Annotated in this window: 52 protein-coding genes and 1 pseudogene (2 of these 53 cut by a window edge); 22 read left to right on the plus strand and 31 right to left on the minus strand. The window is 64.2% G+C overall.

All coding sequences use genetic code 11. The features are described 5' to 3' along the window. From ACH6CV_RS00255 to ACH6CV_RS00275, 5 genes are all read right to left on the minus strand, one after another. Positions 1-109, minus strand: the beginning of a protein-coding gene (locus tag ACH6CV_RS00255; protein ID WP_456356142.1) for a glycoside hydrolase family 38 N-terminal domain-containing protein. 1,907 nt of this gene lie to the left of the window's left edge; the window shows 109 of its 2,016 coding nt (coding positions 1-109); the start codon lies at positions 107-109; its stop codon lies off the left edge, out of view. A gap of 342 nt (positions 110-451) precedes the next feature. Next, positions 452-1,762: a hypothetical protein gene (locus ACH6CV_RS00260; protein ID WP_456356143.1), complete on the minus strand. Its 1,311-nt coding sequence runs from the start codon at positions 1,760-1,762 to the stop codon at positions 452-454. Positions 1,763-1,765: 3 nt separating this feature from the next. Then, positions 1,766-2,257: a hypothetical protein gene (locus tag ACH6CV_RS00265; RefSeq protein WP_456356144.1), complete on the minus strand. Its 492-nt coding sequence runs from the start codon at positions 2,255-2,257 to the stop codon at positions 1,766-1,768. A 27-nt stretch (positions 2,258-2,284) separates the two neighbouring features. Beyond that, positions 2,285-3,208 (minus strand): hypothetical protein, encoded by a 924-nt coding sequence (locus ACH6CV_RS00270; protein WP_456356145.1) that lies wholly within the window; start codon positions 3,206-3,208, stop codon positions 2,285-2,287. A gap of 178 nt (positions 3,209-3,386) precedes the next feature. Further along, positions 3,387-4,607, minus strand: coding sequence for an ROK family transcriptional regulator (locus ACH6CV_RS00275; RefSeq protein WP_456356146.1), 1,221 nt, complete (start codon positions 4,605-4,607; stop codon positions 3,387-3,389). Positions 4,608-4,875: 268 nt separating this feature from the next. Between ACH6CV_RS00275 and ACH6CV_RS00280 the strand changes: the two genes are divergently transcribed. The 7 genes from ACH6CV_RS00280 to ACH6CV_RS00310 all read left to right on the plus strand — a co-directional run bounded on the left by ACH6CV_RS00280 (position 4,876) and on the right by ACH6CV_RS00310 (position 15,260). After that, positions 4,876-5,637 carry a DeoR/GlpR family DNA-binding transcription regulator gene (locus tag ACH6CV_RS00280; RefSeq protein ID WP_456356147.1) on the plus strand — a complete coding sequence of 254 codons (762 nt, stop codon included), beginning with the start codon at positions 4,876-4,878 and terminating at the stop codon, positions 5,635-5,637. Positions 5,638-5,651: 14 nt separating this feature from the next. Next, a complete protein-coding gene (locus ACH6CV_RS00285; RefSeq protein ID WP_456356148.1) occupies positions 5,652-6,902 on the plus strand; it encodes a zinc-binding dehydrogenase in 1,251 nt (416 codons plus the stop codon). A gap of 1 nt (position 6,903) precedes the next feature. After that, the gene (locus tag ACH6CV_RS00290) at positions 6,904-7,797 is read left to right on the plus strand and encodes a glycyl-radical enzyme activating protein (RefSeq protein WP_456356149.1); all 894 of its coding nucleotides are present in this window, start codon (positions 6,904-6,906) and stop codon (positions 7,795-7,797) included. Further along, positions 7,794-10,160, plus strand: coding sequence for a pyruvate formate lyase family protein (locus tag ACH6CV_RS00295; protein ID WP_456356150.1), 2,367 nt, complete (start codon positions 7,794-7,796; stop codon positions 10,158-10,160). Before ACH6CV_RS00290 ends, ACH6CV_RS00295 begins: the two co-directional genes overlap by 4 nt. Before the next feature lie 177 nt (positions 10,161-10,337). Next, on the plus strand, positions 10,338-11,039 hold the full coding sequence (locus tag ACH6CV_RS00300) for a gamma-glutamyl-gamma-aminobutyrate hydrolase family protein (RefSeq protein ID WP_456356151.1): 702 nt from the start codon (positions 10,338-10,340) through the stop codon (positions 11,037-11,039). Positions 11,040-11,050: 11 nt separating this feature from the next. After that, entirely contained in the window at positions 11,051-12,259 is a 1,209-nt protein-coding gene (gene pepT / locus ACH6CV_RS00305; RefSeq protein WP_456356152.1) for a peptidase T, read from the plus strand. 367 nt (positions 12,260-12,626) lie between these two features. Continuing rightward, complete coding sequence (locus tag ACH6CV_RS00310; protein ID WP_456356153.1) at positions 12,627-15,260, plus strand: cation-translocating P-type ATPase; 2,634 nt, start codon at positions 12,627-12,629, stop codon at positions 15,258-15,260. Between the two features lie 152 nt (positions 15,261-15,412). On the opposite strand, the gene ACH6CV_RS00315 is transcribed toward ACH6CV_RS00310, so the two are convergent. The 10 genes and pseudogenes from ACH6CV_RS00315 to ACH6CV_RS00360 form a co-directional block, all read right to left on the minus strand. Beyond that, positions 15,413-15,742, minus strand: coding sequence for a branched-chain amino acid transporter permease (locus tag ACH6CV_RS00315; protein ID WP_456356154.1), 330 nt, complete (start codon positions 15,740-15,742; stop codon positions 15,413-15,415). Then, positions 15,739-16,386: an AzlC family ABC transporter permease gene (locus tag ACH6CV_RS00320; RefSeq protein ID WP_456356284.1), complete on the minus strand. Its 648-nt coding sequence runs from the start codon at positions 16,384-16,386 to the stop codon at positions 15,739-15,741. Before ACH6CV_RS00320 ends, ACH6CV_RS00315 begins: the two co-directional genes overlap by 4 nt. 383 nt (positions 16,387-16,769) lie before the next feature. Further along, positions 16,770-18,200: pseudogene (gene glgA, locus ACH6CV_RS00325) on the minus strand (glycogen synthase GlgA); the annotation flags it as partial. A 37-nt stretch (positions 18,201-18,237) separates the two neighbouring features. After that, positions 18,238-19,368, minus strand: coding sequence for a glucose-1-phosphate adenylyltransferase subunit GlgD (gene glgD / locus ACH6CV_RS00330; protein WP_456356155.1), 1,131 nt, complete (start codon positions 19,366-19,368; stop codon positions 18,238-18,240). Further along, on the minus strand, positions 19,369-20,556 hold the full coding sequence (locus ACH6CV_RS00335) for a glucose-1-phosphate adenylyltransferase (protein ID WP_456356156.1): 1,188 nt from the start codon (positions 20,554-20,556) through the stop codon (positions 19,369-19,371). A 180-nt stretch (positions 20,557-20,736) separates the two neighbouring features. Further along, the gene (rsmI, locus tag ACH6CV_RS00340; protein ID WP_456356157.1) at positions 20,737-21,594 is read right to left on the minus strand and encodes a 16S rRNA (cytidine(1402)-2'-O)-methyltransferase; all 858 of its coding nucleotides are present in this window, start codon (positions 21,592-21,594) and stop codon (positions 20,737-20,739) included. After that, entirely contained in the window at positions 21,587-22,363 is a 777-nt protein-coding gene (locus ACH6CV_RS00345) for a 16S rRNA (guanine(1405)-N(7))-methyltransferase RmtF (RefSeq protein WP_456356158.1), read from the minus strand. Before ACH6CV_RS00345 ends, rsmI begins: the two co-directional genes overlap by 8 nt. A 27-nt stretch (positions 22,364-22,390) precedes the next feature. Continuing rightward, entirely contained in the window at positions 22,391-22,825 is a 435-nt protein-coding gene (locus ACH6CV_RS00350; RefSeq protein ID WP_456356159.1) for a DUF3788 domain-containing protein, read from the minus strand. 50 nt (positions 22,826-22,875) lie between these two features. Then, positions 22,876-23,406, minus strand: coding sequence for a biotin transporter BioY (locus tag ACH6CV_RS00355; RefSeq protein ID WP_456356160.1), 531 nt, complete (start codon positions 23,404-23,406; stop codon positions 22,876-22,878). 2 nt (positions 23,407-23,408) lie between these two features. Next, on the minus strand, positions 23,409-24,371 hold the full coding sequence (locus ACH6CV_RS00360) for a biotin--[acetyl-CoA-carboxylase] ligase (RefSeq protein ID WP_456356285.1): 963 nt from the start codon (positions 24,369-24,371) through the stop codon (positions 23,409-23,411). 377 nt (positions 24,372-24,748) lie between these two features. On the opposite strand from ACH6CV_RS00360, the gene ACH6CV_RS00365 reads away from it, so the two are divergent. The 5 genes from ACH6CV_RS00365 to ACH6CV_RS00385 all read left to right on the plus strand — a co-directional run bounded on the left by ACH6CV_RS00365 (position 24,749) and on the right by ACH6CV_RS00385 (position 29,395). Beyond that, a complete protein-coding gene (locus tag ACH6CV_RS00365; RefSeq protein ID WP_456356161.1) occupies positions 24,749-26,266 on the plus strand; it encodes a sugar ABC transporter ATP-binding protein in 1,518 nt (505 codons plus the stop codon). Between the two features lie 21 nt (positions 26,267-26,287). Then, entirely contained in the window at positions 26,288-27,289 is a 1,002-nt protein-coding gene (locus tag ACH6CV_RS00370) for an ABC transporter permease (RefSeq protein WP_456356162.1), read from the plus strand. Between the two features lie 59 nt (positions 27,290-27,348). After that, entirely contained in the window at positions 27,349-28,260 is a 912-nt protein-coding gene (locus ACH6CV_RS00375) for a substrate-binding domain-containing protein (RefSeq protein WP_456356163.1), read from the plus strand. 143 nt (positions 28,261-28,403) lie between these two features. Continuing rightward, the gene (locus ACH6CV_RS00380; protein ID WP_456356164.1) at positions 28,404-28,859 is read left to right on the plus strand and encodes a MarR family winged helix-turn-helix transcriptional regulator; all 456 of its coding nucleotides are present in this window, start codon (positions 28,404-28,406) and stop codon (positions 28,857-28,859) included. Beyond that, positions 28,856-29,395 carry a flavodoxin domain-containing protein gene (locus ACH6CV_RS00385; RefSeq protein ID WP_456356165.1) on the plus strand — a complete coding sequence of 180 codons (540 nt, stop codon included), beginning with the start codon at positions 28,856-28,858 and terminating at the stop codon, positions 29,393-29,395. Before ACH6CV_RS00380 ends, ACH6CV_RS00385 begins: the two co-directional genes overlap by 4 nt. Positions 29,396-29,766: 371 nt before the next feature. Here ACH6CV_RS00385 and gltA read toward each other — a convergent pair whose 3' ends face one another. The 11 genes from gltA to ACH6CV_RS00440 all read right to left on the minus strand — a co-directional run bounded on the left by gltA (position 29,767) and on the right by ACH6CV_RS00440 (position 40,567). Further along, positions 29,767-31,164, minus strand: coding sequence for an NADPH-dependent glutamate synthase (gltA, locus tag ACH6CV_RS00390; RefSeq protein ID WP_456356166.1), 1,398 nt, complete (start codon positions 31,162-31,164; stop codon positions 29,767-29,769). Further along, positions 31,165-32,010 carry a sulfide/dihydroorotate dehydrogenase-like FAD/NAD-binding protein gene (locus ACH6CV_RS00395; RefSeq protein WP_456356167.1) on the minus strand — a complete coding sequence of 282 codons (846 nt, stop codon included), beginning with the start codon at positions 32,008-32,010 and terminating at the stop codon, positions 31,165-31,167. 13 nt (positions 32,011-32,023) lie between these two features. After that, complete coding sequence (rpiB, locus tag ACH6CV_RS00400) at positions 32,024-32,470, minus strand: ribose 5-phosphate isomerase B (RefSeq protein WP_456356168.1); 447 nt, start codon at positions 32,468-32,470, stop codon at positions 32,024-32,026. Between the two features lie 15 nt (positions 32,471-32,485). Continuing rightward, on the minus strand, positions 32,486-33,379 hold the full coding sequence (gene dapA, locus ACH6CV_RS00405; protein ID WP_456356169.1) for a 4-hydroxy-tetrahydrodipicolinate synthase: 894 nt from the start codon (positions 33,377-33,379) through the stop codon (positions 32,486-32,488). A 74-nt stretch (positions 33,380-33,453) separates the two neighbouring features. Next, the gene (asd, locus tag ACH6CV_RS00410) at positions 33,454-34,536 is read right to left on the minus strand and encodes an aspartate-semialdehyde dehydrogenase (protein ID WP_456356170.1); all 1,083 of its coding nucleotides are present in this window, start codon (positions 34,534-34,536) and stop codon (positions 33,454-33,456) included. 41 nt (positions 34,537-34,577) lie between these two features. Further along, complete coding sequence (locus ACH6CV_RS00415; RefSeq protein WP_456356171.1) at positions 34,578-35,387, minus strand: hypothetical protein; 810 nt, start codon at positions 35,385-35,387, stop codon at positions 34,578-34,580. Between the two features lie 36 nt (positions 35,388-35,423). Further along, positions 35,424-36,887: a GMP synthase (glutamine-hydrolyzing) gene (locus ACH6CV_RS00420; RefSeq protein WP_456356172.1), complete on the minus strand. Its 1,464-nt coding sequence runs from the start codon at positions 36,885-36,887 to the stop codon at positions 35,424-35,426. Between the two features lie 24 nt (positions 36,888-36,911). Beyond that, positions 36,912-37,289, minus strand: a complete 378-nt coding sequence (locus tag ACH6CV_RS00425; protein ID WP_456356173.1) for a MazG-like family protein — start codon at positions 37,287-37,289, stop codon at positions 36,912-36,914. Positions 37,290-37,361: 72 nt separating this feature from the next. Further along, positions 37,362-37,811, minus strand: a complete 450-nt coding sequence (locus tag ACH6CV_RS00430) for a nucleoside deaminase (RefSeq protein WP_456356174.1) — start codon at positions 37,809-37,811, stop codon at positions 37,362-37,364. Then, positions 37,801-39,117, minus strand: a complete 1,317-nt coding sequence (locus ACH6CV_RS00435; protein ID WP_456356175.1) for a DUF1186 domain-containing protein — start codon at positions 39,115-39,117, stop codon at positions 37,801-37,803. The genes ACH6CV_RS00430 and ACH6CV_RS00435 overlap by 11 nt, the downstream gene beginning before the upstream one ends. 385 nt (positions 39,118-39,502) lie before the next feature. Next, positions 39,503-40,567 (minus strand): 6-phosphofructokinase, encoded by a 1,065-nt coding sequence (locus ACH6CV_RS00440; RefSeq protein WP_456356176.1) that lies wholly within the window; start codon positions 40,565-40,567, stop codon positions 39,503-39,505. Between the two features lie 201 nt (positions 40,568-40,768). Between ACH6CV_RS00440 and ACH6CV_RS00445 the strand changes: the two genes are divergently transcribed. The 4 genes from ACH6CV_RS00445 to ACH6CV_RS00460 are packed head-to-tail and all read left to right on the plus strand — an operon-like array spanning position 40,769 to position 44,223. Continuing rightward, positions 40,769-41,452: a 5-bromo-4-chloroindolyl phosphate hydrolysis family protein gene (locus ACH6CV_RS00445; RefSeq protein WP_456356177.1), complete on the plus strand. Its 684-nt coding sequence runs from the start codon at positions 40,769-40,771 to the stop codon at positions 41,450-41,452. Then, positions 41,415-42,668, plus strand: a complete 1,254-nt coding sequence (locus ACH6CV_RS00450; protein ID WP_456356178.1) for a toxic anion resistance protein — start codon at positions 41,415-41,417, stop codon at positions 42,666-42,668. The genes ACH6CV_RS00445 and ACH6CV_RS00450 overlap by 38 nt, the downstream gene beginning before the upstream one ends. 15 nt (positions 42,669-42,683) lie before the next feature. Beyond that, a complete protein-coding gene (locus ACH6CV_RS00455) occupies positions 42,684-43,232 on the plus strand; it encodes a LemA family protein (protein ID WP_456356179.1) in 549 nt (182 codons plus the stop codon). Between the two features lie 10 nt (positions 43,233-43,242). Continuing rightward, positions 43,243-44,223, plus strand: coding sequence for a TPM domain-containing protein (locus ACH6CV_RS00460; protein WP_456356180.1), 981 nt, complete (start codon positions 43,243-43,245; stop codon positions 44,221-44,223). A 57-nt stretch (positions 44,224-44,280) separates the two neighbouring features. On the opposite strand, the gene ACH6CV_RS00465 is transcribed toward ACH6CV_RS00460, so the two are convergent. The 3 genes from ACH6CV_RS00465 to ACH6CV_RS00475 all read right to left on the minus strand — a co-directional run bounded on the left by ACH6CV_RS00465 (position 44,281) and on the right by ACH6CV_RS00475 (position 46,554). Beyond that, positions 44,281-45,024, minus strand: a complete 744-nt coding sequence (locus tag ACH6CV_RS00465; RefSeq protein WP_456356181.1) for an ABC transporter permease — start codon at positions 45,022-45,024, stop codon at positions 44,281-44,283. Further along, the gene (locus tag ACH6CV_RS00470) at positions 45,011-45,745 is read right to left on the minus strand and encodes an ABC transporter ATP-binding protein (protein ID WP_456356182.1); all 735 of its coding nucleotides are present in this window, start codon (positions 45,743-45,745) and stop codon (positions 45,011-45,013) included. Before ACH6CV_RS00470 ends, ACH6CV_RS00465 begins: the two co-directional genes overlap by 14 nt. Positions 45,746-45,816: 71 nt before the next feature. Then, complete coding sequence (locus ACH6CV_RS00475) at positions 45,817-46,554, minus strand: MerR family transcriptional regulator (RefSeq protein WP_456356183.1); 738 nt, start codon at positions 46,552-46,554, stop codon at positions 45,817-45,819. Positions 46,555-46,847: 293 nt separating this feature from the next. Here ACH6CV_RS00475 and argC point away from each other — a divergent pair, with 293 nt between their 5' ends. From argC to carB, 6 genes are all read left to right on the plus strand, one after another. After that, positions 46,848-47,780 (plus strand): N-acetyl-gamma-glutamyl-phosphate reductase, encoded by a 933-nt coding sequence (gene argC, locus ACH6CV_RS00480; RefSeq protein WP_456356184.1) that lies wholly within the window; start codon positions 46,848-46,850, stop codon positions 47,778-47,780. Further along, complete coding sequence (gene argJ, locus ACH6CV_RS00485) at positions 47,777-48,997, plus strand: bifunctional glutamate N-acetyltransferase/amino-acid acetyltransferase ArgJ (RefSeq protein ID WP_456356185.1); 1,221 nt, start codon at positions 47,777-47,779, stop codon at positions 48,995-48,997. The genes argC and argJ overlap by 4 nt, the downstream gene beginning before the upstream one ends. A gap of 13 nt (positions 48,998-49,010) precedes the next feature. After that, complete coding sequence (gene argB, locus ACH6CV_RS00490; protein WP_456356186.1) at positions 49,011-49,868, plus strand: acetylglutamate kinase; 858 nt, start codon at positions 49,011-49,013, stop codon at positions 49,866-49,868. 4 nt (positions 49,869-49,872) lie between these two features. Then, positions 49,873-51,042: an acetylornithine/succinylornithine family transaminase gene (locus ACH6CV_RS00495; protein WP_456356187.1), complete on the plus strand. Its 1,170-nt coding sequence runs from the start codon at positions 49,873-49,875 to the stop codon at positions 51,040-51,042. Positions 51,043-51,126: 84 nt separating this feature from the next. Beyond that, positions 51,127-52,212 carry a carbamoyl phosphate synthase small subunit gene (locus ACH6CV_RS00500; protein ID WP_456356188.1) on the plus strand — a complete coding sequence of 362 codons (1,086 nt, stop codon included), beginning with the start codon at positions 51,127-51,129 and terminating at the stop codon, positions 52,210-52,212. Further along, positions 52,199-56,257 carry a carbamoyl-phosphate synthase large subunit gene (gene carB, locus ACH6CV_RS00505; protein WP_456356189.1) on the plus strand — a complete coding sequence of 1,353 codons (4,059 nt, stop codon included), beginning with the start codon at positions 52,199-52,201 and terminating at the stop codon, positions 56,255-56,257. The genes ACH6CV_RS00500 and carB overlap by 14 nt, the downstream gene beginning before the upstream one ends. On the opposite strand, the gene ACH6CV_RS00510 is transcribed toward carB, so the two are convergent. Together ACH6CV_RS00510 and ACH6CV_RS00515 are read right to left on the minus strand one after the other, a co-directional pair. Next, a complete protein-coding gene (locus ACH6CV_RS00510) occupies positions 56,254-56,733 on the minus strand; it encodes a chemotaxis protein CheD (protein ID WP_456356190.1) in 480 nt (159 codons plus the stop codon). The genes carB and ACH6CV_RS00510 overlap by 4 nt on opposite strands. Continuing rightward, positions 56,733-57,078, minus strand: the 3' portion of a protein-coding gene (locus ACH6CV_RS00515; protein WP_456356191.1) for a chemotaxis protein CheC. Its footprint extends 275 nt past the window's final position; only the last 346 of its 621 coding nucleotides appear in the window; the start codon falls outside the window, past its right edge — the gene reads right to left on this strand; it ends in the stop codon at positions 56,733-56,735. The genes ACH6CV_RS00510 and ACH6CV_RS00515 overlap by 1 nt, the downstream gene beginning before the upstream one ends.

Genomic DNA, 57,078 nt, shown 5'->3' on the forward strand with positions numbered 1-57,078 from the left:
TCGCCTGCCGGATGAAGTCCGCATGGTAGCGCTTCAGCTTCTCCTGCCGCTGTGTATAGCCGATGTCCGTGTGGGCATGGTGGATGACGTACAGCGTCCAATTCCGCATGATATCCCCCCATATGCTGCTTCACAGATTTTTTGCAAGGAGGTCGAGGGGCTCGCCGTAGAAAAAATGGCTCCCATTTTGTTCATCGACCCTTCCCCTCCACCGGGTCGTGCTCCCTCAAATGATTTCACCCAGCGGGACGATGCCCCGTCGGGGTGAATCCCGTCACACAGGCGGCGTCCGTGGCGCAGGCGATGTCCGCGGCTGCGGCGAGGGTCGCCCGTGGCCAGGACGGCCAAACGCCCGCCATGCCGGTATCCCCGGCCCCCGGTGGTGACTGACGCATCGGTTCGATAGACAACAGACGCCGCCCGATGGGTGCGGACATGGTTGAGATGGGTATTAGCCCTTCTTCATGCAAATCAGCACGACCATGGCGTGGCTTCCGTCTTCGTTGATGTATTCATGTCTGCCAAAACCTGCGGGGATGACGCAAGCCTGCAGGCGCTCGATCGTCGTGGAATACTGCGGATGATCCAGCGAGCGGATCGTGACGCGCTTGCCCTCGGTCAGCGTTACGATCTGCATGTACTTGCCCTCGGTGTCGTTTTCGGCGCGCTCCTCCAGGAAGATGCGCTCGATGTGGAAAGGCTGCTCCGGAATCGTGGTGTACCGGTCCTTGCGGAACCTGCCGTTGCCATCCACGGTGACCGGCCTCGCGCGGTGGAATTCCTTCGCGCGCGTCTCCCGGATCCACTTCTGATTCCTGAAGGAATGCTCGAGCTGCATGCGCATGGGCTTTGCCGTCATGGTCTTGGCGGCGTCATCCCAGGTGTTGCTGGCGTATCCGTAGGTGATGAAGGAGTATTCGGTGCCCGCGACGCTGGGGCCGGTATCCATCTCCAGGATCATCTGGTTGCCGCCATGCCCGTGGCTGGTTCCCGGCGGGATCAGGAACAGATCGCCCACGTTGGTGTCCCAGCGCCTGACATAGTCCTGCCAGTCGGGGATTGCCTTCAGGTTTTCGGACTCTCGGCACAGGCGTTCCCATTCCTCAAGATCGGCGGTCTCCTTGTAGCCCATCCAGGTGGACGAGCCCTTGTAGGATTCCACGATGTAATAGGTTTCATAGCGCCCCAGCGGCTCATTGAAATTGCGCCGCACATAGTCGGTGGTGGGGTGGTCGTGTATGGGCATGCTGGATCTTTCAAAGGGCACCGCCTCCGGGAAGTAGCCGTCGTCGAGCCAGACCTGCAGCGGCATGAGGTCCGGATAGGTCTTGTGGATGTATTCGCCGACCATCTGGACGGGGCGCTGCATGATGTTCTGCGAGGGAATGTTGATGCACTCCTCGCGCCCGATGTCGATCAACACGCTCAGCTCGATCCCAGCCAGCTCATTCCAGGCGTTGCATTCCAGCCCTTCCACCTGCCACAGGTCCTTGTACCGGTACGCGCCCCAGGGGCCGGGCTGCAGGATCTTGACCTGCTTGATGGGCTGCTTGACCACTTCGTCGATCATCGACTGATAGGTCGCCTGATCGAGCATCTTCAGATCGTCCGCGTGCACGGCCTCGATGTAGTAGTCCATGCGCCGCAGCACGGCCTTCTTCTGCCGGTAAAGCAGGTAGAAGTCGTTGTAGTAATACTTCTTCCACAGATAATCGGCGGCGGGCGTCTTGTGGCCGAACGAGCAAAGCTTGCCGCCCCACATCAGCTACAGCATGGGCTGCATGGTGAAATCCGCGTAGAGAATCGCATCGTAATTCTCCCACAGTTCCCGGATGGCGGCCCCCGGGCCGTACACCAGTACCTTTCCGCCCTCGCGCCTGCGCCGCGCGAGTTTCTCCTTGAGTTCGCCCGCCTTGGATGGGTCGATCAGGTCCTCCAGCGAGCCTTCGCTGTTGACCCAGCCGAAGCAAGGGTCCTCCGTCTCGTATCTTCTCTGGTACTCCCCGATGTCCTCCACCGGCTTAAAGATGTCGTACGCGTGAATGCATTCAACATCCGGGGCCTTTGCGATGATCGCCTCCGCGATCGCCTCGTAATCGACGCCGTACCAACCGTCCAACGCAACGCTGGCGCCTGCGGCAAACAGCGATGCGATCCTTTCCACCACCGCGGCGTTGCCGATCAACGCGGATTGGCTTTGCGCTTCGGTGAGCGGAACCTTGTTCTGAGCATTCCCGTAATACTCGTAAAGTGGCATGGAACCTCCTCCTTTAAATCCGTTTTATCAAGGGAATTCTTCCACGGAAATCGAATGCTTCAAAACCACGGTATCCCCCGCCTTCATGGAGAGGCCGGTGAAAGCGCCCAGAGGCGTACCGCCGAGTGAAACGGCCGTGCCCAGATCAAAAGCGGAAGCGATGGGCTCAACGCCCAGACAGACGTTTCTTCCGTTCCACGGTTCAAAACCGCGACCGCGGTTGCTGAACCAGAGCAGACATCCCTTCAGAAGGGACGCATCCCACTCCAGAACCGCGCGATAGGCTTCCGCGCGGTTTTCCAGAGCCACCCGGCCCGTTTCGACTTCGCACAGCATCAACAGATCCTCGGTGGAAATCTCCATCGGAAGGCTGGTGGCATCCGCCGTGCCGCCGCGGCGAAGGGGAACGGCCTGCGCGTCCGGCACCGAAGCGTCGGGCACAAACGCCGCGGAGGCGTCTACGTCGCCCGGATACGTCCTCATAATCCGACAGTTCGGCAGGCGCAGCCGCGCCGCGCCGTTTTCTTTGGGCAGCCGGAAGATCGGATGCAGCCCCACCGGGAGCCGGCAGGTTTTGCGGACGTGAATTCGGTCTTCGAACAGGACTTTCGGGTGATCCGGCGACAGCGAAACAATCCTCTCCAATCCTTCGATCGGATGGCTCCGGGGATAATCAACGGCAATCCTTATGAAACCGACGCCGGTTTCCGCGAGGTTCCAGAGGTGGTGCGCACCGTATCCGTGCGCAAATTCATCCGGGTCGGCGGCGGCCTTGTCCGGGTGCCAGCCCCCGGGAAGCGCCGCCTGCGCGGGCGCGCCGCCGAACGGTACGCAAGGGAAATCGCCCCGGAGGTTGTTCAGAAGCCCATCCGCCGCGTTCTCCGAAGCCCATGCGGGAAGAAAGAGCGGACGCACGCGCCTGTCTCCCAGCGTAAACTCGGCCAGAACCATGCCCCCGGAACGATGCACGGTGGCGCGGGCGGCGCGATTCTCCAGACTATACCGCACGCTCTATCCCTTCTTCATGCAAATCAGTACGATCATGCCTTCTTCGGCGGCCTCGCCTGGACGGTATTGAGCGTGACGGCCAGCGGGGCCATGCCGTCAAGGCCGTTCCCGGCAGCGCCGATCAGTCCTCGAACAGCATGGAAAAAACCAAGGCCAGAGCGCCTACGGCGCCGCTTTCCTTACCGAATTTACAGGGCATGATGGGGATGACGCGAGAGGAATCCGGATACTGCTGCCTGTCGATGTACTCGATGACCTTGTCCATCAGCATCGGGCAGCGATCCACAAAGCCTCCGACATAGTAGATTTTTTCCGGCGCAAGCAGCATGATGATATTGCGCAAGGCCACGCTGATGTAATACGAGCATTTTCCCACGGCTTCAATGCAGGGCAAATCCCCCCGCGCCACGCCGGCGGCCAGATCCAGAAAACTCATGCCGGCATAAACTTTCGTAGCGCAGTCCGGATGCTGACGAGCGTATTCCAAGGCGTAACGAATGGCCGCGGCGCCGCTGGCCTGTGCCTCCAGGCAGCCTTTGCTCCCGCATGCGCAGGACTGGCCGTCGGTCTTAACGATCGTGTGTCCGATATTCATCGTCTCCTTGGCGGAGGACTGATAGATATCTCCGTCCAGGACAAACGCGCCGCCGATGCCGATTTCATCGATGTGAATGGCAAAGATGCGCTTGGTTCCCAGGGCGCTTCCGAACCAGTATTCCGCAAGCGCCGCGCAGGAGGTTTCCTTGCTGGCGTATACCTTCAATCCGGTGCGGTGTTCGAGGATCTCCTTGATGTGCACGTTCACCCAATCCGGGAAGTTTGGCGGATTGATCGTGATTCCCTGTTTGTAGTCGCTGGGGCCCGGAATCGCCAGGCCGATGCCTTGAATTTTATCTTTGGAAATTCCGGACGCCAGGATGAGCTTGTCGATCGCATGGGCCATGAGATCGATGATGCGCTTGTATCCCCACGCCACATCGATGGGTATCGCGGCATGCTTTTGAATCGCCGCCGTGAAGTCTCCGAGCACGCATGTGATCTGCTGGGTCGTCAATTCGACGCCGATCGCATAGGCCGCGTCGGGTTTCAGGCTCAGAATCGTCGGCCGGCGGCCGCCCGCCGAGAAGCCGATCCCTTTTTCCACAATGTAGCCCATCTCCTGAAGCTCATTGATGATGATCGTAATTGCGCCCGCGGTCAAACCCGTCTCCCGCGCGAGTTCCCGGCGCGTCGTGGATTCATTGCGGCGCAGCGTGTTCAGAATCAGGCTCATGTTGTGCTCTTTCATCTTTTTGGCGTTGATTTTTTTCTCTTGCACCCGAATTTTCACCTCTCCGTTCATTTGGTCGTCAATTCATCCATATGGCGTGTTGATTGTACGTCACACCGCACTATTTGTCAATATCTATTTTAATTGCTTAAAATAATTATTATCCAAACAGGCCCATCAGGCGGAACCTGTCGTCCGGCTAACGCCTCACGCGCGCGCAGGCCCCATCTTGCCGCCGCGGGAGCAACCAATTCGCTCGAAAAGCAACTTGACATTGATTGTGAATGGTTGTAGAATTGCCCCGTGGAGCGGTGCGCCGAAGGGGGCGCGGGAGGAAGCCATGGAGCAGAAACTGGCCCGGGAAAGGCGCAACGAGATCGCGGAAGCCCTGGTGCGCGACGGCAGGGTGTCCGCGGCGGAGCTTTCGGAGAAGTACTCGGTCAGCACCGAAACCATCCGCAAGGATCTTCTGTGGCTGGAGAAGCGCGGCGTGGCCGTAAAGAGCTACGGCGGCGCGACCGCGACGGCGCAGGCGCTGGAAAAATCCTTCTTTGAAAAGGCGACGAACAACCCCAAGGAGAAGGCGCGCATCGCAAAGGCCGTTGCCGGCACAGTGCCCGCCGGTTCGACCGTCATACTGGATTCCGGCACCACGGTCCTCGAGGCCGCGAAGTGGCTCGCCTCCCGGACGGACATCGCATTTTTCACGAATTCCCTGCAGATAGCGCAGCTGCTCGCGGAGAAAAAGCGGTCTGTGTGCATGCTGGGCGGACTAATCAGGCTGTCCAGCCACGCCGCCACGGGCGTATGGGCGACAGAGATGCTCTCCCAGCTGAACGCGGACATCGCGATTCTGGGAACGAGCGGGTTTGAAGGAAGCGGCGGGCCTTGCGTGGAGAGTATGGAGGAATGCGAAGTGAAGCGCGCCATGATACGCGCCGCGAAAACGTCCATTCTCGTCGCCGATTCGACCAAGAGCCGTTGCCGGGCGACGGTCAGGTTCGCCGGATGGGGGGACATCTCCTGTCTGGTCACGGACAGGGGGATCGATCCGGAGCGGCTCGCCGAACTGCGGAAATCTGTGGAAACGATCGTGATTTGAAAAGGGGCGGTGTCATGAAAGCCAGGGCCGTGCTGCTGTACGGGAAGAACGACCTGCGCACCGAGACCATCGAGCTTCCGGAAATTCGGGACGACGAGCTGCTGTGCGAGGTCGTGACCGACACCCTGTGCATGTCCACCTACAAGGCGATGCTGCAGGGCGGCGACCACCGATGCGTGCCGGACGACGTCGCGGAAAACCCCATCATCGCAGGCCACGAGTTCTGCGGCAGGATCCTCCGGGTGGGCGCGAAGTGGAAGGATCGCTTCCGGACAGGCGAGCCGTTCGCCGTGCAGCCCAAGATGTACATTGATGGCCAGTTGAAGGCGCCGGGTTATTCCTATCGATATTACGGCGGCGACGCGACGAAGATCATCATCCCCGGCGAGGCCATCGAGGGCGGCTACGTGCTGCCCTACCGCTCGAGCGCGTGCTACAAGGCGTCCACGGCCGAGCCGATCTCGTGTCTGGTCGCGGCCATCCGCGCGCATTTCCACCTCGCGGAGGATCGGAAGACGCACGTCATGGGCCTGAAGGAGGGCGGCTCGCTCGCCATCGTCGCGGGCTGCGGCCCGATGGGGCTGGGCGCGGCGCAGGTAGCCATGGCGCTTGAGCCCCGGCCCAAGCGGATCGTGATTGCCGACATCGACGAAAGCAGAGTCGAGCGCGCCCGGAAGGTGCTCAAGGACAAGAACGGCGTCCGGGTGATTGTCCTAAACACCGCGAATTGCGACGCAAGGCAGGCGCTGCTGGACGCAAACGGCGCAAAAGGCTACGACGACGTCATCATCATGGCGCCCGTGCCCGCCGTCATCGAGACCGCGGACGCCGTCGCCGGCGAGGACAGCTGCCTGAACTTCTTCGCGGGGCCGACGAAAAAGGAGTTCTTCGCCAGCGTCAATTTCTACGACGTGCACTACAACTTCAAGCACATCATCGGCACCTCCGGCGGTGAGACGATCGACATGATCGACGCGCTGAAGCTCATCGAATCCGGCGCGATCGATCCCTCCATCCTCATCTCCCATGTGGGCGGTCTGAACGCCGCCGCCGAAGCGACGAGGACGCTGCCGGGCCTTCCGGGCGCGAAAAAGCTGATCTACTGCAACATCGATCTCCCGCTGACGGCGCTGGACGATTTCGAGGCGCTGGGCAAGGCCGACCCGCTGTTCAGGGCGCTTTACGAGATCGTCCAAAAGAACAACATGCTGTGGTGCGAGGAGGCCGAGCGTTATCTCCTCGAGCACGGCAAGCCCGTTCAGTGACATGGTCGGGCGGATCTTTTCCATCCAGCCGTTCTGCGTGGACGACGGCCCCGGCCTGCGCACCTGCGTGTATATGAAGGGCTGCGACATGCGCTGCGCCTGGTGTCACAATCCCGAAAGCATCTCGCCGCTTCCGGAGACGTCCTATATGGAGGCGAAGTGCGTGCGGTGCGGCCGGTGCGCCCGGGTTTGCCCGGCGCACACCTGTGAAGACGGCGGGCACCGGTTCGACCGGGCGAAGTGCGACTGCGGCGGCGAGGACGCGAGGGTATGCCCGTCCGGCGCGCTCACGCGGATCGGAAGCGACCGGACGGCCGAAGACGTGGTGCGCGAGGTGGCGCGGGACAGGCGCTACTTCGACCGGAGCGGCGGCGGCATTACCCTGACCGGCGGCGAGCCGATGACGCAGCCGGACTTTACGCGGGAGATTCTGACGCTGGCCAAGGCCGCCGGCATCCACACCTGCGTCGAGACCAACGGCGCGGGGAGGTATGAGGACTACGAGCGGATCCTCGGCTGTGCGGACCTGTTTCTGGTGGATTACAAGCTGACCGACGACGAAAAGCACATCGAGATGACGGGCAAATCGAACCGGGGCGTTATCCAAAACATCGAAGCCCTGTGTCAAGCGGGCGCGAAGCTGGCGCTGCGCTGCCCGATGATCCCCGGCGTCAACGATACCGAAGACCACCTGCGCGCGATCGCGGAAATGACCAGGCGACTGAACGTGCTGGGGTTCGAGCTCATGCCGTACCATTCCTTTGGGGTGTCAAAATCCGAGCGGCTGGGCAAGGCCCGGCAGGCGCGGTTTGCCGTGCCGCAAGCGCAAGCCGTAGAGGGCTACCGGGCCGCGATCGTGTCAATGGGCGGGCGCGAATGGAGGAAAGGCTTATGAACAGGCGCATCGAATCGCTCAGAAAGACCATCGAGCAGTTGAACGACGCGGGTGTGCGGCGAACGTGCTTCTATCCGCTGGCGTACGAATCCCTCGTCTCAACGCGCGGCGAGAGCATCCAGATGCGCCGGGCCAAGGCGCAGGCGTACCTGCTCGACAACGCGCCGCTCGCGGTGCTGCCGGACGAGTGCATCGTGGGAAACGCGTCCAATTTCTTCCCCGTATGCGAGAATACGCCCGGCGTCGAAGAACAGCGCGCCATGGCGCGAAAGGTGCTGGACAACTACCTCCTGGACCGGGACAACCTCAACAAAGCAAAGGTGAAGGGCGGCATCCGCACCTTTGAGGATGACTTCACCACCAAGAAGAGCCGCTGGGCGCTGATGAGCCGGGTGTACCACGACGCCAGCATCACCTATGAAGCGTTGCAGGCGCTGATCCGGGACATAGCCGCCTGCTATGATGGCGCGCTGGAAAAGTACGAGATCGGGCGCGAGCTGGAGCGCGCCTTCAAGCTGGATTACGGCGCGGAGATCAAGAAGGAGATCGATTCGCTGCCCTGGTTCGCGGCGAACCACCTGAGCCTGGACTACGGGCAGATGCTCTCGGAGGGCTTTGAAGCGCGCATCGCGCGGACCCGGGCGCTGGCGAAGGCAAACCCCGGAGAGTTCTACGAGGCGCAGATGATCGTGCTGGAGGCGGCGAGCCGCTTCTTCGCGCGGTACGCTGAATTTGTCCAGGAAGAAGCGCTGAAAGCCCAGGACGTGCGCGCCCTCGAGCTGACGGAAATCGGCGCGACGCTCCAAAGGCTTTCCGCGCGCCCCGCGGAGACCTTCCCGGAGGGTGTGCAGTTCACCTGGATGCTGCATGTGATGATGTCGATACTGTGGGGCTCGGCGCTGTCCTTCGGCCGGTTCGACCAGTATCTGTTCCCGCTGTACGAAAAGGACCTGTCGAGCGGCCGCATCACCCGGGAAGGCGCGAAGGAGATCCTCTGCTGCTTCTGGCTGAAGGTCAACGAGCCCCGGATGCGCACCGTCCAGAGCCTGACCCTCGGCGGCGTGACGCCCGGGGGCGAGGACGCGGTCAACGACCTGACCGGGCTGTGCCTGGAGGTCATCCGGGACATGCGGCTGCCCTACCCCAACGTGGGCGCGCGCGTCAGCCGCAAGAACCCCGAATGGTATCGCGGGCAGGTGATCGACTGCGTGCGCATGGGCGTCGGGCAGCCGATGCTGATGGCGGACGAGGTATGGATCGAAAACCTGAAGCGGCTGGGCTACGGGGCCAGGCACGCCAACGATTACTACAACATGGGCTGCGTGGAGATCATGATCCCCGGAAAACAGCCCAACTGGGGCGTCACCGAACCCATCGCCTTCCCGATGGTCTTTGAAACCGTGTTCGACCGGTACCGGGGCCGCGAGGACGAACTGAGCACCTTTGAAAAATTCCGGGAAGCCTACTTCGCCGCGCTGTCGGAGCAGGTGGAGGCCGACCACCGGGAAGCGCTGGAAAAGCAGGCGGACAAGGCGGGAAAGTGCTACGACCCGTTCGCTTCGATGCTGATAGACGGCTGCCTTAAGCGTGGCCGGGACATGTTCCAGGGCGGAGCGGAACTGGGCACGCACTGGTCCTTCTACGCCTACGGGCTGGGCACCGCCGCGGATTCCATGATGGCGGTGAAAAAATGCGTATACGACGAGAAGATCTTCACACTGAAGCGGCTCTGCGAAATACTCGGCGCGAATTTCGAAGGCTTTGAAGGCGAGCGGCGCATCCTCCAGAACTGCGCCCACTACGGCAACGACCGGGACGAGGTGGACGCCCTGGCGCGGGAAATCCTCTCGAAATTCGACGATCAGGTATTTTCGTATAACGCGCCGGACGCGCCCGAGAAATACGTGTCCACGCTGTTCGGCTACTTTTTCCACATCTACCACGGCGAGATCACCGGCGCCACCGCCAACGGGCGAAAGCGCGGCGAGCCCTTCAGCGACAGCATGGGCCCGTCTCAGGGGAAAGACGTGGAGGGCCCCACGAAACTCCTGAATTCCGTTCTGAAGCTGGATCACTCCAAGGTGACGGGCGGCTACGCGCTGAACACGAAGGTCAATCCGTCCCTCGTCAAGGGCGACGCGGGCAAAAACGCGCTCTCCGCGTTGTTGTACGCCTACCTCGAGGACGGCGGCCCCCAGGTGCAGGTCAATTTCGCGGACGCAGAGACATTGAAAAGTGCGAAACTCGAGCCGCAAAAGTACCGCAACATCATTGTGCGCATCGGCGGTTACTGCGAGTACTTCGTCAACCTCGACGAAGCGTTGCAGGATGAGATCATCACCCGCACCATTCACGCTCTCTAAACGGGCCGCTCCGGCATGACCGGGGCGGCCTTTTGCGCGCGGCGTCATGGCGGATGGTTCCGCCGGATTCACCCGGACGGAACGGCCCGATTCCGGTTGGTGTTGGCGTTTGCGATTGTAATCCGGCCCGCGTTCTGCTATGATAGCGGGACGAGTCGAAAATTGGGAGGAATCCAGATGGGGCCCATCATTGGACTGACGCCGCAGCACGACGCGCGGCACGGGCGCGTGCGCATGGCGCGCGAATATATGGAAGCCGTTGCGGCCGCGGGCGCCGTGGCGGTGGTGCTGCCGCTGGAGGCGTCGGACGCGGCGCTTTCGGAACTGGTAGACCGGTTGGACGGATTCCTGTTCACCGGCGGACCCGACGTGGACCCCGCCCGGTACGGCGCGGCGCGCTCGGAGGTCTGCGGTGAGGTAAACGAGGCGCGCGACGCGCTCGAGTTCAGGCTGTTTTCGCTGCTGCTCGGCGCGGACAAACCTGTGTTGGGCATCTGCCGGGGTTTGCAGCTGATCAACGCGGCGCTCGGCGGCACGCTGCACCAGGACCTGCCGAGCGCGCGCGCGGGCGAGATCGCGCACGACCAGCCGCCGCCCTACGACCGCACGTGCCACGCGGTCAGCTTCGTGCCGGGCAACCCGCTGTTTCCGGCGAGGCTGGAAGGCCTCCCGGTCAACAGCATCCACCACCAGGGCGTCGAGCGGTTGGCGGAAGGGCTGGCGCCGATGGCGCACGCGCCCGACGGGCTGATCGAGGCGTTTTCCCATCCGGCGCGCCGGTTCCTGATGGCGGTGCAGTGGCATCCGGAGTGCATGGCCTCGTGGGATTTGGACAGCCAGGCAATTTTCCGGGCGTTTGTCGACGCCTCGAGACGATAGGAGGAAATTTCATGCGCGTACTCGACCGGTTCTTGAAGTACATCCAATACGACACCGCTTCCGACAGCGATTGCCCCGATTGCCCCAGCAGCCCCGGCCAGAAGGTGTTTGCCCGGGCGCTGGCCGACGAGATGCGCACGCTCGGGATTCAAGACGCGCGCGTGGACAGGCACGGCTACGTCTACGGCAGCATTCCGGCGACCGATGACGCGCTGCCGACCGTCGGGCTGATCGCGCACATGGACGTGGTCAGCGACCTGCCCTGTCAGCCGATGAACGCGCGCGTGGTGGCGAACTACGGCGGCGGCGACATCGCGTTGAACGACGAGGGCGACGTGCTCTCGCCCGACCAGTTCCCCGAACTTAAGCAGTACGCCGGCCAGACGCTGGTGGTGACCGACGGCCGCACGATCCTCGGCGCGGACGATAAGGCCGGCATCGCCGAGATCCTGACCGCCTGCGAGGCGCTCATTGCCGATCCGACGCTCAAACACGGCCGGGTGGCGATTGCGTTCACGCCCGACGAGGAGATCGGGCGCGGCGCGGACCTGTTTGACGTAAAGGGTTTCGGCGCCGAGTACGCCTACACGGTGGACGGCGGGGCGCTGGGTGAGATCGAATACGAGACCTTCAACGCCGCGTCGGCCGATGTGGCGATCAAGGGCAGAAACATCCATCCGGGCACGGCCAAGAATAAGATGAAAAATGCGACGCTGATCGGCATGGAATTGAATGGGCTGCTGCCCGCGGCCCAGCGGCCCGAGCATACCTGTGGTTACGAGGGCTTCTTCCTGCTGACCAAGATGAGCGGCAGCGTCGAGCAGTGCGCGATGCATTACATCATCCGCGACCACGACCGGTTGGCATTCGAGGCGCGCAAAGGGCTCATGGCCGACGCCGTGGAATTCCTGAACCGCAAGCACGGCGAAGGCACGGTGGCGCTGACGCTCAAGGACAGCTACTACAACATGCGCGAGGTGCTCGAGGGCCGGCTCGACATCGTGGAGGCGGCCAAGGCCGCCATGGTGCGCCTCGGCGTAGCGCCGATCATCGGCCCGGTGCGCGGCGGCACCGACGGCTCGCGGCTGTCGTTCATGGGCCTGCCCTGCCCCAACCTGTCTACCGGCGGCATGAACGGTCATGGAAAACACGAGTGCGTCGTGGTCGAATCGATGGAGAAAATGGTGGAGGTATTGGTGGCGCTGCTGTGCCCCGCCTAAGCAATCGTTTCAGCCCCGGGGTGACGCGCGGGGGCGGCCAGGGCCGCCCCCGCGGAGAGCCCAGCCCCCGGAGGAAGGGGGCGGGAGGGGCCAAACCTTTTCGCGCAGCAGGCCCGCGCCAGATGCACGCGGCAAAAGCTTTTGTCAAATCATGAAATTTCCCCTTGACGAATCGCGATGGCCGCGCTATGATATGCGCGATGAGGGAGTAATCGGCGCTTTTGCGTAACCTGGCCAACATCACTGGAGCCGCGCGCTCCCTGGCCATGTTTGAAACGATGAGACTTGTCTGTCCGGGGTGGCAGATGGGTCTTGTTTTATTTTGCGGGGCTTCGGACATATTACGGAAAGGCGGGAGGATTGCAACGTGCAGGATTATTTGAAACCCATGGAACAAGTGCTTGCGGAGCAGGGCAGCGCGCCGGAGGGCCTCGGTGAACAGGAGGCGGCAAAGCGGCTTGTCAAGTACGGCCCGAACGCTCTGGCCGAAGCCGAGAAGGAGGGGCTGGTGAAGCGCTTCCTCAAGCAACTGGCCGACCCGATGATCTTCATCCTGCTCGCGGCGGCGGCTGTGTCAGGCGCGACCGCGGCCTATGCCGGCGAGTCGTTCGCCGACGTGTTCATCATCCTGGCGGTGGTGCTCATCAACGCGGTGCTGGGCCTTATGCAGGAGAGCAAGGCCGAACAGGCGATCGAGGCGCTGAACAAGATCTCCGCGCCCACGGCCAAGGTGATGCGCGGCGGCCACCTGATGACCGTGGGGACTTCCGATCTGGTGCCGGGCGATGTGCTGGTGCTCGAGGCGGGCGACGCGATCGGGGCCGACGGCCGGCTGATCGAATGCGCCAGCCTCAAGGCGGAGGAGGCCGCGCTGACCGGCGAATCGGTGCCGGTCAACAAGGATACGGACGCGCTCGCCGGCGAGGGCGGGCGCGACGTGCCGCTGGGCGACCGGCGCAACATGGTCTACATGGGTTCGACGATCGCCTACGGGCGCGGCCGCGCCGTGGTGACCGCCACCGGCATGAACACCGAGGTGGGCAAGATTGCGGGCGCGCTGGCCCAGGCGGAGGAGGGTAAGACCCCGCTGCAGCGCAAGCTGTCCCAGCTGAGCCGCGCTCTGAGCTTTTTGGTGCTGGGCATCTGCGCGGCGATCTTCGTGGTCGACGTCGTCCGCATGGGCGGGAACGTGACCGGCGAGCGGCTGCTGCGTACCTTTATGGTGGCGGTCAGCCTGGCCGTGGCCGCGATCCCCGAGGGGCTGGCCGCGGTGGTCACCATCGTGCTGTCGATCGGCGTGACCAACATGTCGAGGCGCGGCGCGATCATCCGCAAGCTGACCGCGGTCGAGACGCTGGGCTGCGCGCAGGTGATCTGCTCCGACAAGACCGGTACGCTCACCCAGAACGTGATGACCGTGGTCGAGCAATCGGGCGCGGACGAGCGTCTGCTCGCGACCGCGATGGCGCTGGCCAGCGACGCGCGACTCGAGGCCGGCCAGGCGGTGGGCGAGCCGACCGAGTGCGCGCTGGTGAATTGCGCAGCCAAGCTGGGCCTCGACAAAGGCCGGCTGGAGGAAGCGACGCCGCGCGTGGGCGAAGCGCCGTTCGATTCGATGCGCAAGATGATGACCACGCTGCACCGCGCGAAAGACGGGCACATCGTCCAGTACACCAAGGGCGCGCCCGACGAGGTGCTCAAGCGCTCGACATTCATGCTGTCGGGCGGCGCGCGCGTTGAGCTGACCGACGCGCTGCGCGATCGGATCATGGCCGAGAACAAGCGCATGGCCGACAAGGCGCTGCGCGTACTGTGCGCCGCCACGCGCGATTGGGACGAGATGCCGGACAACCTCGAGCCGGAGGCGCTCGAAAACAGTCTGTGCTACCTGGGGCTCAGCGGCATGATCGACCCGGTCAGGCCGGAGGTGGGCTCGGCGATCGTCAAGTGCCGCACGGCGGGCATCCGGCCGGTGATGATTACCGGCGACCACAGGGACACCGCGGTCGCAATCGCGCGGGAGCTGGGCATGCTGCAAGACGATCGGGAGGCGATCACCGGCGCGCAGCTGGACGACATCCCGGAAGCGGAACTGCCCGAGGCGGTCTCACAGCTGCGCGTGTACGCGCGCGTCCAGCCCGAGCACAAGGTGCGCATCGTGAACGCTTGGAGAAATCAGGGCAAGGTGGTCGCGATGACCGGCGACGGCGTCAACGACGCGCCCTCGATCAAGGCGGCGGACATCGGCGTGGGCATGGGCATCACCGGCACCGACGTGACCAAGAACGTGGCGGACATGGTGCTCTCGGACGACAATTTCGCCACGATCGTCAAGGCGGTGGAGGAAGGACGGCGCATCTACGACAACATCCGCAAGTCGGTGCAGTTCCTGCTGGCGAGCAACCTGTCGGAGGTGCTGGCGATCTTCGCGGCGACGCTGATGGGCTTCATCATCCTGGAACCGGCGCACCTTTTGTGGATCAACCTGATCACCGACTCGTTCCCGGCGCTGGCGCTGGGCATGGAAAAGGCGGAAGACGGCATCATGAAGCGCCCGCCGCGCGACCCGTCGGAGGGCATCTTCGCGGGCGGCGTAGGCGCGTCGGTGCTGCTGCAGGGCACGCTGGTGACGCTGATTACGCTGGCGGCCTACTTTATCGGCCACTTCATCGAGGCGGGCGAATGGGCGATGGTGAATAGCCACGACGGCACGACGATGGCGTTTCTGGCGCTGTCGATGACCGAGATCTTCCACGCATTCAACATGCGGCGGGTGAACGAGTCGATCTTCAGGATGAAGCACCAAAACAAATTCCTGTGGGCCGCGATGGGGGCGTCGCTGGTGATGACCACGGCGGTCATCTACGTGCCGCTGCTGCGCGCAGCGTTCGGCTTCGCGCACATCTCGCCGATGGAATACGCCATCTCGATGCTGCTCGCGCTTTCGATCATCCCGATGGTGGAGTTCGAGAAGTGGATCCGGCGGAAGCTGGCCAGGTAATTGCAGATCAAATTCCTCGCGCGCGGGCCGCTGCATTTGCGCCGTCTCGCGCCCACAAAAGACGAAGGCGTAGCGCCGCTACGCCTTCGCCTTTTTTTGCAAGCGCGATCTGGCGAAGATTTCCCTCGCCGCGCGCCCTAATCAGCTCCTACCTAGATAAACACGAGCTGCACCAACAGCATGTACACGACGGTGCCCGCGGCGATCGACAGCAGCATCTGCCGCTTCCAGACGTGCAGCAGGGTCACGACGCCCAGCGCGATCAGCTCCGGGACACCGTGGTGCCCGGTCAGCACCCGCACGTCCTTGAGGCTGTAGATGAGCAGCAGTCCCAGCACCGCCGCGGGCAGCACCTTGCCCAGGTATTGCACGAACCGGGGCGTGGGCCTCGTCGCCGGAAACAGGATGAACGGCAAAAAACGCGTGATGACCGTGCCCAGCACCACCATCGCAACGGTGATCACCTGCTCGCCCAACGTCATGCCTTTTCACCCGCCTTTTCGAGTGGTTTCCTGAGCAGCGTAAGCGCCGCGAAGATCGTCAACATCGACGGGATGATGAAGCCCGACGCGCCAAACAGCTTAAGGCAGCCAAGCGACAGCCCCAGCCCCAGCAGCGAGCTTGCATGCCGCTCCTCCTTCATCCATTGCTCGAGGAAGATCACGGCGAACAGCGCGGTCATCACGAACTCCAGCCCCTTCGTGTCAAAGCGGATCAGCGTGCCGAACAGGCCGCCCAGGGTCGCCCCCGCCACCCAATAGATTTGATTGAGCAGGGTGACGAAGAACATGAACCAACCCCGGTCGATGCCCGGGGCGATGTCGGCCGTGCAGTTGATCGAAAAGGACTCGTCGCACATCCCGAAGATCAGGTAGATGCGCCTTAGCCCCGACACATTGTACTTCTCCAGCATAGACAGCCCATAGAACAGGTGCCGGGCATTGATCATCAGCGCGAGCAGCAGCGCGCGCATGGGCGCGAATGCGCCCAGCAGCATGCCCACCGTCACGAACTCGACCGACCCTGCGAAGATGGTCAGGCTCATGAGCATCGGGTACCAGAAGCTGAAGCCCGACGCGTTCATGTAGATGCCGTACGCGAGGCCCAGGAACAGGAAGCCCGCCATGATCGGTATGGTCGCGGGGAAGGCGGTCCTCAGCGCCGCGATCTTGGTGTTGCGCTTGTCGCCTGCGGGTGTTCTCAACGTGTATCAGCTCCTTGGCATGCGTGGGTACGATTATAGCATCGCCAGCTTCCGTGATCAATGGCGTAATGGTATAATAACAAAGCCCCGGACGCCGCAGCATCCGGGGACTACTGTTATTCTGCGCTTACCTATGTCTCGGCCTTCTTGGCGCGCGGCTTTCTGGGCTTGGGCGCTGCGGGCGCAGCTGCCTTCGCCGCTTCCGCCTTGTTTGCGGGCTCTTTTTTTCCGGGCGCGGCCTTGACGGCTTCGGCCTTCGGCCCTGCCTTGGGCTTGCGGGCGCGGGGCTTGGGGACGGCTACGCCGACCAGCTGCGCGTATAGCTCGGCGTAGTTAAGCGCCGACTGATCCCATCCGTACTGGCCGTTCATCGCGCGCGTCATCAGCATGCGCCATACGTCCGGATGATTTTTGTAGTGGTCGACCGCGCGCTCGATCACGCTGAGCATGTCGTGCGCGTTGTAGTTGAAGAAGGTAAAGCCGTTGCCCTCTCCGGTGTATTCGTTGTAGGACAGCACCGTGTCGCGCAGGCCGCCGGTCTCGCGCACGATCGGCAGCGTGCCGTAACGCAGCGCGATCATCTGGCTCAGGCCGCAGGGCTCGAACATCGAGGGCATCAGGAACATGTCGGCCGCGGCGTAGATGCGGTGGGCCAGCGGGGCGTTCATCTCCACGCGCGCCGCGAGGCTGCCGGCGTACTTCCACTGCCCCCAGCTGAACAGATCCACGTACCTGTCCTCGCCCATACCCAGCACCACCAGCTGCGCGCCGGTTTTCATAATCCCGCCGAGCACCCGATCGACCAGGTCGAGCCCCTTCTGCCCCGACAAGCGGGTGACCATGGCGATCATCGGGATGTCCGCGCCTTCGTTGAGCCCGAGCTCCCGCTGCAGCGCCAGCTTGTTGTCGGCCTTGTGATCGAGCGTATCCGCGCCGTAGCGCGCCTCGATCATCGGGTCGGTTTCGGGGTTGTACTCGTCCACGTCGATGCCGTTGAGGATGCCGTGAAGGTCGGCGCTTCGCGCGCGCAGCAACCCGTCCAGCTTCTCGCCGTAGTAGGCGGTCTGGATCTCCTCGACATAGCTGGGGCTGACCGTGGTGATCTTGTCGGCATAGGTCAGGCCGGCCTTCATAAACGAGCACTGTCCGTAGAACTCCAGCTTGTCGCTTTGATACATGTCGGGGCCCAGCGCCACCAGATCCTCGATCTCGCCGATTGGGAACACGCCCTGATACTGCAGGTTATGCACGGTGAACACCGTCTTCACCTGCCGGTAGGGCGGCAGCACCCGGTACTGCACCTCGAGCATCGGCGCGATCAGGCCGGTCTGCCAGTCGTTCAGGTGCAGCACATCCGGCATGAAGTCGATCTGCGCCAGCGCCTCGAGCACCGCGCGGCAGAAGAAGGCGAAGCGCTCGCCCTCGTCGCCGCCCATCCCGTAGATGTAGGAGCGCCCGAAATAATACTCATTGTCGATGAAGTAGTAGGTCACGTCGCCTTCGACCAGCTTTTCGATGCCCACGTATTGTCGACGCCAGCCCAGGTTGACGTAGAAGAACAGCACGTGCTCGAGCTTGCTGCGCCATTGATCGTGCATCGTGCGGTACAGCGGCGAGATCACGCGCGCGTCCACGCCTTGTTTTTTGAGCGCCCTGGGCAGCGCGCCGACCACGTCGGCCAGCCCGCCCGTCTTGGAAAAGGGGACGCATTCGGAAGCGACCAGCAGCACCTTCATGGTTATGCCCTCCTCGCGGATAGGTTACCCGGCCCGACTACAATGTCGTATTCTTTCCGATGACGATCGGGTATTCGCTCTGGCCGATCAGCTTGCCCGAGCGTATGGTGACCGCCTTGTCGAAGATCACGTTTTCGATCTCCACATTTTCCTGGATATCACAATCCTGCATGATGACCGAGTTGCGCACGGTCGCGCCGCGCCGCACGCGCACGCCGCGGAACAGCACGCTGTTCTCGACCGTGCCGTCGATGATGCAGCCGTCGGCCACCAGCGAGTTGTGCGCGGTAGCAAAGGTGCCGTACTTGGCGGGCACCTCGTCGCGCACCTTGGTGTAGACCGGGTGCGTGCCGAAGAACTCATGGCGCAGGTTCGCGTCCAGCATGTCGAGGTTCAGGCGGTAGAAACTCAGGATCGACTCCACGCGCTGGTGGTAGCCCTTGTGCTCATAGCCGCGGATCTTCAAAAGCCCGCTCTTGAGGTACTGGTTCTGCAAAGTCCTGTGCATGTCGTGGATGCCGTGCGCCACCGCCTGATCGATCATGTGCAGCAGTAGCGTACGCTTGACCAGGATCACGTTCATGCTGAAATTCCCGTAGGAGGGCGTGGTTGCGCCGATCTCGATGTCCAGCACATTGCCCTTGTCGTCCAACTGCAGGAAGTTGTGGTTGGAGTTGTTGTAGGGCCGCGAGCCTAAGCCGTGCGGGCGCCTGGTGTACATCAGCGTGACGTCCGCACCCGACTCGACGTGTTCGCGCAGCATGTCGTCGAAGGTTACGTTGAACACCGAATAGGTGCTCGAAAACAGCACGTACTCCTGCTTGGAACGGCGGATATAGCTGATGTTGGAGCGCAGCGAGTCGATCGTGCCGTCGTAGTGGCCCACGTTCTCGCGCGTCTGGAACGGCGGCAGGATAAAAAGGCCCTCGTTCTTGGTGTGCAGGTCCCACTCCTTGCCCGCGCCCAGGTGGTCCATCAGCGAGTGGTAGTTCTTCTGCATAATCACGCCCACGTTGCGGATGCCCGAGTTGACCATGCTGGACAGGATGAAGTCGATGATGCGGTAGCGTCCGATCACCGGCAGCGCGGCGACCGCGCGCGACGCCGTCAATTCACGAAGCGCAACGTCGTCCTTGGTGGTATAGATGATGCCCATGACGTCCTTCATTTACGCTCCCTCCCTTCGTCCGTCCGCCTGCTCGCCGGGTTGCACGACGGTGCCTTCGCCAAGCACCGCGCCCGAGCCGACCAGCGCGATCTCGCTGTCGCCGCCGCCGCCCACGCACGCATTCTCGCCGACGTCGGCGTTCTCGCCCACAATCGCGCGGCGCACCACCGCGCCTTTGCGGATCACCGTGCCCGGCATAATCACGCTGTCCTCGACCACCGCGCCGGCCTCCACGGTGACGCCCGCGTACAGCACCGACCGAAACGCCGTGCCGAACACTTGGCAGCCCTCGGTCACCATGCTGCCGTCCACCTGCGCTTCGGGGCCGACGAAGTGGGGCGGCATGATCGGGTTGCGCGCGTAGATGCGCCAGCGCTTGTCGTACAGGTTGAACTCGGGCGGGTCCTTAATCAGATCCATGTTGCTCTCCCAGAGCGAGTAGATCGTGCCCACATCCTTCCAGTAGTCCTCAAAGTTGTAGGCCATCAATTTAAGATCGTCCAAGATCATCGCGGGGATAATGTTCTTGCCGAAGTCGTTGTGGGAGTTGGGGTTCTGCTCGTCCTGCGTCAGGTACTTGCGCAGCGCCGACCAGTTGAAGATGTACACGCCCATCGAGGCGCGGTTGCTCTTGGGGTTCTTGGGTTTTTCCTCGAACTCGGTGATCCGGCCCTCGGCATCGGTGTTCATCAGGCCGAACGAAGACGCGTCCTCCCACGGCACCGGGCGCACCGCGATCGTGCAGTCGGCCCCGTGCTTGGTGTGGAAGCGCAGCATGGCGTTGTAATCCATTTTGTAGATGTGATCGCCCGACAGGATCAGCACGTACTCGGGGTTATACTGCTCGATGAACGGGATGTTTTGATAAATCGCGTTGGCCGTGCCGCGGTACCATTCGCCGATCTTGCCCTTGACGTAGGGCGGCAGCACGAACACGCCGCCGTTGACCAAGTCGAGGTCCCACGGCTGGCCGGTGCCGATGTAACGATTGAGCTCGAGCGGCATGTACTGCGTGAGTACGCCGACCACGTCGATACCCGAGTTGGAGCAGTTTGACAGCGGGAAATCGATGATGCGGTATTTTCCGCCGAAAGGCACGGCGGGCTTGGCCAGGGTCTTGGTCAGCAGTCCCAACCGGCTGCCTTGCCCTCCGGCAAGCAGCATGGCGATGCACTGCTTCTTCTGCATCCGGAACCAACTCCTTTACTTGTGACATCCCAAAGGGGGAAACAACCGGGTTTATAACCAGTTAATAACATTATACTATATATCCTGCCGGAATACCACTGCGGAAGCAAAAATATCCCGGCAAAACCGACAGGGGATTGTTTTGAACGTTTTCGACAAAATTTTACGTTGACGCATGCTCTATGTCAGGGAAAAGCGATCTTTTATGCGCAGCCGGGCGCGGTAGACCTCGTTGCGCGCCCGCCCGTCCGCGAGCGCGCGCTCAGCCGCGTCTTGCAGTGACAGGCCGTCCAGCATGGCGAGGATCAGCTCGGCCTCGACCGGCAGCGCCTCGCGCGGGGGCTCGGCCGCGGGTCGGTCGGGCCAGGCCACGACCACCGAGTATTCGCCCTTTTCGATGTTGGGGTTCGCGCGCAGCTTTTCCAGCACCTCCAAGGCCGGAGCGGTGACGATCTGCTCGTAGCGCTTGGAGATATCGCAGGCCACCGAGACGCGGCAGTCGCCCGACAGCGCGCAGATCGTCTCCATCAGCTTAAGTACCCTGTGAGGCGACTCGTAAAACACCGACACCGGCAGATGCGCGTCCCAGGCCGATTGGAGCGCCGCCTTCAGCGCCTTGGCCTCGCGCGGCAAGAAGCCGTAGAACGCGAACGCACGCGCGTCGAACCCGCAGGCCGACAGGTGGGCGGTCAGCGCGGATGGCCCGCACACCGGCGTGACCCGGATACCCCGCTCAATCGCGGCGCGCACCAGCGGCACGCCGGGGTCGGAGATGCCCGGCGTGCCCGCGTCGCAGGTCAGGCAGACCATGAGGTCTTCCGCGAGCATCCGCTCCGCCAGCGCGTCGGCCTTTTGGCCTTCATTGTGGCGGTGCAGCGAGGTGAGCGGCTTCTTGATCCCCAGGTGGTTCAGCAGCTTCATCGTGACCCGCGTGTCTTCGGCCGCGATCAGGTCGCAGCTCGAAAGCGCCCACTTCATCCGCTCGCTCAGATCCGAAAGGTTGCCGATCGGGGTGGCCACCACGTACAACTCAGCCATGCGCATCCTCCGTCAAAAAGCACAGTTCGTCGCCCTCGACGAAGCGCGCAGCGACGCGCAGCCCCTCGGGCAGGCGGCGCGTGAACCAGTCCTCGTAGTTCTCCGCCATGCCCACGCGCCGCCCGCCCAGCGTGCGCGTGGGGAAGGTGACCAGCTTGAAGCGCGCGGGCACGCGCGCAAGCAGCGCCATCGCGCCGCCCGGCTTCTGCGCCTCGAGCGTGGGCAGCAGCTTCATAAATAATGCAAGCCCGGCCCGTTTAATCTCGAACGGGCCGAGCAGGTCGCGCGGTTCGGCTCGCACTTGCCAGCCGCAGGCCGCCGCCCATTCGTTAATCAATTGCACCGCGCCCAGGTGGATGTCGTAGCCGGTTACGGTAAGGCCCATCGCGCCGAGCGCCAACGGGTTCAGCCCGCAGGCCAGGTCGAGAATGTGGGAAGGCTTGCCGGTATGGCGGAACACCGCCTCGTACAGCGCGCGCCACCCAGCCCGCTCGCGGGTGGAGGCGTGCAGCCGAAGCGCGCGATCCATCGCCGATTCGTCGCCCGCCAGATACTCCGTAAGGCAGGCGCGCGCCGCGCGCGTGTCCGCGCCCATGAACGCGCCCGCGACCTGATGCAGCAGCGCGCGCGCCGCCTTGTCGGCCTGCTTGAGCGTACCGTAGCGCTCAAGCGCCCGCTCAAACGCGCGCCGGACGGTGTCTTCGCATAATCCCGCATATTTCCTGCTGCCGAGCAGCGCGGTAAGCGCCGCCTGTTCCCGCTCGTTCATGGGGGTAGTATATCACAGAAATGCAGTTCAAGCCACCTTGATCTTCCGGCGCAGCCGGATCAGCCGCTCCGTATCCTCCAGAATCGCCTCGTCGGTTACGGCGATCATCAGCCAGCGGCCCATGGCGCCTAAGAGGGGCGTGCGCTCCATCAGTTCGCGCGTGTAGGGCGACAGCATGGGACGGAGCAGCTCGGCCTCGGGTTCCTCCTTGCGGCCGACGACCACCAGCGCGATGAAGTGCCCGGGCATCGGGTAGAGCGTACACAGCGAGCGCCCCGATCTTTGGTACTTGACGTTCCAACCGGGCTGGGCGCTGCAGCCGCTGTAGCTGTAGGTCGGCTGTACGCCGTAGCCATCGCCCAGGAAACGGTTGATCCTATCCCACAGGGGGCTGTCGATATACCGCGCGATTTCGTCCGCGTCCGGCTGCCTGTCCGGCCCGTAGAGCTCGGCCCATTCCATATTCATCCCTCCTGCATGCCATTATACGCGCCAAAGCTGACGAGGGTATGTCATGTTTTGCGCACAATCCGCCGGTTAATCAGCACGGCCAGGTACCAGGCCGCGGCCACCGACAGCGCGTCCTTAATCAGGTAGGGCAGGCTGACCGTCAGCGCGGCCTGAATAAACGGGACGCCGGCGAGCAGCGCGAACTGGACGACGCCGGGCAGGTGGCAGGCGAGCACGCCCGAGAGCGCCACGAGCAGCCCCGCACGGCGATGCTTCATGCGCGCACCCAGGCCGCACAGCGCGGCCATCGCCAGAAATCCCCACAGGAAGCCGCCGGTCGCGGAGGCGAACCGGCCGATGCCCGCGCTGGATCCCGGAGAGAACACCGGCAGCCCCGCCGCGCCCAGCAGCAGGTAGACCGCAACGCTCAGCAGCCCGCCGGGCCCGCCGAGCAGGCAGCCCGCCAGCGCCACCGCCATCGTCTGCAGCGTCACCGGCACGCCAGAGGGCATGGGGATCGAAACCTGGGACAGAATCGCCAGCAGCGCCGCGCACAGCGCGGCCATCGTCATCGTGCGTATACTCAGCTTCATCTTCATAACCTCGTGCTGACCTCTCCCGAGGACAGCGCCTCCTCCGTATCGTCGTCATAGCGCACATGCAGCCGGAACTCGTCGTCGATCGCCGTGGCCAGCGCGCGCCGCGCGCCGGCCGTCGATATCACCTCGACCGTCCGGCCCAGCACCGCCGAGCGCGCGCGGTAAGCGGGCAGCCAGGCCTTGCGCTCGAGCGCGCGGTAGTACCGGCAGAATCCGTTCAGCACCTCGGCCACCAGCGCGCATCGGGCGTCGCCGGGGGGCCGGGTATCGTATATCGTGCCGGCAATCCCCTTGAGTTCCTCGGGCAGGCCGCCCTCGGGCGGGCGCACGTTGAGCCCGATGCCCACCACCGCGTATTCAAGAGCGCCGTTCTCCAGGTCGAGCGAGGCTTCGGTCAGGATGCCGCACACCTTGCGATCGTCCACCAGCACGTCGTTGACCCACTTGATGCGCGCCTCGCGCCGGGCCACACGCTCGATCGCCTCGGCCACCGCCACCGCGGCGACGGTGGTCAGGCTGAGCGCCTCGCGCGCGGCGATCCGCGGGCGCAGCAGGATGCTGAAGTACGCGCCCGTGCCCTCGGGCGAGAAAAAACCGCGGCCCATGCGCCCGCGTCCGGCATCCTGCGCCTCGGCCAAAAGAACCGTGCCCTCGGGCGCACCCTGCGCCGCCAGCCGCTTGAGCTCGAGGTTGGTGGAGTCCACCCGCCGCCGGGCCGTCAGGCGGTAGAATTCCCGTTCCTCGAGGAATCGCCCGATGCCCGGCGCGCTCAGCCGGTCGGTGTCCTCGGACAGCCGGTAGCCCAAGTTCGTGGACTCAACCCGATAGCCGTCTTTCCTTATCTCCTCCACCGCCTTCCACACGGCGTTCCGGCTGACCGACAGCCGCCGCGCCAGTGCCCCGCCCGACAAATGCTCGCCTCGCGCGGCTTCCAGTGCCCCGAGCACGTCCTCGCGCACGCTCAATGGTTTCCCCTCCTTTAGGCAGCCGCTGATCTGTTCCGACGCTGCCTGGCGGGATCCTCTCCCCCGGTCGGCTGCGGCCGACAGCCCTCGTCCATCGGGAGGATGGGCGCGTCCGAGGCAGCCGGGAGGAAAGCCCCGCCCTTACGCATTGTAACGCGCAAATCCACGCATGTCAACCGGATTTGAAAATTTGGTTGACGCGCCTGCTCCGCCGAATCCGGATGTTTCCCAATCAGCGTTCTCATGTTTCGAACCCCACACACCCGAAGCGTTTTCATTGACAGTTTGTCCCGATTGTGTTATCATCACATTTGCCGGTAAACGATTTCGGCATCACGGGGCGTTGACGCGCCCGGATGGGGCAGGTGTTTATGCAGGAACATATCGTAGAGCTTCAGGGGATCTCCAAGCAGTTCCCGGGCGTCAAGGCGCTAAGCTCCGTATCGTTCAGGCTCAAGAGCGGCGAGGTCATGGCGCTGCTCGGCGAGAACGGCGCGGGCAAATCGACGCTGATGAAGGTGCTCGCGGGCGTGTACGCGAAGGACGAGGGACACATCCGGGTATTCGGCCGGGAGATCGACGCTATGAGCCCCAGGCGCGCGCAGGAGTTGGGCGTGGCGATCATCCACCAGGAACTCAACATGTGCCAGCACCTGTCGGTCGCCGAGAACATCTTCCTCGGGCGCGAGATCGTGGGCTCCGCGCGCAGGCTCCGCCAGCGCGAGATGAACAAGGCCGCCAAGGCCATCCTGGACGACCTCAACATCGACATCAGCCCCACCACGATCGTGGGCGATCTGCCGGTGTCCAAGCAGCAGATGGTGGAGATCGCGAAGGCGCTGTCGACCGACGCGCGCGTGCTCATCATGGACGAGCCCACCTCGGCGCTGACGGCCAAGGAGATCGAGGACCTGTTCCGCATCATCCGCAAGCTCAAAGCCGACGGGCGCGGCATCGTCTACATCTCGCACCGGCTGGAGGAGCTTAGCCACATCGTGGACGCGGTGACCATCCTGCGCGACGGGCAGTTCATCGTGGAGAAGCCGTTTGCCGAACTCACCATGGACGAGATCATCTCCTACATGGTGGGCCGCGACATCGTGGAGAAATTCCCGCGCGTGGCCTGCGAGGTGGGCAAGACCATCTTCGAGGTCAGGCATCTCAACGCCGGGCGTATGGTGCGCGACGTGTCGCTCACGCTGCGCGAGGGCGAGATCGTGGGCGTGGCCGGGCTGATGGGCGCGGGCCGCACCGAAACCACGCGTGCCATCTTCGGCATCGACCGCAAGGAATCGGGCGAGGTGCTGTTGGATGGAAAGCCCGTCAAGATCCGACGGCCCGAGGATTCGATCAAGGCGGGCCTCGTGCTGGTGCCCGAGGATCGCAAGCGCGACGGGCTGTGCGTCAAGCTGTCGGTCCGGGACAACATCGCGCTGCCCAACCTCGATATCCTGTCGGGCCCCCTGACCACGGTCGACAAGCGCCGCGCGGCCGAGATGAGCCGCAAGGCGGTGGACGACCTCCGGATCAAACTGCCAAACGACGCTGTGGACGCGGGGAGCCTGTCGGGCGGCAACCAGCAGAAGGTGGTCGTGAGCAAGTGGCTGGCGCGAAAATCGCGGGTGGTCATCTTCGACGAACCCACGCGCGGCATCGACGTGGCGGCCAAGGTCGAGATCTACCACCTGATGAATGAGCTCAAGCGCCAGGGGATCGGCGTGCTGTTCGTGTCGAGTGAGATGCCCGAGGTACTGGGCATGGCCGACCGCGTGATCGTGATGTGCGACGGGCGGGTGACGGGCGAGCTTACGATCGGCGAGGCCACCCAGGAAAAGATCCTCGAAATGGCCACCCGGTTTGAAAGCAAGATCGGAAACGGCGCCCGATAGCGCGAAAGGAGAATCTCGGTTATGGAGAAAAGACCCAATGCGTTTCAGCGCTTCTTCGCCATCCGCGGCATGGGCCAGGTCGTCACCGTGGGCGTGGGCCTCGTCGTGCTGTGCGCCGTGTTCGGGATGATCAACCCCAACTTCTTCGGCGAGCGCAACGTGGGACAGTTGATGCGGCAGATCGCGCCCTACCTGATCGTGGGCATCGGTCAGTCGTTCGTGCTGATTACCGGCAACATCGACCTGTCGATCGGCTCGGTGCTGGGCATGAGCTGCATGATGTCGGCCACCATGATGTGCAACGGCGTGCCGCTGGTGCTGGCCTGCCTGATTACGATGGCGGCGTGCCTGGTGGCGGGCGTCATCAACGGCGCGCTGGTGGCGCTGTGCAAGCTGCCCCCGTTCATCGCGACGCTGGGCACGATGACCGTGGCGCGGGGCGTGGCGCAGCTGGTCAACAACAACATGAACACCAACTCGATCGGCGACAGCGCCAAGGTGTTCCGCGACTTCTTCTACTACGGCAAGACGGGCGGGCTGTTCAACACGGTGTGGATCGCGATCGCGCTGTGGTTGGTGTTCAACTTCATCCTGAGCCAGACCCGCACCGGCCGCCACCTGTACGCGGCGGGCAGCAACATCGAGGCGGCCAAGCTGTCGGGCGTGAACATCTCGCTGACCACGATCAAGGCCTACCTGGTCAGCGCGTTCTGCGCCGGCATGGTGGGGCTGATCCAGTGCGCCACCACGGGCACCGGCACGATGGACGCCGGCATCTCCTACGAGATGTACGCGGTCGCGGCCTCGGTCATCGGCGGGGTGTCGACGCTGGGCGGACAGGGCATCCTGCTAGGCACGGTGATCGGCGCGGGCGTATGGGGCGTGCTCAACAACGGCCTGCAATTTGCGGGTGCGCCGGTGGCGCTGCGCAACATCGTGATCGGCGTGATCGTGGTGCTGTCGGTGTTGACCGACGTGCTCCGGCGCAGCGGACGTTTTACCTTCCGGAAAAAGACGGTCTGATCGATCGGTTTAAGGCGTGAAGAGCGCTTTAAATAATTATAACATGGAGGATCGGTTTTATGAAGAAGCTGTTTGCACTCGTCCTCTCCCTGATGCTGGTGTTTACCGCCACCGCCGCCCTGGCCGACGCCAAGGTATACCTGATTACGATGGACCTGTTCGACGCACACTGGGTGGCGGTCGATCAGGGCTGCAAGGACGCGGCCGCCGAGCTCGGCGGCATCGAGTACAAGTGGAGCGCGCCCACCCAGGGCAAGGACGACGCCGCGCAGATCGAGAACATCAACAACGCGTTCGCGGACGGCGCGGACGTGATCCTGCTGGCCTCGAACGGCCCGCAGACCCAGGTCGCCACGCTTGAGCAGATCGCGGCCGAGGGCGTGAAGATCATCTACGTCGACTCCCCGGCCGACTTCGACGGCGCGCTGCAGACGCTGGCCACCAACAACACCAATGCCGGCCAGATCGCGGGCGAGCAGTTGCTCAAGGCGCTGGCCGACAAGGGCGTGACCGAGGGCAAGATCGGCATCGTCAACATCAACGCCGCCACCGTATCCACGCAGCAGCGTGAGACCGGCTTCCGCAAGGCGTTCGAAGGCAGCGCGTTCGAGCTGCTCGAGACGCAGTACGGCAACGGCGACGCCACCCTATCGCAGGAGATCGCCAACAACTACATCACCGAGGGCTGCGTGGGCATCTTCGGCGCCAATGAGGGCGCGACCGTGGGCGTGGGCAACGCGATCGCCGAGAACGGCAACGCGGTCGCCGGCGTGGGCTTCGACAAGTCGGACGCGATCCTGAAGCTGGTCGAGGGCGGCTCGCTTTTGTGCACCATGGCGCAGAACCCCTACGTGATGGGTTACGAGGGCATGAAGACCGCCGCGAAGGCGCTGGCGGGCGAGACCGAGTTCGAAGACATGGACACCGGCGTGTCGGTCATCGACGCGGCCTACCTGGCGGCGAACAAGTAAGGTTGGATTAGGGATTTTGAGGCGTTGCCCGAAGGGGCGGCGCCTCAAATTTCTGGGCGGGCCCGTCCGCCGTATTGACAAACAGGCAGTTCGTTGCTATAATGCGCAATGGATTGCCTATATGGCGTGAAAGGGGATCTGACGTGAAACCGCCCGGAAACACGAAGTACCTGCTGTTTGGCGGCACCTTTGTGCTGTCCAATAAGCTGCAATTCGTCGTGGACAAGATGGTAGACGGTCTATCGACGAAGCAATGGTTTTTGCTGCGCAACATCATGGACTTGCCCGATGAACCGGCTCCGACGATTACCCAGATTGCCGACGCGATGGATTCCAGCCGCCAGAATATCGCCAAGATGCTGGAGGTCGCGCAAAGGCAAGGGCTCGTCACCATCGAGGAAAGCCCGTCCGACCGCCGCAGCCGCAGCGTGCGCATCACCGCCTTGGGGCGGACCCGCGCGGAGCAAACCGCCGTCCATGCGCAGGCATTCCTCGACCGTCTATACGAGGGCATCGGTTCGCAAGAGCGCGATGCGGCCGGCAAGGTGATGCTGAAGATGATCCGGAATCTGGAGCGAATACAAGGAGGTTTGACATGAAGATCATTGTGACCTACAAGACCAAGTACGGCAGCAGCAAGCAATACGCCCTCTGGCTGGCCGACGCCTTGGACTGTCAGGCCGAACAGGTCGAGCGCATCCGCCTGAACGACCTGCTCCGCTATGACGTGGTGATCCACGTGGGCGGGCTCTACGCGGGGCGCGTGGATGGTTTTGCGCGCATCGCAAAGCATTTGGACGCCTTGAAGAACAAGCGGCTGCTGCTGTGCATGGTCGGGATGACCAACCCCACCGAACAGGAGAAGTACCGGCAGATGTTCATGAACAATGTACCCGAACCGTATCGGGAGGCCGTCCGGCCCTTTGCCCTGCGGGGCAATCAGCTGTTCAGCAAGATGAGCTTATTCCACCGTCTGATGATGAAGGTGCCCAAGGCGATGGCGCAGAAGGTCCCCGCGGAGCGGCGCACGGCGGAGGATAAAGCGTTCATCGAAAATTATGGGAAGGATATTTGCTTTGCCAGGCGGGAAGCCATCGATGAGGTTGTGGCGTATGTGAAGGGGTTGCAGGGGTGATCGTCAGAGAGCCAGGGGGGTGACCCCGGACGCTACACCCCCCTGTTTTACGCAACAGGGACGGACTCGTCCTGAAATATAGAGACGCTGCCTGTCGGCAGCGTCTCTATATTTCAGAACATCGGGAACGCCGCGCCGCCGTAGCCTGAACTCGGCGTTCCGGTCCGATTGCTTGAGTTATCAATACGGCGGCGCGGGGAACGGGGGTACGTTGGGGTTCCGCCCCAAACCCCGCCAAAGGGCTTCACCCAATCCGCAAGGGCCGCCCCAGCCCATCCGGCCTGGATGCTCGCTCGCTCATTGGGCTGGCACCCTCCCTTCCTCGCCCGCCGGGCGCGGTCGGGTGCGCCCCTCCGGACGCCCGTCAGCGCCTACGCGCGGGTGGGGTTCAGTTGCCGATCGATCGCTTCGGCGGCGCGCTTGCCGGCGCCCATCGCCAGGATCACCGTGGCCGCGCCGGTCACGGCGTCGCCGCCGGCGTAGACGCGGTCGCGCGAGGTCTTCAGCGTGTCCTCGTCCACGATCAGTCCGCCCCATTTCTGCGTCGCCAGCCCCGGCGTCGTCGACGCGATCAGCGGGTTCGGGCTGTTGCCGATCGCCACCACCACCGTGTCCACGTCCATCGTGAACTCGCTGCCCGGCTTCTTTACCGGCCTGCGGCGACCCGACGCGTCGGCCTCGCCCAGTTCCATCTCCACGCATTCCATCGATCGAACATTGCCGCGCTCGTCGCCGCCTATCCGCGTCGGGTTGGTCAGCAGCTTGAATTCGATGCCCTCCTCCTTGGCGTGGTGCACCTCCTCCAGCCGCGCCGGCATCTCCTTCTCGCTGCGGCGGTATATGATCGATACCTTTTCCGCGCCCATGCGCAGCGCGCTGCGCGCCGCGTCCATCGCCACGTTGCCGCCGCCGATCACCGCGACGCGCCGGCCCACCTTGACCGGCGTGCGCGACTGCTTATCGTACGCCTTCATCAGGTTGATGCGCGTCAGGAATTCGTTGGCCGAGTACACGCCGCACAGATCCTCGCCGGGAATGTTCTGGAAGTTGGGCAGCCCCGCGCCGCTGCCGACGAACACGGCGGCGAAGCCCTCTTCTGCAAGCAGCTCGTCGAGCGTGATCGACTTGCCCACCACCACGTTGGTCACGATCGTAACGCCGATCTTCTTCAGCGTGTCGATCTCGCGCTGCACCAGCGCCTTGGGCAAGCGGAACTCGGGGATGCCGTACATCAGCACGCCGCCCGGCGTATGCAGCGCTTCAAAAATGGTGACCGAGTAGCCCCGGGCGCGCAGCGCGCCGGCGCACGATAGCCCGGCCGGGCCGGAGCCCACGACCGCCACCTTGATGCCGTTCTCGTTTTCAGGCGCGCTCGGGGCCATCCCCTGCGCCATGCCCCAGTCGGCCACGTAGCGCTCCAAGCGCCCGATGCCCACCGGCTCATGCTTGATGCCGCGCACGCACACCTGCTCGCACTGGTTCTCCTGCGGGCACACCCGGCCGCAGACCGCGGGCAGCGCGTTGTCGCCGCTCAGGATCTGGTACGCGCCCGCCATGTCGCCCTGCGCCACGCGGGTGATGAAATCCGGGATGCGCACGCCCACCGGGCAGCCGCCCACGCAGGGGCGGTGTTTGCAGTTGAGGCAGCGCTCGGCCTCATTCCTGGCCTGCTCCGCGGTGTAGCCCAGCGCCACTTCCTGAAAATTCTTGCCGCGGACGATCGGGTCCTGCTCGTTCATCGGCGTCTTTGTCGGCTGCATGTTGGCCATCTACCTCGTACCTCCCATGCCTTCGAGCCTGCACGCGTGCTCGTTGGCCTCGTGCTCGTAGTCCAGGTACATCCGCCCGCGCCGGATCGCCGAATCGAAGTCGACCAGGTGGCCGTCGAAGTCCGGCCCGTCCACGCAGGCGAACTTCGTCTGCCCGCCCACGGTTACGCGGCAGCCGCCGCACATGCCGGTGCCGTCCACCATGATCGAGTTCATCGACACGATGGTCTTGATCCCGTAGGGCCGGGTCAACTCGCTGACCGCCTTCATCATCATCAGCGGGCCGATCGCGATCACCGCGTCATACTGGACGCCCGCCTTCAGCCGCTCCTCGAGCGCCTGCGTCACGAAGCCCTTGTGCCCGTTCGAACCGTCGTCGGTCATCACGAACAGGTTGGTGCAGGCGGCATCGAATTCATCGGCGAGGATAATCAGCGAGGTGTTGCGGAAGCCCACGATCAGATCGACCTCGGCCCCCATGTCGTGCAGGGCCTTGGCCTGCGGGTAGGCGATCGCCACGCCCAGGCCGCCGCCGACCACCGCCACGCGCTTCAGGCCCTCGAGTTCGCTGGCCTTGCCCAGCGGGCCCACGAAGTCGTGAAGGCCCTCGCCCTCCTGCTTGGTGTCGAGCAGTCGGGTGCTCGCGCCCACCTTCTGGTAGATGATGGTGACGGTGCCCTGCTCGCGGTCAAACGCCGCGATGGTCAGCGGCACGCGCTCGCCCTCCTCGTCGACGCGCAGGATGATGAACTGGCCGGGCTGCGCGTGGCGCGCCACGAACGGCGCTTCCACCACCATGCGCGATACCTGCTCGTTGAGCACGTCCTTGCGAACGATCCTGTACACGAGTAAATCCCCCTTATGTATTTCGGTTTATTGCTTCAATCATGGCGACGCGCTGCTCGTGCCGGCCGCCGGCCTCGAACGACGAATCGACGAACGCGTCCACGATCGAAAGCGCCGTCTCCGCGCCCACGATGCGCCCGCCCAGCGCCACCATGTTGCAGTTGTTGTGCCGGCGCGACAGCCGCGCGGTCACCGGCTCCGAGCAGTTGCAGCAGCGGATACCGCGCACGCGATTGGCCGCGAGCGAAATGCCGCAGCCGGTGCCGCAAATCAGCACCCCCAGCTCGCATTCGCCCGCGGCCACCGCACGCGCGGCTTTTTCGCCGTAGACCGGGTACTCGGCCCGCTCGGCGTCGTAGCTGCCGAAATCGACCGTCTCGAACCCGCGCGCGCGCAGATGCTCGGCGATCAGGCCCTTGAGCTCGTACCCGCCGTGATCCGACCCCAACGCAATCTTCATCCGTATCCCTACCTTCTATCGTCCTCTTACAAGCCCCAGCCGCTGAAGCTCCAGCAGCAGCTCGTCTTCGTTATCCTTGCTGATATCGGTCAGCGGCATGCGCAGCCGCCCGTCGCCGTAGCCCATCAGCCGCAGTGCCGCCTTGATCGGGATCGGGCTGACCTCCTGGAACAGCAGCCGCGTCAGCACCGCCATCTCCTGGTAGGCCGCGCGCGCCGCCTCAAGCTCGCCCCGGAAAAAGCAGTCGGTCATCCGCACGACCTGCTCCGGCCACGCGTTGCCGATCACCGAGATCACGCCGCGCGCGCCGACCGCCATCGCGGGCAGTGCCAGGTCGTCATTGCCGGCGTACACGCTGAGCTGCCCCTCGCACAGCCGGACCGCCTCGCTCAACTGCACGATCGACGGGCTGGCCTCCTTAAACCCGCAGATGTTCTCGTGCGCGGCCAACCTTTTGACCGTCTCGGGCAGCAGGTTGACCCCCGTGCGCGAGGGCACGTTGTACAGGATCAGCGGCACCCGCGCGGCGTCGGCCAGCATTTCGAAGTGGCGCACCATGCCGTCCTGCGTGGCCTTGTTGTAGTAAGGCGTGACCGTGAGCAATCCGTCCGCGCCCGATTCCGTGCGCCGCCGACACTTCTCGAGCGCACGGCGCGTATCGTTGTCGCCCGCGCCCACCACCACCGGCACGCGCCCGTCCACCCGTCTGACCGTGTATTCGATGACCGCGTCGCACTCGCGCTCGGTCATCGTCGTGGGTTCGCCCGTGGTGCCCAGCACCACCAGGCAGTCGGTCCCGGCGGCCAATTGCCGGTCGATCAACTCGCCCATCAGGGGTAGGTCTACGTCGTCTTCCGTAAAGGGCGTGACCAACGCCACGCCGGTTCCGGTAAACAACTGCGTCTTCATGCGCACCGCCTTTCCCGGTCGAGAAGAGCCTGTAGTAGGGGCGACCCACGGTCGCCCGCACCCCATTGGCAGCGTTACTTATGCGGGATGTATCCCTCGTGACAAAGCAGCTCCGCCGTCTCCACCGCGCCGCCCGCCGCGCCGCGCAGCGTGTTGTGCGACAGCGACACGAACTTGTAGTCGAAAATGGAATCCTCGCGCAACCGACCCACCGACACGCCCATGCCGCCGTACAGGTCGCGGTCGAGCCGGGTCTGCGGGCGATTGTCCTCGGTGAAGTAGGTGATGAATCTCTCCGGCGCGCTCGGAAGCCGGTAGCGCTGCGGCAAACCCTCGTAATTCCGCCAGCGTTCGAGGATCTCCTCATGGGCGGGTTTCTTGTCAAACGCCACCGACACCGCGGCCATGTGGCCGTCGGCCGCCGCCACGCGGTAGCACTGCGCGCTGATTACAGGGCGCTCGGCCGGCACGATCTCGCCGCCTTGCACGCTGCCCCAGATCTTCAGCGGCTCGACCTCGCTTTTGAACTCCTCGCCGCCGATGAACGGGATCACATTGTCCGCCATCTCCGGCCAGGTGTCAAACGTCTTGCCCGCGCCCGAGATGGCCTGATAGGTGCATACGCTGATCTGCCTGACGCCGTACTCACGCAGCGGCGTCAGCGCCGGCACGTAGCCCTGGATCGAGCAGTTGGGCTTGCAGGTGACGAAGCCGACCTTTGTGCCGAGGCGCTTCCTTTGCGCCTCGATGACGGCCATGTGCTCCGGGTTGACCTCCGGAATCATCATGGGCACGTCGGGCGTGTAGCGGAAGGCCGAGTTGTTGGACACCACCGGCGTCTCGGCGCGCGCGTACTTCTCTTCAAGCGCGCGGATCTCGTCCTTCGGCATATCGACGGCGCAGAAGATGAAGTCCACCCCCGCCGCGACGGCCTGCGCATCGGCGGCATCCATCACGGTCATGCCGGCCGCCGCCTCGGGCATCGGCCAATCAAACGCCCAGCGGCCGCCGACCGCCTCGCGGTAACTGCGCCCGGCCGAGCGCGGGCTGGCCGCGAGCGCCTTCAAATCAAACCACGGATGATCCCTGAGCAGCGATACAAACCGCTGGCCTACCATACCGGTCGCGCCCACCACGGCGACAGCATACTTCCTCATCGAAAATTCCCCCGCTTGCAAGTGTATTATTGGTTTCGGCGTCAATAGACGTCGATCCCCGGATAGCGCATCAGCATCTTCTCCGGCCGAAACCCCGACGTGGCGGCCAGCCGCACCGCGCCGGTCAGGCGCGTCCATACGTCGAAGTAGGCTTCCCGCAGCCCCTTGTCCAGCCAGTACAGCCGCGAAAGCTCCAACAAATAGCTGGCTGCGCCCTTACGCTGCCAGGCGGGCGCTACGCAGATGATGCCCACGACGCCCGCGTCCCCGTCCGACCAGGTGAGCAGTTCGCCCGCGAGCCCGGTGTTTGCTACGACCAGCAGCCGCGCGAAATTGGGCAGCGCCTTGAGCGACTTAAGCCAATTCAGATCGCGCGTGCGCGCGAATGTTAAATTGTAGCGTTCGATGAAGAAGCGGCTTTCGTCCTCGTCGATCAGGTAGTCGCGCACGATCGTACAGCCGGCCGGCAGGGGCTTCACGATGGGCCCGCGCGACAGGTGCTTGCGCATTCTGACCAGCCCGTCGTCGTCGCGGTAGCCCAGCGCCTCGAGCGCGCGCATGCGGTTCTCGTCGTCGGGCTCGCATTCGGTATAGACGCGCGCGGCAAGGCCGGGCTCCATGCGCGCCAGTTGCAGCGCGCGGGCGGTGGCCGCGCCGATCAGCGCGTCGCGCGCCTCGCTCTCGCACTGCGTGCGGATCATCAGATGGTGCGGCCGGCCCGCACACAGCACGGCTAAGTGCGACTCAATCACCACCGCCTGGCCCAGTTCCTCCTCCAGATCGTCGTAGGCGACAAAGGTGTTTTGCACGCTCTGACCGTACAGCTCCTCCGCCCCATGGCGAATAATCAAGCGCATCCCTCCCCGCGGGTATCCTTTGTGCCCGTCCTACCATTCGATGTCATTGGACCGGCTGGTCACGTCGTAGACGACGCGCACGACGCGATCCACCTCGCCCATGATGCGCTCCACGACGCGCTCGAGCAGGTCGTAGGGCAGCCGGTAGGCGCTGGCGACCGCCGATCCGCCGGTCCAGTTGACCGCGCGCAGCGCCAGCGTGTAGCCGCCCTTGCCGCCGGTCTTAAGGTCGGCCAGCACCGCGAAGTACTGGCGGATTTTGCGGTCGAGCCCGGCCTCCTCGATCTCGTCGCGGAAGATGCGGTCGGCGGCGCGCAATGTGCCGAGTTTCTCCTCGGTCACCTCGCCCAGGCAACGCAGCGCCAGCCCGGCGTCGGGAAAGGCCTGGCGGCGCATGACCTCCTCGGGCACCTCGAGCGCCTCGCCCAGCAGGTGCACCTCGTCCTTGAACAGCCGTTTAAGCGGCTCGATCAGCGAGATAAAGCCGGGCGGGGCCGGCCGGGCCTCGTCCGACCGGCGGCTCGTCAGATCGCCGTAGGTCGCGCCGCGCGCCAGGTACGTCTCGCCCGGCAACTCGCGCGCGTATTCCTCGAATACGCGCGTAAGCTCCTGCGCGACCGCCTCGCGCTTGGCCTTCGAGTCTTGCACGCCCTCGATGCAGCGCAGGAAGCGCTCTCGCGCTTCGATCCGGGTGAGCTTGAGCCCGGGCAGCTTCTCAAACGCGCGGCGCACCGCATCGTTGTCGCCCGAGCGCATGAAGCCGGTGTCCACGTAGACGCACCGCAGCTGGTCGCCGACCGCTCGGTGCATGAGCGCCGCGCACACCGTGGAATCGACGCCGCCCGAGATCGCCATCACCACGGGCCGGTCGTCCACCGCGCGGCGGATGCGCTCGGCCTCCTCCTCGATGAACCGCTCCATCGTCCATCTGCGCTCGCAGCCCGAGATTGAGGCGGCGAAGTTGCCCAAAATCTTGAGGCCGTCCGGGTCGTTCTGCTCGGGGTAGAACTGCACGCCCCACATCTTGCGCTCCTCATCCTCGAACGCCACCGACCAGTCGCCCATCCGGGCGATCGAGCGGCAGCCGCCTGGCAGCTCGGCCTCGTCCAGCCGCTCCACGAAGCGCTCGCTGTCGGACACGCCTTCGAACAGCCGGCTCTCGCCGAAGCTGACCTCGACCGTCTGCCGGCCGGGCATGCTGCGCACGGCGCGGCCGCCGAGGGCGCGCAGCAGCACGCCCGCGCCAAAGCCCAGCCCCAGCATCGGCAGTCCCAGCGCGTACACCTGCTCGGACAGGCGCGGCGCGTCCTCGCGGAACGGGTTGCCCTCGCCGCCCGCCACGATCAGCGCGCGCGGCGCGCGGCTCATGATCCGCCCGATCTCGGCGTCGTAGGGCAGCACCTCGCAGTAGATTTCGCACGAGCGCACCTTGCGCGCGATCGCGACGCTGTGCGGCCCGCCCAAGTCGAGCACCAGGCACATGTTGTCGTACAAGGCGATTCCTCCCAGTTGAGACCACTACCGCCCGCACAGATCGCCGCGGGCCTGAAGTTCGGCGCGGCTGTTCGGACGTCGGTCTACGATGTCAATTTTGCGCAATATCTCGCGCGTTATGTCAATGCCCAGCGTACGCGTGAGCTGTAATCCGTACATCATTATGTCGGCAAACTCCTCCGCGATCTTTCCGACGCGCGCCTCGTCCCCGCCGCGCATCAATCGCTCGATGCCCTCGGGCCCCAGCCACTGGAAGTGCTCGAGCAGCTCGCTCATCTCCACCGTCATGGCCATGGCCACCTGCTGCGGGTTCTGAACGCCGTCCACGCCCCAGCCCTTGCGCAGGCACAGCCGATGCACCTGTTCCTTGAGTTCGTGCAGCGTGGTGTCACAATCGTCCATCAGGCGTCCTCTTTCCCATATCTGCATAATTATAAGCGGATTAACCGATCGGTGCAAGCCTTGGGGAGGAAATTAACGGCGGCGGCCGAAGAACGCGTCCAGCAGTGCCCGGCATTCGTCCTCGAGCACGTAGCCGTCGCTCTTCGCGTAATGGGCGAAGGCCGCGTCCTCGGTCAGCCGGTACAGGCTGCCGGCGCAGCCCGCCCGCTCGTCGGGCGCGCCCCAGACGACGCGTTCCACGCGCGCGGCCACCGCCGCGCCCGCGCACATGGCGCAGGGCTCGAGCGTCACGTACAGCGTACAGCCGGTCAAGCGCCAGCCGCCCAGCGCCTCGGCCGCCCTCCTAAGCGCCAACACCTCGGCGTGCGCGGTGGGATCTCCCATCTGCTCGCGTTCGTTGCGCGCGCGCGAAATAATCGCTTTATCCCGCATAACCACCGCGCCCACGGGCAGCTCGCCGGCGGCAAGCGCCTCGTGCGCCTCGCGCAGCGCCTCGCGCATCATGGCCTCATCAAGCGTCACCGGGCTTCTCCCATTCGTCGTCGTCTTCCGGCTCGTCCAAGAGGTTTTTCCCCCCGAAGCGCACGAACACATCCCTCACCTCGTCAAAGCGATCCGGCTGCTTGAACTGCCCGTCATGCGCGATCAACAGCCGCGCAAGCTCCCTCACCCAATGCTCCGAGCGGTAATGCACCATGTACCGCGCGTCGAAATCCGAGAAACGCTCGATCCCCTCGCGCCGGCACAGCTGCCGGAACAGCGCGTATGCTTCCAGCAGGAAGCCGATGCGCCGTACGTCAAGCCGCGCCTGCGTGACGCGTGAAAGCATGGGCGCGCGGCAATGAAACGCCTTGTAGACGGGGATGTCGACGGCAATCGCGTCGTCGTCGTAGCAATCGGCGAACGCCGTACCGTCCCCGCGCTTTTGCAGGCTGGGATAACCCTTGAGCAGTGCGCCCTCGGGGATCTCACCGGCGTCCAGGCAGCACTTCTTGTACTTTTTCCCGCTCCCGCAGGGGCAGGGATCGTTTCGGCGAGGCTTGGACGGATTGGGTGTTTCCATCAGCCCTGGCGACAGTTTTTTCTCCCGATCGAAACAGGCCCAGCTTTCCATCTCGGCAATCGCGTCGTCGATGTGCGACTTTATGTATCTGTCGTTGTCATAATTGAATATCGCGTCGATGAAGTCGTCGTATGCTCCGAACATCATGGGGTCGATGGCGTCCTCGTCGAACAGCTTCCTCACATCGGGGATGAGCTCCAACATATGAGCGCCTATGCAGCTGTCGGCCGCATAGGTAAGGAAATCCAGGTCGTCCTCCGCGGCAAGCCAGCGCTTCATGTCGCCCAGCAACGCGTCGCGCTTCACCCTGCCGTCCCGGCATATCCGTACATATCCGTCGAGCGCCGCGCCGCGAGCGAACTCGTCCAAACATCTATTCTCAATGACCGACCGCAAAAGCGGCAAATCATCGTCAAAGGTATCGCACAGCATGGCGTGCATTTCTTCGGTCAGCGTATCGCCCAGCAGAAAATCCACCAGCTCTTCTTCCAGCGTCAGGATGCGGATCAACTTCGGAAACGCCCGGCGCTCCCGGAATTGCGCCAACAGGTACATGGCGTAAATATGCAGGCTATAGTCGGAATTCTCGTCCGCCATCCGTCGCGCATTGTCCGCCGCGTAATCCAGCGCGTCCAGCAGCGCGGGCGTGACCTCTTTGCGCCGCTCGATGGCCTGTTCGAGCGCCTGTCGAGGGAAGCGCTCGTCAAAAAACGTCAGCGCCTCCAATACCTCCTGCGTCGCCATCGTCAGCAGTCTCCCCTTCATTGCTCCGTTTGGATTTATGGGCATTATAGCAGGAACGCGGGACCAGGTCAAATGGACGCCAATAAACAGCCCGGGCGCGCGCGGCAAAGAAGGGGGAAAACCGTGCGCAAACCCAGGCTGCCTATGTAGAAATTGTTCAGCGCCGGCCACCCGCTCCTATGGCGCAGCCCGCGATGCGGGTCTGTTGTGATGACCACCGCCGTCTTTGTCGCCGTCTGCCATTTGTCCTCGGCATCACCTCTTTCTGTGATTTTAAGTATACTAGACAATTTTGTCCAATCAAAGGTGCAATTGTGGCGATATTTTGAAGAATTCCCCCATCGATACTCGGGCATCCGGCCCTTGCGGGGCTCGGTCAGCTCGCGTGTCACGCGCGTCGGCGCGCCTAATCGCCCAGAACGATGCCAATATCCCGCGCGGTCTCGACCAATTGATGATCGGGCGGCACCAGCTTGGTCTTGCCGGCCACCTCGCCCAGCGGGTTGTGGGTCACCTCGTCGCCCCTAAGCGCCACCGACACGCCGTACTTGCCTTGCTTTATCAGTTCGGCCGCATGCACGCCGAAGCGGGTGGAGATCACCCGATCGTAGGCGCATGGGCTGCCGCCGCGCTGGATGTGGCCGGGCACCACCGCGCGCGCCTCGTAGCCGGTCTTCTTGGTGACCTGCTCGGCGATGCGGTGCGCCGCCGTCTTGTAGGGGTTGTCGCCGACGCGGTCCTTGCGCTTCTGCGCGGACTCCTCCTTCGACAGCGCGCCCTCGGCCACCGCGATGATCGAAAAGTTCTTCTTGCTCTTGCCGCGCGCCTCGACCGCCTGGGCCACCTTGTCGATGTCGTAGGGGATTTCCGGCAGCAGCACCACGTCCGCGCCGCCCGCCAGCCCTGCCTGCAGCGTCAGCCAGCCCGCCTTGTTGCCCATCAGCTCCACCACGATCACCCGCCCGTGACTGTCGGCGGTGGTGTGCAGCCGGTCGATGATGTCGGTCGCGGTCGCCGCCGCGGTGTGAAACCCGAACGTCACATCGGTCAGCCAGATGTCGTTGTCGATCGTCTTGGGCAGTCCGATCACATTGAGCCCCTCTTCGCTGAGCAAGTTGGCGGTCTTGTGGGTGCCGTTGCCGCCCAGCGTCACCAGGCAGTCGAGCTTCAACCACTTATAAGTGTCCTTCATCGCCGCCACCTTGTCAACCTGGTCCTCGCCGATCACGCGCATGTCGCGGTAGGGCGTGCGCGAGGTGCCCAGGATCGTGCCGCCCCGCGTCAGAATGCCCGAGAAGTCGCGTTTGGACATCTCGTGGTACTGCCCCTCAATCAGCCCGCCGAAGCCGTCCGATATGCCTACGATCTCGGCGTCAAACAGCTCGTACGCCGCACGCGCCACGCCGCGAATACAGGCGTTGAGCCCCGGACAGTCCCCGCCCGCCGTCAGGATTCCGATTCTCCGCTTCATAGGGCACCTCCCTTTCCATCATCACGATCGGTCTCATATTTTTCATCTTATCATAATTCAAACGCGTTTTACAATCCCACGCCACAATGTAAACAAAAAATCATACATTGCGCCCCCTGGGCAACCAATTGCATGTTGCGCCCGTGTCGGTTTTCGGCTACAATATGGAATATCGATTCAGACGGCGCGGAGGTGTATACCATGAAGACCAAGACCATCCGTTCGGCCATTCCGATCTACATCGCGGCGGCGGCCTGGCTGCTGTACGGACTGGCGCTGCCGCTGTACAAGACGCCGCACATCCTGATGGCCGCGGGGCTGTCGGTGGTCTGCTACCTGGTCGCGGGCAAGTTCTTCCCCGGTCGGGTGGTGGAGGCCGAGCTCGCGAGCGGCGACAAGGGGCTCGATCAGGAGCTCAGGGACAGCCGCGCCGAGCTCGACAAGCTGCGCGGGGCGGCCGAGGGCATGTCCCCCGCCATTTCTGCGCAGCTGGGGCGCATGGATAAGGCGGGCAAAGCCATCCTGGCCGCGGTGGCCGAGAAGCCGGCCCGCGCGGGGCAGGTGCGCAAGTTCCTCAAGTACTACCTGCCTACCACGGCCAAGCTGCTCGAGCAGTACCGCGAGATGGCGGGCGTTACCGTTCGCGGCGAGCACATCGATAAGGCCATGCGCAGCGTGGAGAACAGCCTCGGCCTGATCGCCGCGGCGTTTGAGAAGCAACTCGACAACCTCTACCGCGACGACGCGGTGGACATGACAAGCGACGTGCAGGTGCTGGAGACCATGATGGCCGGCGACGGCCTGACCGACGAGGGCATCCGGCAAGCAATGAAGGAGGATGTTGGCAATGTCAGACGAACTCAAACTGACGGTGGAATCGGGTGACCAGGTGGACCGGGTGATCGGCATGGCCGATCAGGCGGTCGAGCAGGCCGAAGCGGCGATATCCGCGCAGAGCGCGGCGACGCCCATCCGGCTGACGCTGACGCCGGAGGCCGCTTCGAGCGCCGCCGCGGTGGCCGTGGCGAAGGCAGCCGACGAGGAGCGGCCCCAAATCCGCCCTGAGGAGGTGCGCCCCGCGTTCACCCCCGAGGAGCGCAAGCTGATCGAGGAATTTTCGCGGAAGATCGACGTGACCGACACCAACCTGGTGTTTTCCTACGGCGCGTCGGCTCAGCAGCAGATCGCCAGCTTCTCGGACTCGGCGCTCAAGAGCGTGCAGACCAAGGACCTGGGCGAGGTGGGCGATATGATCGCCGGCCTGGTCACGGAGTTGCGCGGCTTCACGATCGACGAGGAGAACAAAGGCGGCTTCCTCGGCTTCTTCAAGAAGTCGATAGACAAGCTTCAAATGATGAAGACCCGTTACGACCATGCCGAGGTCAACGTGGGCAAGATCGTGGACGGCCTCGAGCAGCATCAGGTGCAGTTGCTCAAGGACATCGCCACGCTCGACCAGCTCTACGAGCAGAACCTGAGCTACTTCAAGGAGCTGTCGATGTACATCGAGGCCGGCCGGGTGCGTCTGGAAAGCGTCAAGGCGAACGATCTGGCCGCGGCGCGGCTCAAGGCCGAGACCAGCCGTCTGCCCGAGGACGCACAGGCCGCCAACGACCTGGCCGCCAAGATCGACCGCTTCGAGAAAAAGCTGCACGATCTGGAACTGACGCGCAACATTTCCATTCAGATGGCTCCGCAGATCCGGCTGCTCCAAAACAGCAACCAGATCATGGCCGAGAAAATCCAGTCCTCGCTCGTCAACACCATCCCGCTGTGGAAGAGCCAGATGGTGCTGGCGCTGGGCATGCAGCACACCCAGTCGGCGATGGAGGCGCAGCGCGCGGTGACCGACCTGACCAACGAGCTGCTCAAGAAGAACGCCGACAAACTCAAGATGGCGACGGTCGAGACCGCCAAGGAATCCGAGCGCGGCATCGTGGACATCGAAACGCTCAAGCAGACCAACGCCACGCTGATCGAGACGATGGACGAGGTGCTGCGCATTCAGCAGGAAGGCCGCGAGAAGCGCCGCTCCGCCGAAGCCGAGCTGGCCTCGATCGAGAGCCAGCTGCGGGCAAAACTGCTTGAGATCCGGCAATAATTTAGGAGGAAGACCATGCGCCTATCCGAAAACCGCGCGATCGCCTGGCTGGTGTTCGCCGCATGCGTCGTGTTTTCGCTGTCGTTCAGCAGCGGGCGCGCGCTCAGCAATCTGCGCGCCGACAACGAGCGGGTGTTCTTCAGCGGCACCGCCCAGTCGATGGGCCTGTCCATCGACAAGCACCTTAAGACGCGCGCGGACTGCGCCTACAACATCGCGAGCGTCGCGGGCAACTACCCGATCGACAAAGCGCTGACCGCCCATGCGAAGGACGCGGCCGACCAGCTTTCGTATGCCGCGACGATCGAGGACAAAAACGGGGCCAACCTTGCGTGCGAGCGCGCGGTGCAGGATCTGTACACCGCGATCGACAACGCCGCGCTGTCCGCGACCGACCGCAATTACGTGCTGTCGCAGTACCGGGATTTTCAGGCGGCGGGCGACTTGATCCGCCACGACAAGTACAACGAATACGCGACCGACTTCAACCGGGAGCTGTCGGCCTTTCCGGCGCGCCTGCTCGCCAACATGACCGGCGTCAAGCCGCTCGCGCTGTTCAGTTAGGGGCATGCCGATGAAAAAGTGCTTGATGGTGCTGCTGTCGCTTTCGCTCCTGTTCGCGCTGTCCGTGCCCGTGCTGGCCGACGTCGTGAAGCCGAACGCCGACTTCTACGTGCTGGACGCCGCGGGCGTGCTCACGCGCGAGACCCAGGCCCACATCATCTACAACAACGACCGGCTTTACGAGGCCTGCGGCGCTCAAATCGCGTTCGTCACCGTGGGCACCACCGGCTCCATCAAGCCGGCCGACTACGTCTATCGGCTGCTCAATGGATGGGGCGTGGGCTCGAAGGAAAAGAACAACGGCATCGTGGTGCTGCTTGCGATCCAGGACGACACCTACCAATATTTGCAGGGCACGGGGCTGCTGGAAAGCCTGCCATCGAGCACCATGGGCGACTTGGCCGACGAGTACCTCGAACCCTGGTTTGCGGTCAAGGACTACGACCGGGGCGCGCGCGAGTACTTTGACGCGCTGTTTCGGCAGTTGAACACCATCTACAACCTGAACCTCACCGTGAACGACGACATCCCGGACAGCACCGCCCGGTCGGTTCGTCCCCCCGCGTCCAAGCGCGCACCGCGCGCCACGGGCTCAACCGGCTTCAGCTTCGGAGACATCATCAAGGGCTTGATCCTGCTGGTGGTGCTGATGTCCTTCATTTCGGGCATGGGGCGCAGGGGCGGCTGCGGCTGCCTGCCCGGCCTGTTCGGCGGCTTTTTGGGCGGCATGTTCAGCGGCGGGCGCGGTCCGCGGCCCCCGCGCGGCCCGTTCGGCGGCGGCGGCTTCGGCGGCCCGTTCGGGGGCAGCGGTCCGTTCGGCGGCGGTCGCTCGGGCGGCGGCGGCGGTTCCATCGGCGGAGGCGGCGGCCGATCCAGCGGCGGCAGAGGCGGCTTCGGCGGAGGCGGCTTTGGCGGGGGCGGCGGCTTTGGCGGCGGCCGCTCGGGCGGAGGCGGCGGCTCCATCGGCGGCGGCGGCGGCCGGGGACGGTAGAAAGAACACGGCGACGGCACTTTGCGGGTGCCGCCGCCTTTTCGTTTGGGTTGCCGTCTATTCCCACCGGAAGAAGTTGAGCGATATCGCGGTGCACACGACGGCCAACGCGACCATCAGCGCAATCGGAAACATGACATCAGCCAACGGCAACCCGAGGGCGGTCGCCTTCAGAAGTTTGATGCCCTGCGTCAGGGGCATGGCGTCCGCCAGGTTTTGCAGCATGGGCGGCATAACCTCATAGGGCAGCGTCGTGCCCGAAAAAATGAGCATGGGGAAATAGAGCAGGCTGGCGATAACCCCCGCGATTTTCGCGTTGGGCGCGATGCCGCCCACCATCATGCCGAGGCTAAACATGGAGATCATGACCAGCAGATAGAATGCCAGGAATTGAACCCATGATCCCTCCAGCCGAAACCCGAAAAACAGGGCGGCGGTTAAATAGACGAGAGCAAGCGAGGCGAGCGCGTACAGCGCGTAGACGGCCACCTGTACCATCAAGATCAACAAAGGCGAGACAGGCGTCACCCTAAACCTTTTGAGGATATTCCGGTGGCGGTATTCGGACACGACCAGCGGCAGGCCCATCACGCCGCCGGCGCAGATGGCGATGCTCGAAACCGCGCCAAAGGACTGCGCGAGGAATGAGTAGGGCGCTGCGTCATAGGCCGGCCGGTTTCCATAGATGGCCCCGAGGATGACCAAGACGATCACCGGCATGATGAGGGCGAAAATCAGCATGTCCATGGCGCGCAGGGAAAGCTTGAGCTCCGTTTTCAGCATGGCGCTAAATGTCTTCATCGATCATATCCTCCTCGCCCGTAAACCAAAGGTAGGCATCCTCAAACCGATCGTAGGGACTGGCCGAGACCGCTTCCTGAACCGTGCCGGAAAACACGGACCGCCCGTTTTTCAAAATCAACAGATGATCGCAGAGCGCTTCAACCTCGTCCATGAAGTGTGAGGTCAGCAAGACGGCGAGGCCCTTTCGCTTCATCTCGGCGAGGTATTTCCAAATCGCCCGCCGCGCCCTGGCGTCAAGCCCGGTGGTCAGCTCGTCCAGAAAGACGACCCTGGGGTTTGGAATCAGCGCCAATACGATGAACAGGCGCTGCCGCTGTCCGCCGGATAAGTCCGATACCGCGCTCTTCTCCTTGTCTGACAAGCCTAGCTGTCCAAGCAGTTTGCGGCAATCCGCAGGCCTTGCATACAGCGATTGCGTGACTTCGCACAGTTCGCGGACGGCGATCCTGTCCTGATAGGCGCCCTCCTGAAACTGGACGCCCACCGCCTGAAACAGCCTCTTGCGGTCTTTTTGTGGATCCATGCCCAAGATCGATACCTTCCCGCTGTCGGCGCGCTTCGTGCCCAGGACGCACTCGATGGTGGTTGTCTTACCCGCACCGTTCGTGCCCAGCAGGCCAAAGACCTCTCCGCTGGATACCGAGAAACTCAGGCTCTCGACGGCGCGCAGAGAGCCGAATGACTTGTTGAGCCCGGTGACACTGATGGCTGTCTCCATAATCCATCCCCCTTTCAATTGACGCAAGTAAGCATAGCATCGTTTGAAAGGCTGGTGGCAAAGTGTAGGGTTTATAAATCTTTCATTTTTCCGATCTGGCGGAGCATATCGCGCGCGTTGGCTTCCGCCTCCCGCAGCGATGTAAGCAGTCTGTCGCACACCGACACGACGTCCGCCTCCAGGTCCGGCGTATTGAGCGCCCGCCCCATGTCGGCATCCGTATCGCGCGACAATGTGTTCAGCATCCGAAGAATTGCCTCGAGCGAGTAATTGGCGCAGCGGAGGGCGCGAATGATTCTTAGCCGACGGATATCCTCCTCGGTGTAGCATCGATAGCCATTTTGCTTTCTCTTTACGGTAAGCAGCCCATTCAGTTCCCAGTTGCGCAGCGTGTCCATGGATACCTGAAGATGCTGGGCGACTTCCTTGCGCTTCATGGACGGGATGGCGGCTGGACGCGCGTCTTTCAAAATCGTCTCCGCCTGCCGGATGGCCTCCAGCGCATGGCCTTGCTCTTTCTGGATATTGTGCAAATAGTCCCTGGCCAGGCCAAGCGCTTCGTCCAGGTTGCGCCTGGCCGCGGTCTTGACAATCTCAACCGCCTGCTTCCGCAGTCCATTTTGAACGATCTCTGTCTGCAGGGCCATCCGGATCAGCCGAATCTGTTCGATGTGAAAGCCGGTAAACGCGCGATAGCCGTTTGCCTGCCGATGTGCTTCGGGGATTAAGCCCAGCCGCTCATAGAGGCGCACCGTGTTTGGATGAACGCCGGTTGCCCCGGCCACTTGGGCGGTTCGATAGATGCGCACGGGGCATTCACCTCCGGGAATCAAGGATACCATGAAGATAAAGTCTGGCATTATTATGTGGAGGGTTATTATAGCAGACCGACGCGCCGTGCGCAAGGGAAACGCAAGGGTTGTGCCGCCTTTCTCGAAGGATCGGGCTGAGGATTTCATGCTGTCCCCGTCGATGCAAGGGTCCGATTTTGTAGCGCGCCCGCCGCCATTTTTTACACAAAAATGGTTGAATCAACCGCACGCAACGAATATAATATCATAAATCTTGAATAATTATGCATCTCTGGATGGGAGGGCCTCGTATGGCGAAGGTATTCATCGACGGCCAGGCGGGCACCGCGGGGCTGGAGCTTTATGAGCGGCTAAACCAGCACGGGGGCGTCGAGCTGCTCGAAATCGATCCCGAACGGCGCAAGGACGACGCAGCGCGCGCGGCGCTGATGAACGAGGCGGACGTGGTATTTTTATGCCTGCCCGATGCGGCGGCGATCGAGGCCGTGCGGCTGGTCGAAAACCCAAAAACCGTGGTCATCGACGCCAGCACGGCGCACCGCGTGACGGAGGGCTGGGTCTACGGCCTGCCCGAGCTGGCCCCCGGCCAGCGCGAAGCGATCGCCGCCGCCCGGCGCATCGCCAACCCCGGCTGCTACGCCACCGGGTTTTTGCTGGCGGTGCGCCCGCTGATCGAACTTCATCTCGCGGACGCCGACTACCCGTTCGCTTGCCAGGGCTTGAGCGGCTACAGCGGCGCGGGCAAGGCGGCGATTGCCGGGTACCAGGCCGCCGATCGGCCCGTTGCCTTGAGCAGTCCCCGCCAGTACGGCCTGTCGCTCAAGCACAAGCACCTGCCCGAGATGCGCGCTTACGCGGGGCTTGACGAACCGCCGCTGTTCACACCGGTCATCTGCGACTTTTACCGCGGCATGGCGGTCAGCGTGCCGCTGTGGACGCGGCGCATGCGCAAACGCCTGACGCCCGCCGAGCTGATCGAGCGACTCGCCGCCTACTACGCGGACCAGGCGCTGGTCGAGGTCTTGCCCGCGCGTGAGGACGGCTTCCTGCCCGTGGGCCTGATGGCCGGACAGCCGGGGGTTCAAATCTACGTACAGGGCAACGAGGCTCAAATGGTGCTGACGTCGGTGCTCGACAACCTGCGCAAGGGCGCGGCGGGCGCGGCGGTGCAGAACATGAACCTGGCGCTGGGACTTCCTGAATATAGGGGGATACTCGCATGAACATCGAATGGATCCACGGCGGGGTGTGCGCGCCCAAGGGCTTTGTCGCTGGCGGGGTACATTGCGGCATTCGCAAAAATCAGACCAAGAAGGATCTGGCGGTGATCGTGAGCGAGGCGCGCTGCACGGCCGCGGCGGTCTATACGCGCAACAAGGTGTTCGGCGCGCCGATCACCGTCACGCGCGAGAACCTCGAAAACGGCTTTGCGCGCGCGGTGATCTGCAACAGCGGCAACGCCAATACCTGCAACCTGGGCGGCGTCGGGCACGCGCGCGCCATGTGCCGCCTGGTCTCGGAGGCGTTCGGCGTGCCCGCGGACGAGGTGATCGTGGCCTCGACCGGCGTGATCGGCCAGCCGCTCAACCTTGCGCCGATCGAGGACGGCGTGCGGATGCTCAAGGGGAATCTCTCGACCGCGGGCGCGGCGGACGCGGCGCAGGCCATCATGACTACCGACCTGGCCGTCAAGGAAGCGGCGGCGCGCGTTATGATCGGCGGCGTGCCGGTCGTGCTGGGCGCGATCGCGAAGGGCTCGGGCATGATCCGGCCCAACATGGCGACCATGCTCAGCTTCGTCACCACAGATTGCGCCATCACAACCCAAATGTTACAAAAAGCGCTTTCGTTGGTGGTCGACGATACCTATAATATGGTGAGCGTCGACGGGGACACCTCGACCAACGACATGGTGTCGGTGATGGCGAGCGGCCTCGCGGGCAATCCGGTGATCGACGGCCCCGGCGAGGACTTCGACGCCTTTTGCGCAGCGCTGCACCAGGTCGCCGCCGACATGGCGCGCCGGATCGCCGCCGACGGCGAGGGCGCGACCAAGCTGATCGAGTGCCGGGTCAAGGGCGCGCCCGACCGCCCCCTCGCGCGCGCGGTGGCGAGGTCGGTCGTGATGTCCAGCCTCGTCAAGGCGGCGATGTTCGGCGCGGACGCCAACTGGGGGCGCATCCTGTGCGCGATCGGCTACACCGAAGGCGACTTCCGGGTGGATACGATCGACGTGGACATTTCCTCCCCCGCCGGCCGGATCGCCGTGTGCCGGCAGGGCTTCGGGTTGGCGTTCGACGAGGCCGAAGCGAAAGGGGTGCTGCTTGAAAAGGAAATCACGATCGACATCGCGCTGAACCAGGGCGAAGCGCAGGCCACTGCCTACGGCTGCGACCTGACCTACGACTACGTCAAGATCAACGGCAACTACCGCACATAAGGGGGAAGCGCGTATGGGCCATCTGTCCGAGGAGCTGCGCGCGGGGGTACTCACCGCGGCGCTGCCCTACATCCAGAAGTATTCCGGCAAGATCGTAGTGGTCAAGTACGGCGGCAACGCCATGATCAACCCCCGGCTCAAGCAGGCCGTAATGAACGACATCGTACTGCTGACGCAGGTGGGCGTCAAGGTGGTGCTGGTGCACGGCGGCGGGCCGGAGATCAGCGCGACGCTTACGCGCCTGGGCATCGAGTCGCGGTTCGTGGACGGGCTGCGCGTCACCGACGAAGAGACCATGCAGGTGGTGCAGATGGTGCTGTCCGGCAAGACCAACAAGGACCTGGTCGCGCTGATCTCGGTGTGCGGCGGCAAGGCGCTGGGGCTGTGCGGCATCGACGGCGGCATGATCCGCGCGAAGAAGGCGGCGCAAGACCTCGGCTACGTGGGCGAGGTCGCGCATGTGGACACCGCGCCGATCCTGAACGCGCTGTCGGACGGCTACATCCCGGTGATCGCCACCGTGGGCGTGGACGAGCACGGCGCGGCCTACAACATCAACGCCGATGTTGCGGCCAGCGAACTGGCCGCGGCGCTCCACGCAGAAAACCTGATCGCGCTGACCGACATCCGCGGGCTGATGCGCGACGTAGACGACGAGTCCACGCTGATTCCGGTGGTGCGCCTGGGCGAGGTGGACGCACTGATCGGGCGTGGCGTAATCACCGGCGGCATGATTCCCAAGGTGCGCTCCTGCGAGGTCGCGCTTCAAAAGGGCGTGCGCAAGGCCGTCATGATCGACGGGCGCGTGCCCCATTCCATCCTGATCGAGATGCTGTCGGATGAGGGCATCGGCACGATGTTTGTGAGGTGATCGCATGAAAGATCTGAAAAAACGTGAACAAGGCGCGGTGGCGCAGACCTACGCGCGCTTTCCGGTCTCGCTGGTCTCGGGCGCGCTCGCGCGCTGCACGGACGATTCCGGCAAGACGTACATCGACTTTACCAGCGGCATCGGCGTCAACGCGCTGGGCTTCTGCGACCCCGGCTGGGCGCGCGCGGTGGCCGAGCAGGCGCATACGCTCCAGCACGCCTGCAATCTGTTCTACACCGAGCCGATGGTAAAGCTCGCGGAGGCGCTGACCGCGCGCACCGGCTTCAAACGGGTGTTCTTCGCCAATTCCGGCGCAGAGGCCAACGAGGGCGCGATCAAGCTCGCGCGCAAGTACGCGTTCGACCGGCGCGGGCCGGGGCATTCCACGATCGTGACGCTTAAAAACTCGTTCCACGGCCGCACCGTGACCACGCTGTCGGCGACCGGCCAGGACGCGTTCCACAACCACTTCTTCCCGTTCACGGAAGGCTTCGCCTACGCGCCGACGAACGACCTCGCGGGCACGCTCGCGCTGCTCACCGATGAGGTTTGCGCGCTGATGATCGAGCTTACGCAGGGCGAGGGCGGCGTGGTGCCGCTGGATGTCGGATATGTGCGCGCGCTCGCGGATACCTGCGCCCAGCGCGATATCCTGCTGATCGTCGACGAAGTGCAAACGGGCATCGGCCGCACCGGCACGCTGTTCGCCTACGAGCAGTACGGCATCATGCCGAGCGTGGTCACCTCGGCCAAGGGACTGGGCGGCGGGCTGCCGATCGGCGCGGTGCTGATGGGCGAGAAGGTGCAGGACACGCTGGGCACAGGCACCCACGGCACCACCTTCGGCGGTAACCCGGTGTGCTGCGCCGGGGCCTGCGCGGTGCTGGACAGGCTGGATGAAGCGTTTCTCGCGGACGTGCGGCGCAAGGGCGCATCGGTGCGCGCCTTCCTCGAAGCGCTGCCGGGCGTGCGGTCGGTGGCGGGCATGGGCTTGATGCTGGGCATCGAGCTTAAGAAGAACAACGCACCGGCGGTGATCCGGCTGTGCATCGAACGAGGGCTGCTCACGCTGTCGGCCAAGCACAAGGTGCGGCTGCTGCCGCCGCTGAACATCGACGACGGGACGCTGGAAGAAGGGCTTGCGATCCTGGCATCCGCGATCGCGGACGCCTGACCCCCATTCCCCTCCGGATGGGAATGGGAAGGGGCCGCCGCCCACGCTAAAAATCAAGACCAACAAAGCTTGAAGGTGATGTACATGCACAAGGGCTACCTGGTGCTCCAAAATGGGCGGGTGTTCTCCGGGGAGCGGTTCGGCGCGCCGGGGGAGGCGCGCGCGGAGTTGGTGTTTGCCACCGGCATGGTGGGCTACATCGAGACGCTGACCGATCCCAGCTACCACGGGCAGATGGTGGCGTTTACCTTCCCGTTGATCGGCAACTACGGCGTGATCCCCGAGGACTTCGAGGGCGCGCCCGCAAGGCTTTCCGCCTGCATTGTGCGCGAGGCCGCGCTCACGCCCTCGAACTTCCGCTCTCAGGCGCGGCTGCACGAGTACTTGGCGGAATCGGGTGTGGTCGCTCTACAGGGCATCGACACGCGCGCGCTGACCAAGCTGCTGCGCGAAGAGGGCGAGATGAACGCCGCGATCCTGGATTCGCTTCCGTCCGATATGGAGGCGTTCACCCGGGAACTCGCGGCGTTTTCCATACGGGCCGACGTGTATGCGGTCACCTGCCCCGCGCCCTACGCGCTGGGCGAGACAGGCCGGCACGCGGTGCTGTGGGACTTCGGCCTCAAGCGCACGATGGTCCGGGCGCTGACGGAACGCGGCTTACGCGTAACCGTGATGCCCGCGAACAGCAGCGCCGACGATATTTTGCGCCTCGCGCCGGACGGCGTGCTGCTGTCGGGCGGCCCCGGCGACCCGGCGGCCCACCCGGAGATCCTGCGCGAGATTGCGCGCGTAAGCGAAGCGCGCGTGCCGCTGATGGGCGTGTGCCTGGGCCATCAGATGCTCTCGCTCGCGCGCGGCGCAAAATGCATCCGGCTCAAGTACGGCCACCGCGGCGGCAACCAGCCGGTTCGGCGCAAGGCCGACGGCAGGCTGTTCACCACGGGCCAGAACCACAGCTACGCGGTGTCGTCCGAAGGGTTGCCCGAAGGCGCGTCCATCTCCTACGAAAACGTCAACGACCGGACCTGCGAGGGGCTCGACTACCGAGACATCCCGGCGTTCTCGGTGCAGTTTCACCCGGAAGCCCCGGCCGGGCCGCTGAACACCTCGTTCCTGTTCGACCGGTTCATTGGGATGATGGGAGGGCGCGCGCATGCCGCTGTTTGAAGGGCTCGACAAGGTGATGCTGATCGGCTCCGGCCCGATCGTGATCGGCCAGGCGGCCGAGTTCGACTACGCCGGCACGCAGGCCTTGCGCGCGCTCAAGGCGCTCGGGCTGTACGTGATTTTGGTCAACCCCAACCCAGCCACGATCATGACCGACCGCGCGGCGGCCGATGAAATCTACATCGAACCGCTGTCGCTTGAGGTCTTGAGGCGCATCGTCCGCAAGACCCGGCCCGACGGCCTCTTGTCTACGCTCGGCGGGCAGCACGCGCTGACGCTGTCGATGCAGCTGGCGCGCGAGGGCTTCCTCGAACAGGAAGGCGTCCGGCTGCTGGGCGCGCGGTTGGACACGATCGACCGCGCCGAGGACCGGCAGCGCTTCAAGGATACCATGCTCGAGATCGGCGAGCCCGTTATTCCCTCGGGCGTGGTGACCGATATCGAGGCCGCCTGCGCGCTGGCTGCCGAGATCGCCTACCCGGTGATCGTGCGCCCGGCGTTTACGCTGGGCGGCTCGGGCGGCGGCATCGCGCAGGACGAGGCCATGCTGCGCGAGATCGCGCGCAGCGGGCTTTCCGCCTCGCCGATCCGCCAGATCCTGGTGGAGAAGTGCATTGCGGGCTGGAAAGAAATCGAGTTCGAGGTGGTGCGCGACGGAGCCGGCAATGCCGTGTGCGTGTGCTCGATGGAAAACCTCGACCCGGTCGGGGTGCACACCGGCGACTCGATCGTGGTCGCGCCCGCGATGACGCTCGCCAACCCCGAATATCAGATGCTGCGCACGGCGGCGCTCGGCATCGTGCACGCGCTGGGCGTCGAGGGCGGCTGCAACGTGCAGTTCGCGCTCGAGCCCGAGTCGTTCGAATACGCGGTGATCGAGGTCAACCCGCGCGTGTCGCGCTCGTCGGCGCTGGCCAGCAAGGCGACCGGCTACCCGATCGCCAAGGTGGCCGCTCAGATCGCGGTCGGGCTCAAACTGGACGAGATCGCCAACGCCGTGACCGGCGCGACCACGGCCTTCTTCGAGCCGGCGGTCGATTACGCGGTCGTGAAATTCCCGCGCTGGCCGTTCGACAAGTTCGTGTACGCCAAGCGCGCGCTGGGCACCCAGATGAAGGCGACCGGCGAGGTGATGGCGATCGCGCCCTCGTTCGAGGCCGCGCTGATGAAGGCGATCCGGGGCGCGGAGATCGGCATGGACACGCCGCGCCTGAACCGGCTGTCCGTACTCGATGATGAAGCCGTGCTCGCGCTCTGCGCGGCGCCCACCGACGAGCGGCTGTTCCACCTGTACGAGGCGCTTGCACGCGGGCGGACGGTCGACGAATTGCACGCGCTGACCATGGTCGACGAGTGGTTCCTCGAAAAGCTTAAGAACATCTTGCGCATGGAGGCGCGCCTGATGGCCGAGGCGGACGCGTCGGGCGACGCGTTGAGCGAGGACCTCTACCGATCGGCCAAGCGCATGGGCTTCCCCGACGCCGCGATTCGCCGCCTGAGCGGCAAGTCCATCGCGCGGCCCTTACTGCCCGCCTACAAGATGGTCGACACCTGCGCGGCCGAGTTCGCGGCCGAGACACCCTACTTCTACGCCGGCTACGACGAGGAAAACGAGGCCGCCCGGTTCATCGAATCGCGTAGAGGTAGGGGTAAGCGGGCGATCGTGCTGGGCTCGGGCCCGATCCGCATCGGCCAGGGCATCGAGTTCGACTACGCCTCGGTGCACTGCGTATGGACGCTCAAGGCGCAAGGCTACGAAGTCGCCATGGTCAACAACAACCCGGAGACCGTTTCGACCGACTTCGACACCGCCGACCGGCTATACTTCGAGCCGCTCACGCCCGAGGACGTGGCCGGCGTGATCGCGACCGAGCGCCCGGATGGCGTGGTGGTGGCCTTTGGCGGCCAGACCGCGATCAAGCTGACGCGCGCGCTCGCGGATATGGGTGTGACCATCTTGGGCACCCAGGCCGACGCGATCGACGCCGCCGAGGACCGCGAGCGCTTCGACGCGCTGCTGGAGTCCCTTTCGATCAAGCGCCCCAGGGGCGCGTCGGTGCGCACCCCGGCGCAGGCGCTCGAGGCGGCGGGCCGCCTGGGTTATCCGGTGCTGGTGCGCCCGTCCTACGTGCTGGGCGGGCAGAACATGATTATTGCGTTCGAGGACGCGGACATCGAGCGCTACATGGCGCTGATCCTCGAGGGCGGCGCGCGCTCCCCGATTCTGATCGACCAATACCTGCCCGGCGTCGAGGTCGAGGTGGACGCGATTTGCGACGGCGAGGACGTGCTGATCCCCGGCATCATGGAACACATCGAGCGCGCGGGCGTGCACTCGGGCGATTCGATCGCGGTGTATCCGGCGTGGAACCTGACCGGCCCGATCACCGAGCGGCTGATCGACTGCACCAAGCGGCTGGCGCTGGGCCTGAACACGCTGGGGCTGATCAACATCCAGTACGTGATCTACCGCGGCGAGGTGTACGTGATCGAGGCCAACCCGCGCGCCTCGCGCACGATCCCCTACATCAGCAAGGTGACCGGCCTTCCGGTGGTCGAGCTCGCCACCCGCGCGATGCTGGGCGAGCGGCTGCACGATTTCGGTTACGGCACGGGGCTCTACCGCGCGGCCCCGTTCTCGGCGGTCAAGGTGCCGGTGTTCTCGTTTGAAAAGCTGGAAGGCGCCGACAGCCAGCTGGGCCCGGAAATGAAGTCCACCGGCGAGGTGCTGGGCGTGGGGCGCACGATGCAGGAGGCGGTGTACAAGGGGTTGCTGGCCGCGGGCGAGCATATGGCGCGCGGGGGCGGCGTGCTGCTGTCGGTGCGCGCGCGCGACCGGCGGCAGGCCGTCCGGCTGAGCCGGGTGCTGACCCGTCTGGGCTATGCGCTCTACGGTACCCCGGGCACCGCCGAGGCCATCCGCGCGGCGGGCATGCCCTGCGCGACGGTCGCGCGGATGCTCGAGGGCCATGACATGCGCCGGCTGCTCGAGCAGGGCAAGCTCTCCTACGTGATCTCCAATTCCGACCACGGCGCGCTGCCCACGCGCGGCAGCGTGCAGCTTCGGCGCGTGGCGATCGAGCGCGGCGTGACCTGCCTGACCAGCCTCGACACCGCCGCCGCGCTGTTTGACGCCATCCGCAGCGGCTACAGCGCCGAAAACATCGAGCTCGTCGACATCGCCCGGTTGCCGGAGGCCAGGCGGCGGCTGCGCTTCGTCAAGATGCGCGCCAGCGGCAACGACTACATCTACTTCGACTGTTTCGATCAGCAAATCCCGAGCCCCGAGGCGCTTGCGGTCGCGCTGTCCAGCCGCCGCCATTCGATCGGCGGCGACGGCGTCGTGCTGATCGAGCGCTCGGCCGCCGCCGAGGCGCGCGTGCGCCAGTTCAACCGCGACGGCACGCCCGGCGCGGTGTCGGGCAACGCGCTGCGCTGCGCGGCCAAGTACCTGTACGACAGCGGCCGGGTGCGCGTCACGCGGTTTGTCATCGAGACCGACCGCAGGGCGCACGAGGTGCAGCTGTACCTGCAGGGCGGCCGGGCGTATTCGGCGTCAGTCTGGATGGGGCGGCCCGATTTCACGGCCGCTGCGGTGCCGGTAAAGCTTGGCGACATGCCGGAAATCATCGAGCACCCCTACCCGGTCGCGGGCGAGGTGCTCCCCATCAGCTGTGTCTCGATGGGCAATCCCCATGCGGTGACATTCGTGGACGACGTGGACGCGGTCGACGTTGAGAAGCTTGGCCCGGCGCTCGAACGCGCGCCGATCTTCCCGGAGCGCGCCAACGCATCGTTCGTGCGCGTGGTGGACGAGGCGACGCTCGACATGCGCGTGTGGGAACGCGGCATCGGCGAGACGCTGGCCTGCGGCACCGCGGCCTGCGCCGCGGTGGCGGTGGCCGTCCGGCTGGGCTACTGCCCGATGGGCCGCGACATCGAGGTCCGCCTGCCCGGCGGCAGCATGACGATCCACCAGGCCCCGGGCGGCATCACGCTGACCGGCGACGCGCAAAAGGATTTTGAGGGGGTCATAGAGGTTTAAATCTTCTTGTCCGCGGGCGGGCGGATCGTGCGCACGGTCAGCGCGCCGGTCTCGCAGTTGAGTATGATGGTGCGGCCCACGCTGCCGCCGACGTCCTGAGCGACGACGGGAACGGCGCATTGCCGAAGCGCGAGCAGGCTTTGCTCTATATTGCGTTTGCCGATCTGGAGCACGTTGACCTGCTCGACCATGCCGAACATGTGCGCCCCGCCCGCGAGCTTCCCCACGATCAGCGCGGGCGACGCGCCCTCGCGCAGCATGCGGCGCTTGAGCTCCCGGGCGGCGGTATCGGCGCACTTGGCGAGGTTCGCCTCGCCGCTGGCCGCGTTCGGCAGCAGCACATGCGCCAGTCCCCCGATCTTGCTGACCTTGTCGTACATGACGATGCCCACACAGGAGCCCAGGCCCAGCGTCGTGATCGTATGAGGCGCCCGCGCGACCGCCATATCCGCAATCCCCACCATGATATCAGCCATTACGAATCAAGCCCCATTTTCTGCATCAAAATACGATGGGATTCCACGTCGGGGATCAGGAAGAAGTGACCGGTGATCTCCCGGTCATCGTCGGTGAACACGGTCTCCAGCAGCAGTACCGAGTCGCTGTACTGCCCGTAGACGGCGGCGGGCAGGTTCATGATCGCGGCGGCCATATCGATGACGAGACTGGGCACGGAACAGTTGATCGACAGCCCCGTCAGTTCGCCGACGGCATTGATGTAGGAGCCGCACAGGATGTTCGCCAGCTCCGTCAGCGCGGATTGCTGCATCTCGGTCAGCACGTCGCCCGAGAAGGTATCCTCGATGCCCATGGCGTGGATC

Origin of the sequence: Anaerozeibacter quisquiliarum (genome assembly GCF_051162045.1) — a bacterium.
GTDB lineage: Bacteria > Bacillota > Clostridia > Christensenellales > Aristaeellaceae > Anaerozeibacter > Anaerozeibacter quisquiliarum.

Coding starts and splice junctions, on each gene's coding strand:
- ACH6CV_RS00260 (WP_456356143.1), bottom strand. CDS start 1,762: ATGTGGGGCGGCAAGCTTTGCTCGTTCGGCCACAAGACGCCCGCCGCC.
- ACH6CV_RS00265 (WP_456356144.1), bottom strand. CDS start 2,257: ATGCCACTTTACGAGTATTACGGGAATGCTCAGAACAAGGTTCCGCTC.
- ACH6CV_RS00270 (WP_456356145.1), bottom strand. CDS start 3,208: ATGGTTCTGGCCGAGTTTACGCTGGGAGACAGGCGCGTGCGTCCGCTC.
- ACH6CV_RS00275 (WP_456356146.1), bottom strand. CDS start 4,607: ATGAACGGAGAGGTGAAAATTCGGGTGCAAGAGAAAAAAATCAACGCC.
- ACH6CV_RS00280 (WP_456356147.1), top strand. CDS start 4,876: ATGGAGCAGAAACTGGCCCGGGAAAGGCGCAACGAGATCGCGGAAGCC.
- ACH6CV_RS00285 (WP_456356148.1), top strand. CDS start 5,652: ATGAAAGCCAGGGCCGTGCTGCTGTACGGGAAGAACGACCTGCGCACC.
- ACH6CV_RS00290 (WP_456356149.1), top strand. CDS start 6,904: ATGGTCGGGCGGATCTTTTCCATCCAGCCGTTCTGCGTGGACGACGGC.
- ACH6CV_RS00295 (WP_456356150.1), top strand. CDS start 7,794: ATGAACAGGCGCATCGAATCGCTCAGAAAGACCATCGAGCAGTTGAAC.
- ACH6CV_RS00300 (WP_456356151.1), top strand. CDS start 10,338: ATGGGGCCCATCATTGGACTGACGCCGCAGCACGACGCGCGGCACGGG.
- pepT (WP_456356152.1), top strand. CDS start 11,051: ATGCGCGTACTCGACCGGTTCTTGAAGTACATCCAATACGACACCGCT.
- ACH6CV_RS00315 (WP_456356154.1), bottom strand. CDS start 15,742: ATGACGTTGGGCGAGCAGGTGATCACCGTTGCGATGGTGGTGCTGGGC.
- ACH6CV_RS00320 (WP_456356284.1), bottom strand. CDS start 16,386: ATGGCGGGCTTCCTGTTCCTGGGCCTCGCGTACGGCATCTACATGAAC.
- glgD (WP_456356155.1), bottom strand. CDS start 19,368: ATGAAGGACGTCATGGGCATCATCTATACCACCAAGGACGACGTTGCG.
- ACH6CV_RS00335 (WP_456356156.1), bottom strand. CDS start 20,556: ATGCAGAAGAAGCAGTGCATCGCCATGCTGCTTGCCGGAGGGCAAGGC.
- rsmI (WP_456356157.1), bottom strand. CDS start 21,594: ATGGCTGAGTTGTACGTGGTGGCCACCCCGATCGGCAACCTTTCGGAT.
- ACH6CV_RS00345 (WP_456356158.1), bottom strand. CDS start 22,363: ATGAACGAGCGGGAACAGGCGGCGCTTACCGCGCTGCTCGGCAGCAGG.
- ACH6CV_RS00350 (WP_456356159.1), bottom strand. CDS start 22,825: ATGGAATGGGCCGAGCTCTACGGGCCGGACAGGCAGCCGGACGCGGAC.
- ACH6CV_RS00355 (WP_456356160.1), bottom strand. CDS start 23,406: ATGAAGCTGAGTATACGCACGATGACGATGGCCGCGCTGTGCGCGGCG.
- ACH6CV_RS00365 (WP_456356161.1), top strand. CDS start 24,749: ATGCAGGAACATATCGTAGAGCTTCAGGGGATCTCCAAGCAGTTCCCG.
- ACH6CV_RS00370 (WP_456356162.1), top strand. CDS start 26,288: ATGGAGAAAAGACCCAATGCGTTTCAGCGCTTCTTCGCCATCCGCGGC.
- ACH6CV_RS00375 (WP_456356163.1), top strand. CDS start 27,349: ATGAAGAAGCTGTTTGCACTCGTCCTCTCCCTGATGCTGGTGTTTACC.
- ACH6CV_RS00385 (WP_456356165.1), top strand. CDS start 28,856: ATGAAGATCATTGTGACCTACAAGACCAAGTACGGCAGCAGCAAGCAA.
- gltA (WP_456356166.1), bottom strand. CDS start 31,164: ATGGCCAACATGCAGCCGACAAAGACGCCGATGAACGAGCAGGACCCG.
- rpiB (WP_456356168.1), bottom strand. CDS start 32,470: ATGAAGATTGCGTTGGGGTCGGATCACGGCGGGTACGAGCTCAAGGGC.
- dapA (WP_456356169.1), bottom strand. CDS start 33,379: ATGAAGACGCAGTTGTTTACCGGAACCGGCGTGGCGTTGGTCACGCCC.
- asd (WP_456356170.1), bottom strand. CDS start 34,536: ATGAGGAAGTATGCTGTCGCCGTGGTGGGCGCGACCGGTATGGTAGGC.
- ACH6CV_RS00425 (WP_456356173.1), bottom strand. CDS start 37,289: ATGGACGATTGTGACACCACGCTGCACGAACTCAAGGAACAGGTGCAT.
- ACH6CV_RS00435 (WP_456356175.1), bottom strand. CDS start 39,117: ATGAAGGGGAGACTGCTGACGATGGCGACGCAGGAGGTATTGGAGGCG.
- ACH6CV_RS00440 (WP_456356176.1), bottom strand. CDS start 40,567: ATGAAGCGGAGAATCGGAATCCTGACGGCGGGCGGGGACTGTCCGGGG.
- ACH6CV_RS00445 (WP_456356177.1), top strand. CDS start 40,769: ATGAAGACCAAGACCATCCGTTCGGCCATTCCGATCTACATCGCGGCG.
- ACH6CV_RS00450 (WP_456356178.1), top strand. CDS start 41,415: ATGTCAGACGAACTCAAACTGACGGTGGAATCGGGTGACCAGGTGGAC.
- ACH6CV_RS00455 (WP_456356179.1), top strand. CDS start 42,684: ATGCGCCTATCCGAAAACCGCGCGATCGCCTGGCTGGTGTTCGCCGCA.
- ACH6CV_RS00460 (WP_456356180.1), top strand. CDS start 43,243: ATGAAAAAGTGCTTGATGGTGCTGCTGTCGCTTTCGCTCCTGTTCGCG.
- ACH6CV_RS00465 (WP_456356181.1), bottom strand. CDS start 45,024: ATGAAGACATTTAGCGCCATGCTGAAAACGGAGCTCAAGCTTTCCCTG.
- ACH6CV_RS00470 (WP_456356182.1), bottom strand. CDS start 45,745: ATGGAGACAGCCATCAGTGTCACCGGGCTCAACAAGTCATTCGGCTCT.
- argC (WP_456356184.1), top strand. CDS start 46,848: ATGGCGAAGGTATTCATCGACGGCCAGGCGGGCACCGCGGGGCTGGAG.
- argJ (WP_456356185.1), top strand. CDS start 47,777: ATGAACATCGAATGGATCCACGGCGGGGTGTGCGCGCCCAAGGGCTTT.
- argB (WP_456356186.1), top strand. CDS start 49,011: ATGGGCCATCTGTCCGAGGAGCTGCGCGCGGGGGTACTCACCGCGGCG.
- ACH6CV_RS00495 (WP_456356187.1), top strand. CDS start 49,873: ATGAAAGATCTGAAAAAACGTGAACAAGGCGCGGTGGCGCAGACCTAC.
- ACH6CV_RS00500 (WP_456356188.1), top strand. CDS start 51,127: ATGCACAAGGGCTACCTGGTGCTCCAAAATGGGCGGGTGTTCTCCGGG.
- carB (WP_456356189.1), top strand. CDS start 52,199: ATGCCGCTGTTTGAAGGGCTCGACAAGGTGATGCTGATCGGCTCCGGC.
- ACH6CV_RS00510 (WP_456356190.1), bottom strand. CDS start 56,733: ATGGCTGATATCATGGTGGGGATTGCGGATATGGCGGTCGCGCGGGCG.